Source organism: Cobetia sp. MMG027 (genome assembly GCF_027947415.1).
Classification (GTDB): Bacteria; Pseudomonadota; Gammaproteobacteria; order Pseudomonadales; family Halomonadaceae; genus Cobetia; species Cobetia marina.
Genome location: NZ_JAQJIO010000016.1, coordinates 1 through 52,486, shown reverse-complemented (window position 1 = coordinate 52,486; position 52,486 = coordinate 1). Strand labels below are relative to the sequence as shown.

The following is a 52,486-nucleotide window of genomic DNA, read 5'->3' as shown; positions in this document are numbered from 1 at the left end:
GCCCCCGCCCGCCCCCCCCCCCGCCCCCCCCGCCCCCCCCCCGCCCCCCCGCGCCCCCCCCCCCCCCCCCCCCCCCCCGCCCCCCCGGGGGGGGGGCCGGTTCTCTTTGTGCGCGGAAAAAGTGGCACGAAAGAGAAGAGAGACAAAGGAAGGACTGCGTCGTGCTTGCCAGGGGAAGCCGTAGACGGGGAGCAGAGTTCCAGGGAGTCGCAGGGGGCAAGAGAGCAAGAGGGTGTGGAAACCTCGCTGTACGATTCCTCAGGGTATTCACATCGTGTCGACTGTCGGGGTGATGCACGTGAGCGCCGTGAGGCTCGCATGAGTCCGTTGTTTCCGAGAGCGGAGGAAGTGCTATGGCGGCTTCTCTTTATCGAGCGTCAAGCGTCGCGGGTTGCGCACCTCGGAGTTGCTCGACTTTTTCTTCATCAGGGTGAACTAAAGCGTCATGCCAGACTCTGAGTAGGTGAGTTTCGACGTTCCCTTGCTTAGAAACTTGTCTGTGCTATCCCATCAGCAGACTTTTTGAGATATGGCACTCCTGCCTTGCAGTCGAGCAGCCAGTCCGCCGGCCACTTCCCCAGTGGCCGGTTTTTTTATGTCTGCCGTCTGGCTCCTTGCCTTGCAGGCATGAAAAAGCGGCCGGATGAGTGATCATCCGGCCGCTCTGGTATCTGATGGAGTCCTCAGTGTGAAGACCGCATCAGGGAGGGAGGAGCTGTTTAGCTGTTCTGCTCGATACCCTGAATGTACCAGTCTGCACCATCGCGCAGCTCACGGACCAGGTGCCAGGTCTCGTTGAACTCGTTCTGCTCGCCATTCTCGTCGAGCACGCCGTGGAACAGCACTGTCGCTTCCGCCTGCTTGCCGATTTCCTGCACGCTGCCCAGTTCAGCGAACAGACGCACGACTTCGGTACGGTTGTTGGCTGGCTGCTGAGCGCGTTCTTCGCGCAGCATGTTGTAGAGCTCCGGCGTCACGTATTCCTGGATGCGCGGCAGGTCATTGTTGTCCCAGGCGCGTTGCAGGGTCATGAAGTGCTCCTTGGCACCACCGAGGAATTGTTCCTTGTCGAACCAGGCAGGCTCACTGACGGGAGCTCCGCCGCCCAGCCCTGCACCGATACCGCCAGCAGGCGCCAGCGACTCGCCCTGCTCCTGGTGCGCTTCACGTGCCTGCACGTTACGTGGCTGATCATCGTGACGGGGGGAGGCGCTACCGCTGCCTGCCGGCCCGCCGCTCGCCATGGCGGCCTTCTTGCGCGCGCTCAGGAACTTGAAGGCGATGAAGGCGATCACCGCGATGATCAGGAAGTCTGTCATGCGCAGACCATCGAAGGCGCCGCCGAAGAACAGCGATGCCAGCAGACCACCTGCCAGCAGACCTGCCAGCGGGCCGGCAAACTTGGACAGACCGCTGGAGGGCTTGGACTTCGCTGCAGTGCTGCTGTTGGTGGCCTTGTTGCTGCCAAACAGTGAGCTGGAGGATTTTCCGCTGTCAGCGGATCGTGAGTAGCTACCGAAACTCTTGCCGCCGCCGAGGCGCTTGGCCTCCGCGTGTTCGACGCTCAGACCGAAGCCGAGCAAGCCGACCATCAGCATGATGAACAGATGGCGCATGTGGGATCTCCTTGGATGCGCTAGCGTGTAAGTGGAAGCCCCATTCTAGCCCCAGAATCGACGTGGGAGGACCAATGGACGACGAAAAGTCTCAACACCTGATGGCGAGGCGGTCATTATTGTTGCTGATCGACTTTCAGGCCCGCCTGATGCCGGTACTGAGTGGCGGAACCGAAGCCATCAACAGTGCCATCTGGCTGGGCGGTATCGCCCAGGCGCTGGAAATTCCCGTGTGGCTGACGGAGCACTGTCCGGACAAGCTGGGCGAAAGTGCTCCCATGACACACTTGCTAAGCGAGCGAACCCGCTGCTTCACCAAGCGCAGCTTCAGCGCGCTGGAGGCGCAGGATTTTCGAAAGGCGCTGGAGCAGAGCGGATGTGATCAGCTGGTGGTATGTGGTGCCGAGGCGCATGTCTGCGTGATGCAGACCGTGCTGTCACTATGCGGTGCGGGGTATCGAGTGGCGCTGGTAGCTGATGGTGTCGCCAGTCGCCGCCCGCGTGAGGCAGCATTGGGAGTGACCCGCTGCGAGGCGGCGGGGGCCAGTGTCGTCAGCGCCGAGATGGTGGCTTACGAATGGCTTGGAAGCGCGGATCACGTCCTTTTCGGCGATATTCATCGCCGTTATCTCAAACCCCGGGCAGGAGAGCACCTGGCTTTCCCCGGGCTGGGTGGGTGAGTCGCAGGGCGACCTGCAAGGGCGACCTGCAAGGCGCGCGTCAGGCGCGTGCCGCGTCGGCTTCACTGCGCGTGAAGACCAGCGTATCGCCCTCTGAGGCGGCATTGGAGAAGCGGTAGCCGGCCACATCGAAGTCCTTGAGGTCCTCGGCCGTCTCGATATCGTGCTTGAGCATCCAGGCGCTCATCAGGCCGCGTGCACGCTTGGCGTAGAAGCTGATGATCTTGGACTGACCGTTCTTCTCGTCCTTGAAGACCGGCGTCACGATACGGTGGCGGAATGCCTTGGCGTCGATGGCCTTGAAGTACTCGTTGGAGGCCAGATTGACCAGTATCGGCGTGCCACTGTCTTCGACGGCCTGCTCCAGTGCCGGCGTCAGCGTCTTGCGCCAGTAGGCGTAGAGGTCCTTGCCGGCCGGGTTGCTAAGGCGGGTGCCCATCTCCAGGCGATACGGCTGGATGAGATCCAGCGGGCGCAGTAGCCCGTAGAGGCCGGAGAGAATACGCAGCCTGTGTTGCGCGCGCTCGAATTCTTCCTCGCTGAACGTTTCTGCCGCCATGCCCTGATAGACATCTCCCTGAAAGGCCAGTACCGCCTGCTTGGCGTTGTCTGGCGTGAAGGGGGGCTGCCATTCCTGAAAGCGAGCGGCATTGAGGCCGGCCAGCTTGTCGGAAAGCTTCATGAGGCTTGCGATGTCCTGCGGTGATTGCTCGCGCAGGATATCGATCAGTGGTTGAGCCTGATCAAGAAAGTCGGGTTGGGTATGACGGGAGGTCACGGGGGCGTTGTCGAAATCCAGCGACTTGGCGGGCGAAATCACACTCAGCATGAAGACCTCCTGACAGGGGAAAGGTCTCAGTATATCAGGCAGACAAGATGGCCCCGAGTCCGTCGGGACTATCGGGGCCATAGATTGCGATGCGTGACGCCAAAGGCATCAATAGCGTCGGATCAGGAAGACGCCAGCGAACAGCAACAGCACGCCCGCCACGCGCCCCAGCGAGAGATCATGCTGCGGGAAGGTTGCCCAACCGAAGTGATCCAGAACGACCGAAGCCGTCAGCTGGCCCGCCAGGAAGGTGGCCATCATGGTGGCCGCGCCCAGCTTGGGTACCAGGATCACGCTGGCTGCCACGAAGAAGGCCCCCAGCAGACCACCGGTCCAGCTCCACCAGGGAGCCGCTTTCAGGGCACCAATACCCGGCATGGGCAATCGCATGGCCAGCACGATACCGATCAGGGCGATCGAGCCGATCACGAAGCTGACCATGGCGGCCATGAGCGAACTGTGGGTCTGCAGGGCCAGCGTGGAATTGACGCCGGCCTGGATCGGCATCATGGCACCGGCGGCCACGGCCATGAGAATCATGCTCAGTTCAGCGGGATTCATGGGGTTTCCTTGGAGACGAACAGGCCGGTCATCACGACCGGCCTGTCGGGTTGCGCGTCAGGGACAGATCAGGGGCAGGGGTTCGGCGCGGTGTTGTGGATCATCTCGATCTCGGCCAGCACCTCGTCGCTCAGTTCCACCTCGAGGCTTTTGATGTTGCTCTCCAGCTGCAGCATGGTGGTGGCACCGATGATGTTGCTGGTCAGGAACGGACGCGTGTTGACGAAGGCGAGTGCCATCTGCGCCGGGTTCAGGCCATGACGGCGTGCGATATCCACGTAGCAGGCGATGACGTGCTGGGCCGGCTCCGCGTTGTAGCGCTGGAAGCGCTCGAACAGGGTCAGACGCGCACCTTCCGGACGGGCGCCATCCAGGTACTTGCCGGACAGGGTGCCGAAGGCCAGCGGCGAATAGGCGAGCAGGCCCACATCTTCGCGGTGCGCGAACTCGGCCAGCCCGACCTCAAAGCTGCGGTTGACCAGGTTGTAGGGATTCTGGACGCTGGCGACGCGCGGCAGATTCAGGCGCTCGGCCAGATTCAGGCACTGCATCACGCCCCAGGGCGTCTCGTTGGACAGGCCCACGGCGCGAATCTTGCCCGCGGTGACCAGTTCGCCAAGCGCGGAGAGGCTTTCTTCCAGCGGCGTCATGTCCTCGTCTTCCACCGGCTGGTAACCCAGCTTGCCGAAGAAGTTGGTCTTGCGATCCGGCCAATGCAGCTGATAGAGGTCGATGTAATCGGTGCCCAGACGGCGCAGGTTGTCGTCACAGGCGGCGATGATCTGCTCGCGGGTCAGGCGTGAACCACCGCGGAGGTAGTCCATGCCCGGGCCGGTGACCTTGGTGGCGATCTTGACCTGATCACGGTTGCCGCGTGCGGCCAGCCAGCTGCCGATGTACTGCTCGGTGCGGCCCTGGGTCTCGCCATTGGGCGGGACAGGGTACATCTCGGCGGTATCGATGAAGTCGATGCCGGCATCGAGCGCACGATCCAGCTGCTGGTGGGCATCGGCTTCGCTGTTCTGCTCACCAAAGGTCATGGTGCCAAGGCACAGCAGACTCACGTCAATGCCGGTGCGGCCTAGAGCTCTACGTTGCATGCAGGATTCCCCTGTCGGGTGGTTGGCAAAAGCGGGTAAGGCGAGCGTGCGTCGCCTGCGTGTGTCAGGGCAGGTACGGCGGCGGTTTCACTCGCGGGACGGCGCACATATTAGCAGCGTAACAAAAACCCACAAGGCGGGCTTGAGTCCCCCTGATTGCGCGAGTATGCTTGGCGCCCCGTTGTCAGGGGAGCAGCCTCGCGAGGCCGCCCGCATGGGCAAACTGACAGCGTTGGCAAGGAGAACAGCGTCGCAGGCTCAGGAAAGGGCCAGATACGGCGTCATCCCTCTTATCTGTTTCAAGGTTACTCGTCATGCCGCAGGCCTCAACCCTGATGACCGGACTGAAATACCGCCTGGCGGAGCGTCTGTTCCACGCCTCCTGGCTTTCCGGCTCTCAGCAGAAGCATCGTCTGACCATGCGTCTGTTCAATCACTGCGCCAAGGCCGGTCATACCGGTGCGCTGTCATTGTACGGCCACATGCTGTTCCAGCGCGGCAGTTCGGCGCAGGAAAAGGCCAAGGGTGCCCGTTTCGTCGTCAAGGCGGCACAGGCGGGTGACATCCATGCCCAGTACCAGGCAGGGTGCATCTACGAGCATGGCTGCGCGCAATACCAGAGTGACCCGGCCAAGGCCGTGACCTGGTATGCACGTGCGGCAGAGCGTCATCATGCGCTTGCCGCGCAGCGCCTGGCACGTGCCTATCGTGAAGGCTCGCTGGGACTGGCGGTCTGCCCGCACAAGGCGGAGCACTGGGAAGCGCATGCACGCAGCGGTGACGAAGCCGCCCTCCACTGAGCCAATCCGACGGCTGCTGCCGTCGTCGATCGCCTCCTCTGACAGCGCCCTCCTCGTGAGGGCGCTGTCGTCTCCGTCTCTTCTGATGCCAACCGGATGAGCAGGACTCGCCAAACGGGGGGCAATTCCCGTAACCTGAAGACATTCAACCCCTTCTTGCCTGGTCCTTGGCTGCCTGAGATACCGTGGGAGATGCGTGTGACGCTGCCTATTCTGCTCGATATTGAAGCCTCCGGCTTTGGCCGCGGCAGCTACCCGATCGAGATCGGTCTGGCGCGTACCGATGGCAGCAGCTGTGCCTTCCTCATCCAGCCGCTGGAAGAGTGGGTGCACTGGGACCCCAAGGCTGAGCTGTTGCATGGCATTTCACGCGCCCGATTGGCACGTGAAGGCCGCCCGGTGCGGGAAGTGGCGCAGTGGATCAATGATGAGCTGAGCGAGACACGCATCGCGTACAGCGACAGCTGGGGCTACGACAATACCTGGTTGTCGTTGCTGTTCCATCATGCCGGCATGCTGCCGCACTTCCGGCTGGAAGCGCTGCGCCGGCTGCTGGATGAGGAGCAGCTGAATCGCTGGGCCGAGCTCAAGGAAGCCGTGATCGCCGAAGGCGGCATCCAGCGCCATCGCGCTGGAGATGATGCCCGTCTGCTGCAACTGACCTGGCAGAAGGCCCAGGCCATCGAGCGCAACGACTGAGCGTTCAGTCCGGCGAAAGATGACCGGCATGAAAGCCCCTGCAGAAGGCAGCCCATCGGGCTGCCTTCTTGCGTTCTGCCAGTCGACGACGGACTCAGGCCCCGCTTACCGCCAGCAGCACCTTGCCGGTGCTGGCGTTGTCCTGCACATAGGCATGTGCAGCCTCGGCGTCCTGGATCGGCCAGCTCTTGTCGATATGCGGACGTATCTCGCCTCGCGCCAGGCGTGGCCAGACGTGGACATAGAGTGCATCCAGCACCATGCCCTTGCCCTTGGGCGAGCGGGAACGCAGGGTCGAGCCGATCAACCGCTGGCGCTTCATCAGCATGCGCCCCAGATCCAGCTCGTCCATGCGTCCGCCCATCAGGCCGATCAATACCATGCGGCCATCCTGGTTCAGGACCTGCTGATTGCCTGACAGGTAGCCGCCGCCGACCGGGTCGAGAATCATGTCGGCGCCGCCCCATTCGTTCACGGCATCGACGAAACTGCCATCGTGGCGATTCCAGCCGGCATCGGCCCCCAGCCGCAGGCAGGTGTCCAGCTTCTCCTGACTGCCGACGGTCACGAAGCAGGGATGGCCGAACAGGCCGCACAGCTGGATGGCAGTGGTGCCGATACCGCTGGCCCCGGCGTGCAGCAGGACGCGTTCCTTGTGCTTGAGGTTGCCCTCGATGAACAGGTTCAGCCAAGCGGTGGCGAACATCTCCGGCAGGGCGGCCGCCTCACGCAGGCCGTAGCCCTCCGGCACCGGCAGTACCTGCAGGGCATTGACCACCACCTCTTCGGCATAGCCTCCGCCTGCCAGCAGGGCACAGACCGGGTCCCCCACCTGGAAGCGTTCCACGTGTCTGCCCACCTCGAGGATGGTGCCGCTGACCTCGAGACCGAGAATCTCGCTTTCCCCGGCCGGGGGCGGATACTGCCCGGCGCGCTGCATCAGATCCGCGCGGTTGACGCCGGCCCAGGCCACCTGGATACGCACCTCGTCCGAGGCGATACCTGAAGGGGCCTCGGTTTCCTGCCAGACCAGCGCCTCGTTCTCGACGGCTATCGCATACATTCGCTATCTCCTTGGCTTGGCAATCGTGGCTGCCTTGCTGTGATCGCTCCGTCCTCAGACGGATGTCTGTCATCTCACTGTACGGGGACTGTGACGCACCTGTCATGAAGTGGCGCGATTCTGACGTGATATCAAGCCTCTGTTTCAGACTGCGAGTGACGCACCGCGTTGCGCAAAGGAGTGAGCATGATCGATACCGCCCGTGTCATCGCCGCCAAGTATCCCGCCTTTGCCAGGCGCCACCCTCTGATTCGTCGCCCGGCGCTGGCGCTGCTGCGGCGTCTGGTTCACGAGAGCGAGATCAATGCCTTCCTCGCCGAGCATGCCGGTCTGCGCGGTTTCGACTTCATCGACCGTGTGCTCGATCACTTCTCCTTCGCCTACTCCGTCTCCTCGCGGGAGCGCGAGAACATCCCTGCCTACGGGCGAGTGGTGATCGTCGCCAACCACCCGCTGGGCTCGCTGGACGGCCTCGCGCTGCTCAAGCTGGTCGGCGAAGTGCGCCGTGACGTGAAGATCGTCGCCAACGACATCCTGATGAAGGTCGAGCCGCTGGCGCCCTTGCTGCTGCCGCTGGACAACCTCAGTCGCCGTGGGTATCGCAGAAGCAGCACCCAGATCTGCGAGGCACTGATGAATGAAGAGGCCGTCATCATCTTCCCGGCCGGAGAGGTCTCGCGCGCAGGGCCGACCGGGCCGCGTGACGGCAAGTGGCTGTCGGGCTTCCTGCATTTCGCGCGCAAGACCAACGCGCCGGTACTGCCGATTCACGTCAGTGGTCGCAACTCGACGCTCTTCTACACCCTGTCATCGATCAACCGTGGCCTCGGCACGCCGCTGCTGGCCCACGAGATGTTTCGCCAGCGCGAACGTCAGCTCAAGCTGCGCATCGGGGAACTGATTCCGCTGGCGCGTCTCGACAGTGATGCCCTGAGCACCAATGCCAAGACACGCCTGCTGCGCAAGCATCTCTATCGCATCGGACGCGGCAAGCGCGGGCTGTTCGTGACCGAGAAGGCCATCGGTCATCCGGAGGAGCGCCAGGCGCTGCGTGAGGAACTGACGCCGTGTGAGCTGCTGGGTGAGACCCGCGACGGCAAGAAGATCTACCTGTTCGATGCCTTTCCCGGTTCCAGCGTGATGCGCGAGATCGGTCGGCTGCGCGAGTTGAGCTTCCGCCGCGTCGGCGAAGGGACGGGAGAGCGTCGTGACATCGACCGTTACGACGCGCATTACCGTCATCTGGTGCTGTGGGATGACGCCGATCTCGAGATCGCCGGGGCCTATCGCATCGGTGAGGTGGGCAAGATCATGGCGGCACATGGCGAGAAGGGGCTCTACAGCCCGACGCTGTTCCGCTTCACGCCGGAGATGTTCAAGCATATGCAGGACGGCCTTGAGCTGGGGCGCAGCTTCGTGCAGCCACGCTATTGGGGGCGCCGCAGTCTCGATTACCTGTGGCAGGGGCTGGGTGCCTATCTGCGCCGTCACCCCGAGATTCGCTGGCTGTTCGGCCCGGTTACGCTTTCCAACAGCTACCCGGAGGCTGCTCGGGCGTTGATCGTCAGCTATTACCGCCACTACTACGGGGATGAGGAGGGACTGGCCCGTGCACGGGCACCGGTCGCGCAGAGTGCACCGGGCAGTGCCGCCCATGAGGCGGAGCGTCTGTTCGATGGTCAGGATGCCGAGGGTGATTTCCGTCGCCTGCGCGCCCAGCTGGACGCGATGGGCGTGACGGTGCCGACCCTCTACAAGCAGTACGCCGAGGTCACCGAGCCCGGCGGCACTCGCTTCCTCGACTTCAGTGTCGATGCCGATTTCGGCTACTGCATCGATGGGCTGGTGATGGTCGATATCCGACGCATCACCGCCAGCAAGCGCAGCCGCTATCTCGGGGAGCCGGCCTGTCGCGATCAGGCCGGTGCACGACACCCCGTCACGGAGGCTTGACCCATGCTGCTTGCCGTCAGGCCTGCTCGCCTGACGAGGGGGCCAGGCGGTCCAGCAGGGGAGTGATCTCGCGTTCGCTGATCAGGCGGGCGCGGGTATCCGCGTCGAGGAAGCCCGCCTCGACGGTGCGATCCAGAAATTCCAGCAGCGGCGCGTAGAAGCCGTCACTGTCGAGGACGGCGATCGGCTTGGCGTGAAAGCGCAGGTATTGCCAGGTCCAGGTCTCGAACAGCTCCTCCAGCGTGCCGATCCCGCCCGGCAGGGTCACGAAACCATCCGCCAGCGCGGCCATCTGGGCCTTGCGCTCATGCATGTCCGCCACTTCGATCAGCCGAGTCAGCCCGGTGTGTGCCTTCTCGTTGCGCACCAGCACCTGCGGGATCACGCCGACCACCTCACCGCCTGCGGCCAGCGCGGCATCTGCCAAAGCGCCCATCAGTCCTGCACGTGCTCCTCCATAGACCAGTCCCCAGCCACGTTCGGCGATCGCGGTCCCCAGTGCCTCGGCCTGCTGGCGGTGTTGCGGGGAGGCCCCCTCGCGGGAACCCAGATAGACACAGATGCGATGCATGTTGCTCTCCTGAAGGTGTGTTGTGGCACGCAAGGTCGAGTGCCACGCCAGAATGTCGTGGTCTCCATCCTACCCGAGTTGTGCGGCGGGGCCATGACGCCTTGGCGCAACCTTGCCTTGCAGAGTGAGAGAGCATGCTCGGCGTGGTACCTGCATTCACGGGCCTGCTCTGCTACCCTTGCCGCCCCCGCAGGCGACGGCTGGCGGGCGCTGACGCCCATGAGCCTTTTCATCGGGGTGCACTCCAACATGACGCGACGTCCTGACGGCGGGCGCGGGACAACAAGGCAGGAGAGACAGATGGCGCAGGTGCGCGGACGCTTCGCCAGTCGGCTGGGCTTCTTGATGGCCGCCGCTGGTTCGGCAGTAGGGCTTGGCAACGTCTGGGGCTTCCCGTCCCAGACCGCCAACAACGGAGGCGGGGCCTTCGTGGTGATGTATCTGGTGCTGGCCTTCCTGCTGGCGTGGCCGGCCTTGATGGCCGAGCTGGTCATCGGGCGGCATGGTCAGGCCAATATCGTCACCAGCATGAGTCTGGGGCGCGGCATCACCAAGCGCTTCGGCGCGCTGGCGGGCTGGGCGGGCATGCTGACCGCCAGCCTGATCCTGGCCTTCTACGCCATCGTCGCGGGCTGGTTGCTGGGGTATACCGCCGCGCCGGTCAGCGCGGCGCTGGGCATGTCGTCCGCCGCCAGCTGGCTGACCACCTTCGACTTCACGCGCAATGTCTCGCTGACGGCGGTCTTCCTCGCCCTGACCATGGCGATCGTGGTCGGTGGCGTGCGCGGCGGGATCGAGAAGTGGTCCACACGTCTGATGCCGCTGCTGCTGGCCCTGCTGGTGGGGTTGATCGGCTACGTGCTGACCCTGCCGGGCGCCGATGAAGGCCTGAGTGTCTATCTCACCCCGCAGTGGGATCGCATCTTCGATGCTGACCTGATGCTGAGCGCGATGGGCCAGGCATTCTTCTCGCTGTCGCTCGGCGTGGGGGCAATGCTGATCTATGGCTCCTATCTGGGGCCGGAGCAGAACCTGCCGCGTCTCGGCGTGCTGGTGATGCTGATCGACGTCGGCATCGCCTTCCTGGCCGGCCTGCTGGTGATTCCGGCCATGTATGCCGCGCGTCATCTGGGCGTCGAGATCTTCGATGCCGACGGCCTGCTCAAGAGCTCCGACACCCTGCTGTTCGATACGTTGCCGGCGCTGTTCGGTCAGATGGGTGGCGCTGGAGACGTCTTGATGGTGGCGTTCTTCGCGCTGATGAGCGTGGCGGGCATCACCTCCTCCATCTCGATGCTGGAAGTGCCGGTATCCTTCGTGGTCGAGCGTGGCTGGCTGGGACGGCGTGCCGCCACCCTGGCCGTCGGGGCCGCCATCATGGCCATCAGTCTGACCATCGCCGCCAACTTCGGGGCGCTGTTCGGTCTGGTGATCATGTTGACCACCCAGTACAGCCAGCCACTGGTCGCGCTGGTGATGTGTCTGCTGGTCGGCTGGGCAATGTCGCGCCATGCGCTGCTCAAGGAGATTCAGAGCGGGGCGCCGGACATCGAGTCCAGCCTGTTCTGGAAGATCTGGCCGTGGTACGTGCGCCTGATCTGCCCGCTGTGCATCGCGTTGGTGTTCGCGCACTCGCTGTAAGCCGAAACGCCCCCTGCACGACGCAAGAAGCCCGCCAATTGGCGGGCTTCTTCGTCTTGTGCCTCCTGGCCGACGGCCTCTGCTCGAGGGACTGAGTGTCGGCTCGATCGCAGGCAGGGCTCAGGGCAGCTCGGACAGCACGTCGTAGTGGGCATCGACCCAGTGCCCGATGGCATTGCCCTCGGCATAGGCGAGGTGCTGGGCGTACTGGGTGTGCAGGCAGCGCACCTGATTCCAGTCGCGGATGCCGCCGACGCCACGCTCGCGCATCAGCTCAGCGAAGCCCTGGGACTCGATGGCGCTGCGCTCGGCCTCGCTCATGAAGCTCCAGCGCTCGGCGACATAGGCTTCATGACTGGCACGATAGCGCGCCAGCAGTTCCTCGTCGGTCTTGAGGCTCTCTTCCAGCTCCTTGATCACGCCTTCGGCCTCGATGCGTGACAGCGAGATCTTGAGGCGCTCGTCGCTCAGCCAGTAGAGGGTCGGGAAGGGTTTGCCATCCACCAGCGAATGCATGCGCAGCACCAGCGGGGTGCCCTCGCCATCGGTGGCGGCCACGGCCTGGATGCCGCGCGGCTTGCGCCCGAGCTGGCGCTCGATGATCTCGAGCTCACGCGCGTCGGGACTATGATTGGTCAGGATCACCATGCTTGCAGTCAGGCTCCAGCACACACTTGTTGGACCGGGAGACGGCCCGGAAGAACGCCTGGTTGAGCTGCTGGGGGCTCGGCACATAGCCATGCCACTCGCGCTCGCAGTAGTCACTGCCGCGCGCCATCAGCTCCGGGGCCAGACGATTGAACCAGCCATCATAATCGTAGGGGTCAAGGCCCGGCAAGCTGATGTGCGGGTAGTCGGCGAAGCGCTCGCCGAACCACTGCTCCAGCGAGGCCTCGACCTGCGCATGCAGCTCGGTCATGTCCGGATAGATCCACTTGCTGTAGCGAATGCCCATCGGGCCTCCTCGCTGGCGTGGCGGCAGGGAGCGTCAGGGTGACAGGTGGCGAGAGCCTCAGTCCTCACGCGCCAGCGGCGCGAACTGCCCATTGCCCAGTTCACACAGTAGCGCGGGAGCGAGACCGATCTCCAGTCCTCGGCGTCCACCGCTGATGAACATCTCCTCCACCCCCTCGGCGCTGTCATCCACCCACAGCGACAGCCGCTTCTTCTGGCCCAGTGGACTGATGCCGCCGACCACATAGCCGGTGGCGCGCTCGGCGGCCTCGTGGGGGGCCAGGGCTGCCTTGCGGGCATGGCAGGCACGCGCCAGTGCCTTGAGGTTCAGCGTGCCGGTGACGGGCACCACGGCGACCACCAGCGGCTGGCGGGCACTGCTGCCTTCCAGCTGACAGACGAGTGTCTTGAAGACCCGTGCCGGCTCAAGCCCCAGCGCCTGGGCAGCCTCTTCGCCATACGCAGGCGCCCGAGGGTCATGGGCATATTCCAGGGTACGGTGAGGCTTGCCCTTGAGCAGCTTGAGCGCGGGTGTCATGCCGGTACGCTCCCGGCGGGCGCCGTGCTGTGCGTGCCGAGCGCGCGGGCTTTCTCGCGCAGGGCAGGGAGATCCAGCTCGGCGCTGTCAGTGTGTTCGTGCAGGTGGGAGAGCAGGGTCGTGCGCAGCTCGCCTTCGATGCGCTGCGATTGCTTGGCGTGATGATCGAACTGCACCAGCACGCAGTGGCCACGCGCCCCGCAGACACCGCGCTGCCAGGCTTCCTGGGTCACGGTGAAGGAGCTGCCGCCAAGCCGCGACAGCCAGGTGCGAATCTCGACATCCTGGCCGTATTGCAGCTCGGCGAGAAAGTCGACCTCGATGCGCGCCATGATCAGCGGCCATTTGCGCGGGTCGAGATCCGGCACGAAGACGCGGAACAGGTCATTGCGCGCCCACTCGAACCAGGCCGGCAGGCGCGTGTTGTTGATATGTCCGAGGGCATCGGTATCGAAGAAGGCCGGCTCCAGCGTCTTGAAGTACATGTCATCGCTCCTGTGCGTCCTTGCGGGCTTTTCAGCCTATCAGGAAGCTCAGACGCTGGCTGTACGCCGTGCGGCTAGTCGTCGTTGCAGCGGCGTGAACACGCCCAGCCATGCCGTCGCGATCACGAACCCCAGCAGGGTGCCCGCCGCGACCCCCATGCTCGGGTAGCTGAGCGAGACCACCAGTGAATAGCACAGCAGCGAACCAAGGCCCGCCGGGTAGTGCTTGATCACGGTGGCGACAGCGGCCGGCCCCTGAGTCAGATGCAGAATGATCAACAGCGGATACATGGTGACAGGGAAGGCCGCCACCAGCCCGGCCCAGGACGGTGGCAACAGATGGGCCAGCGCGGTGATGCCGAACACGATGCCGGCCGCGAGGCCCGCACGCGCCAGCAGCGAAGGCCACGAGAACGGGGCCTTGCGACTGCGGGTTTCCGGTACGTCGCGGTACAGGCGCATGCACAGCATGATGGCTATCAGCGTCACGATCACGCCGCTGACACGGGTGAACTCGAACTGCGCCAGGATCACGCTGGCCGCCAGCCAGCCCAGCAGGCCACCCAGAGTACCGTTGATGACGCCGCGCAGCCCCTCTGCACGCCCGCATAGCCAGTAGCCGACCCCCAGGGCGAGGGTCGAGGAGAATCCGGCCAGCGTGTAGATGGCACTCTCACCGGCGAATTCGGGGGAAATCTCGACCCCGATGAAGCCCAGCGTGATGGCCGTGCCGAGCGGATAGCCGGACAGCAGCCCGGCCATGCGCGTCGAGAGACGCTCCGCGATCAACGACAGGCCGATCACCACCGCGACCGAAATCAGCAGCTTGAGCAGCTGCAGGCCAAGCTCGCCATGCAGTACCGCTGTCATCAAGTGGCGTCCCAGAACTGGCGGCGCAGCAGGGAGATCTTGCCCAGTGCCTTGCCGGAGGCCTGATGTCGGTGTGCCTCGGCGACTTCACGGAAGTCGAACTGGCGCTCGTCCAGGCGCACCTTGAACTCGCCTTCCTCGACCAGTTCCACCAGCTTGCCCAGTGCCTGACGCTGCTGCTCGTGACCGATGCCGGCGCTGAGCGGCAGCAGGATCGACAGCACTTCCAGGCTGCGACTACCGGCATGCAGCGGCGAGAGATCTGCCGTGGTGCGCGCATTGATGGTCACGATGCGCCCGCCCAGCCTGCTGGCGGCGAAGCTGGCGGCCAGGTTGTCACCCCCGACGCAATCGAAGACCAGATCAAAGCCCTGGCCAGCCGTCAGGCGCTCCACGTAGTCGGCCACCGCTTCCTCGCGGTAGCGAATGACGTGGTCCGCGCCACAGGCACGTGCCAGCTGCGCCTTGTCATCCGTGGAGACGGTCGTGGCGACTTCCGCACCGATGCAACGGGCGATCTGCAGTGCGACATGACCGACACCGCCGGCGCCGCCGTGAATCAGTACGCGTTGCCCCGCCTCCAGCTGGCCACGTTCCACCAGCGCCTGCCAGGCGGTGATGAACACTGCAGGCAATGCCGCGGCTTCCATGAAGCTCAGGCGGCGCGGCTTGCGGGTGATCAGACGCTCATCGGCGATCATGTAATCCGCCAGCGCCCCGGGGTGAGACGCGACACCCCCGGCAAATCCGAGCACTTCATCGCCCGGTGAGAAGGTCAGCACATCGTCTCCGACGGCATCGACGATGCCGGCGACATCACCATGCAGGATGCAGGGTTCGGGGGGGAGAAGGGCGACCTGCCCGCTGGCCAGCTTGAGATCGAGCGGGTTGACGCTGGAAGCGGCGACGCGAATGCGCACCTGTCCGGGGCCGGGTTCCGGCAGTGGGCATTGCGTGCATTCGAAGTCGGCATCCGGGCCGGGGTTGCGCAGCACCATGGCGTGCATGGAAGCGAGCATGAGACGTCCTCGTTGAAACGAATTCCGGCCAGTTCGGCCAGTGAGCGCCACACCCTACCCATTGCGCTGCGCCGCGGCAATGCGACTTGGGTGGTTTCCGCCGTCCTGGTGACGGAATTGCATGATCGACAACGAAAAAGCCCCTGCCGTAGGGCAGAGGCTTTGGGTCATGCGGCGGGTGACGACTGAGTCAGACCCGCCTGAGAGGGAGAGGTGTCACGCGTTCTGGCGCTTGGTCTCCTTGTCGATCGGGGCGATCTCGCCGGACTTCAGCTTGGCGAGGTACTGGCTCAGCTCGCGCTTCACGACCGGCATCAGGTAGTAGAGACCGATGATGTTGGCGATGGACATGGCGAAGATCATGGCGTCGGAGAAGTCGATGACCGGACCGAGGCTCATGGAGGAGCCGATGACCACGAAGGCGAGGAAGATCAGCTTGTAGACGATCTCGGCACCCTTGCTCTCACCGAACAGGTAGGTCCAGGCTTTCAGGCCGTAGTAGGACCAGGACAGCATGGTGGAGAAGGCGAACATCAGCACCGCCAGCGCCAGCACATACGGGAACCACGGGAAGGCGGTCTCGAAGGCGTAGGACGTCAGCTGGACGCCGCCGAGGCCTTCGACCTGATAGGCGCCGGTGATGACGATGACCAGTGCGGTCATGGTGCAGATGACGACGGTATCGATGAACGGTTCGAGCAGCGCGACGATGCCTTCGGTGGCCGGCTGGGAAGTCTTCACGGCAGAGTGGGCGATGGCGGCGGAGCCGATACCGGCTTCATTGGAGAAGGCGGCGCGCTTGAAGCCCTGGATCAGTACGCCGACGATACCGCCGCCGACCGCGACCGGTGCGAAGGCACCTTCGATGATGGCGCCGAAGGCCGCCGGAATCGCGCTGAAGTTGAAGCCCAGGATGATGAGAGCCGCGATCACGTAGATGACCGCCATCATCGGCACCAGCTTCTCGGTGACGCGAGCGATGGACTTGATGCCGCCGATGATGACCATGCCGACGATGGCGGCCATCACGAGACCGAACAGCCAGCCGTAGCCGATCAGGAAGCTGGCATCACCGCCGGTGACGTTGACGGCCTGCTGATAGGACTGGTTGGCCTGGAACATGTTGCCGCCGCCGATGGAGCCGCCGATGGCGCAGATGGCGAAGAAGATCGCCAGGATCTTGCCAAGCCCGGCCTTGCCATTCTCCGCGAAGCCCTTGGACAGGTAGTACATCGGGCCGCCGGAGATGGAGCCATCGGCATTGACGTTGCGGTACTTCACGCCAAGGGTACATTCGCAGAACTTGGAGGCCATGCCGAGCAGACCGGCCAGAATCATCCAGAAGGTCGCGCCCGGCCCCCCCAGCGAGACGGCGACCGCGACACCGGCGATGTTGCCCAGCCCGACCGTGCCGGAAAGCGCGGTGGCCAGTGCCTGGAAGTGGGACACCTCGCCTTCATCCTTCGGGTCGGTGTAGTCGCCCTTGACCAGACGCACGGCATGCCCGAACAGACGGAACTGCACGAAGCCGAAATAGAGCGTGAAGACGACGGCAGCGATGATCAGCCAGCCGACGATCAGCGGGAACTGGGTGCCTGCCACCGGCACGGAATAGAAGATGGTGGAGACGATCGGATTGACGATCGGCCCGACGATGTCACTGATGGCCTGATCCATGCCTTCGGCACGGGCAGAGCCTGCGGCCATGAGCGCTGCCATGGCAGCAGCCCAGGGGGCAAGGGAGCGGAATCGACTCATGAGAAGGGACCTCGGGAGCATGTTGTCATTGTTGTGGGATCAGTCTGCGGACGCCTGGCGTCATCCATCAGGGCACGACGGTGACGGGGACCGAGGCTTCCTGGATCAGATGCGCGGTCACGCTGCCGAAGATACGAGAGCGCATGCTCTCCCCCTTGCGACCGACGATGATCTGCTCGGCATTCACTTCCCGCGCCAGCAGGCTCAGGATCTCGGCGGCGTCACCGTGACGAACGCGGCCTTCCACCTGATACCCCTCCTTCTCGAGCTCCGTGATGGCAGGCGCGAGAACGCGCTCGCGTGCCAGCTTGATCTCGCTTTCACGGCGACTCGCACGCTGGGCGTTCTCTTCCGGCGTGTTGAAGCTGTAGGGCGACCATTCGACGACATAGCAGAGAATGATGCGGGTTTCGGGGCCGACCAGCGTCGCGACGCGCTTGGCGTGTGCGATGGCACTGTCGCCGCCCGGCGTTCCATCCAGTCCGACAATCAGGGAGGTGGTCATTGAGAGCTCTCCAGAAGCTTGCCGGTCACTGTGTCTCGGCGACTCGGCCAGCGGATTCTTGTTGAATTACCGTTCTTGGACGGTTGAAAGCACTTTACTCCTCGGCAGGTGCAGAAATCCCTGCGTTTATCATGCTTCATGAAACGGTGATTAAACGTAAAAGGGCGGCAGGAGGCGCCTGGGAAGGAGTCAGGCAGACACGCAGGAGGAGGCATGTGGAGGAGAGTCGTGCCCGCAGAGACGAGCCGTACCAGTCAGGCTGGCATCGAGGTTCGCCTGGAGTGCCCCACCACGCTTGTGAACGGGTGGTGGGCGCCAGAGGTGGGGCAGGGGAAGGTGTCGTTGTCGTAGCGGGGAAGGGCATGCGCCCATGTGTCAAGGGACGACCGGGACAAGCGCTAGATCAGGCGCTGGTGGGTCAGATCCTTCCAGGCGCTTTCCATGGGCCAGGCCAGCGGCTTTCTGAGGTGGTCGGGCAGTGCCATGAGTGCGGCATCCGGACTTTCGTGCTCGCGCATGCGTATCCAGCAGTACGCCCAGGCGCAGGCCTCGTCCTCATCCTGCGGCAGCGGGCGCGCCGGCATCTGCATCAGCAGGAACAGGGCGGCCTTGGGAGCCCACAGTGGGGCGCCGCCGTCATGGGCCCAGCGTTCCAGCTGCTCGCCTTCCGGATTGCTCTCAGGTTGCCCCAGCTTCGCCACGCGGGCCGTATCGGCCAGCAATACCGCCAGGCGCTGGCTGTCGCCTCTTCCATGGGTCAGCCAGGCACGCAACAGGCCGGGGAGACCGCGTTGTGCTTGCGGGTAAAAGGTGTCTTCGGACATGCACAAAGCCTTATGCTGTAGTCATTCCACGGGGTTGTCCGCCTGTTGCCGGCGGTTCGAGCGGCAGGTGGTGCCTCATGTCTTCATGGCTCGCATGGGCCAGCACCGGGAGAGATTCTACATGGAGCACGATTTCATCACCCCCATTGACCGCAGTCAGTATCCCTCCCAGAAGTGGGAGCGCTACGGCGCGGATGTCCTGCCGCTGTGGATCGCCGACATGGACTTCAGCGCGCCGCCGGCCGTGACGCGCGCACTGGCGGAACGGGTTGCTCACCCGATCTACGGCTATGCCAAGCCCTCTCAGGGGCTCGACGACAGTCTGCGCGACTGGAGCCGTGAGCACTATGGCTGGGAGATACCGCGTGAGGCCATCGTCTGGCTGCCCGGCGTGGTGCCGGCACTGCATCTCGCCAGCCTGGCATTGACGTCAGAAGGGGCGGGGGTCGTGACGACCACGCCGATCTACCCGCCCTTCCTGCAGGTTGCGCAGAAGACGGGGCGTATCGCGCAGATGGCGCCATTGGCGGAGCCTGCCGAGCCAGGTGGCCTGTGGCAGCTGGACCTCGAGGCACTGGAAGCCGCGATCACTCCCGAGACGGAACTGCTGCTGTGGTGCCATCCACACAATCCTACCGGCCGTGTCTGGCGCGAGGAAGAGCTCGAGGCGCTGGCAGCACTGGTGGAGCGTCATGATCTGCTGGTGGTGTCCGACGAGCTGCATGCCGACCTGGTGGTGGACCCCGCATCGCGGCATATCCCGCTGGCCAGCCTCAATCCGCGCCTGGCGGCGCGCTGCGTGACACTGTGGGCGCCTTCCAAGACCTTCAACACGGCGGGGCTGACCTTTGCCTGTGCGGTGATCACCGATCCGGACCTGCGTCAGCGCTTCGTCGCCGCGACCCGTGGCCTGATGCCGGATACCAATGTATTGGGCATGGTGGCGACGGAAGCGGCGTGGCGTGAGGGAGAGCCGTGGCGTCAGGAGCTGCTGGAGGTGCTGCGCGGCAATCTTGATCTGCTCGAAGCGCATGTGGCCGGCTGGGAGCGCGTTCGCATGACGCGCCCCCAGGCGACCTATCTGGCCTGGCTGGACATGCGTGAGGCCGGCCTGGGCGATTCGCCTCAGCAGACATTGCTGGAGGAGTGCGGTGTCGCGCTTTCCGATGGGGCCGACTTCGGCTGGCCGGGGTTCGTGCGCCTGAACTACGCCACTACACGTCAGCAGCTTGAGCAGGCATTGCAGCGTCTCGATGAACGCCTGAAAGGTGCGCTGCAGGGGTAGTCAGATGTCTGATCTGGATCAAGCGCCGATGAGATGCTGGCAGGAAGTGGCGAGCGAAACCTTGAATTGAGAATCATTATCGATAACTCTGAGGGCAGGCCGTTCATCGTGAGCGGGCATCCTCAGGAGGGATGATGATGAGACATGAGCTGGCAGAGACATCTCGTTGGGCGCGAGCCGATGTTGAGTCGTCCGGCGTGATGGCATGTCGAGAATGGTGTTGCAGGGGCGGGAGTCTCCGGTTGGCCAGGGCGAAGGAGGCGGGGGCCATCACGCCCGCGCTGGAAGAGCTCCCGCCTGGCTGTCCGCTCAGCGCCCGCGAAGCGCGTGCGAGGCCATCACTGCTGAAAGGGTGGACGCGTCGGGGCGGCTGAATCCAAGGCTCATCCGCATCCTTTCCCACCCTGCTGCACGCACACGCTTCACGACATTCATCCGCTATCTGCGACAAGGGGCCCCGAGGACAGCTCACGTCCTCGGGGCCCCTTGTCGTGGGAAGGTGGTTGCCGTCTGCGACTCAGTACATTAGGGCGAACAGCTGGCGGCGGAAGCGCACGGTCAGCTCATGGGTCGCGCCGAGGGCATCGAACACGCGCAGCAGCGTCTTGCGGGCCAGATCATCCCCGTATTGGCGGTCGGTCTTCATCAGGCCGATCAGGGCATCGAGCGCCAGCTCGTAGTGGCCATCGGCAAGATCACGCATGGCGCGCTGGTAGCGGGCCTCGCTGTCATCCCGCTCGATCATGGCCTGGACCTCTTCCGGGCTCGGCGCCTCGGCGATGAAATCGATGCGTGCACGCACACCACGCGCCTTCGGGCCATCACGGTCTTCCGGCTTGAGAGAGTCCAGCAGCTGGCGGGCCTCTTCGCCGTTGCCTTCGGCGACCAGGACCGAGGCGAGCTGGATGCGGTAGTCCGGTGTCTCGGGGGATTCCTGTGCCAGCTGCTGGTACATCGCCTTGGCGGTCGCCAGATCGCCGGTTTCCAGTGCGCTGGCGGCCTGCTCGACGAGGCTGGGGCCGGCACCGGCAGCAGGCATCACCTTGTGCTGCTCGAGGAACTGGCGAATCTCGGCTTCCGGACGGGCGCCGGTGAAGTTGCCTGCCAGACCGCCCTGGATGACCAGCTTGACGTCGGGTACCGAGCGCACTCCTAGCTGGGCAGCGATGTCCTGCTGTTCCTCGGCGTTCAGCTTGGCGAGGATGAAGCCACCGGCATATTCACGAGCCAGCATCTCGAGAATCGGCGTCAGGACGCGACAATGCTCGCTCTGGGGAGACCAGCAGTCCAACAGCACCGGTACCTGCTGCGAGGCCTCGAGGACCTGCTGCAGATTGCTCATGTCGACATCGATGATGTAGGTGTTGGCGTCTTCTGCCTGGCGGGGGGCGCTGGCAGCAGCTCCGCCTACCACGCCTTGTGGTTGGGCGGCGGTGGTGTCATTGCCGGTCAGTGGCTGGCCGGTATTGGGATCGATGATCATGATGCATGCCCCGGAAGTGTCTGCGATTCAAGGCTCGCACGCGAGCCGGCTGGCCTGATGATGCGGGCCGCGGCGGGCGAGTTCAAGATGTGCAGGGTTCATCTGGCGCGGGCGGGGGGCTCAAGGCTTGAGGTCGTCCCCGGCCAGGCGGGCGATGCACTGGATCTCGTCCTCACTCAATGGCATGACGGAAAGGCGGGCACGGCGGACCAGGTGACTGTCGGCCAGCTCGGGCTTCGCCTTCAGGCGCGCGATGGGAAGTGCACTGCGCAGCGAACGCAGATAGCGCAGGCGCGGAGCGACCCAGCGCGGCGTCTTGCCGGCCTCGAGGTCCGCCATCTGGCGAGGGTCGAAGCCCTTGTGCTCGGGGTCGCTGGCTGTCGGGTCCGGCAGGGCGAGCTCGCTGACCACGGCCAGCCCGACCACTGCAGGTACCTTGCAGCTGGAGTGCTGGATGAGCACGACATCCCCGAGCTGCATCTCGCGCAGGAAGTTGCGCGCCTGATAGTTGCGCACGCCATCCCAGAGTGCCGGCGACTCGCGGCGCAGGTCTTCCAGCGAGAAGGCGTCGGGTTCGGTCTTGACCAGCCAGTGGCGCATGCAGGCACTCCTTCGAGACTGACGTGATGAGTGTGAAGGTGATGGGCGTGGAGAATGGGAGGAATGAGGTCCGGGCGCTGGCCTCGTCGATATCCTCGCACAGGAATGTCACGCATACGAAAAAGGCCTGATGCAGGGCATCAGGCCTTTCGAATTCTTGGTAGCGGGGACCGGATTTGAACCGATGACCTTCGGGTTATGAGCCCGACGAGCTACCAGACTGCTCCACCCCGCAACACTGGGTACTGCCTTTGCTCCAACTCCGACGCATCAGAGGTTGGTAGCGGGAACCGGATTTGAACCGATGACCTTCGGGTTATGAGCCCGACGAGCTACCAGACTGCTCCATCCCGCAACATCACGTTGTTTCCCAAGTGCCGAAACTGCTGGCGCTTGCTGGTAGCGGGGACCGGATTTGAACCGATGACCTTCGGGTTATGAGCCCGACGAGCTACCAGACTGCTCCACCCCGCATCAACGTGGGGCGTAGTATAAGGATATACAGTGCTGAGTCAACCGTTATCCCGTAATCAGCCGGAAGACTTTCCTGAGGCGGCCAGGCGATGGGGGGGAGCGAGAGTGATGGAATTGACCTCAATCAATGTGAGAGATCTGCTACATACTTTCCGTGGGAATCCTGTCCATACTGAGAGTGACACGCCTCGCGCAGGGCGGTGACAGTCTTCACCGAGCGCACGGTTGTCGCCATGCTGTCAGAGACGCCTGTCAGTGTTTGTCGTTACCGGAAGATCGCCAGCCAGTCGATGAGCGATCAACGGCGAAATGCCATGCTGTGCTCCCTTGCGGGCACAGGACGTTCCAGGAACAGGGAGAGACAATAACATGACGCAAACAGCACCCGTTGCATGGGTCACCGGTGGCACCGGTGGCATCGGTTCCGCCATCTGTCGTGAGCTGGCGAGCCAGGGGTACCAGGTGATTGCCGGTTACAGGAACAAGGAAAAGGCAGAAGGCTGGTTGCAGGAACAGCGTGCTGCCGGGTTCGAGAACATCGCGCTTTCCGGTATCGAGCTGGACAACTTCGAAGCCTGTCAGGCAGGCGTCAATGAAATTCGCGAGCGCTTCGGGCCGGTGGCCGTGCTCGTCAACTGCGCAGGGATCACGCGTGATACCTCCATGCGCAAGATGAGCTACGAGCAGTGGCGCGAAGTCATCAACTGCAACCTCGATAGCGTCTTCAATACCTGCCGTGCCGTCATCAATGACATGCTGGAGCACAAGTACGGCCGCATCGTGAACATTTCCTCCATCAACGGCCGCAAGGGCCAGTTCGGTCAGGTGAACTACTCGGCCGCCAAGGCGGGCATGCATGGTCTGACCATGGCGCTGGCACAGGAAACCGCGACCAAGGGCATCACCGTCAATACATTGTCGCCGGGCTATATCGCCACCGACATGATCATGAAGATTCCGGAAGAGATTCGTGAATCCATCCGCGAGACGATTCCGGTCAAGCGTTATGGTCAGCCGGACGAGATCGCTCGCGCGGTGGCATTCCTCGCGGACGAGAAATCCGGTTTCATCACCGGTGCCAATCTGGACATCAATGGTGGCCAGTTCATGGGCTGATGTCCGTTCGTGCTCATGCGCCCCGGCGTCTCGCGACGTACCCGCAGGGTGGCAGAACCCGGCAGGGCGGAAGAGGCCATCAAGCGTACAAGAGGCCGCAGAGCGCACTCACAGGAACCAGGATCTGACAGGAGAGGGGCAAGCGCACTTTTCCTGTCGTGAACACGACGAAGCCCCCGTCTCTCTCGAGACGGGGGCTTCGTCGTCGTAGGGTGCCGGTCAGCTGACTGTCTATGCCGACCCGACGCCGTCAGTGGTTGAACAGGGCATCGAAGCGCGGCAACTCGGCCTGCCAGGCTTCCCAGTCCAGCGGACCATTGGCCAGCAGCGCATCCAGCACCTCGTCGAGTTCCTCATCACGCTCAAGGCGCTCGCCCAGTTGCTGATTGATGCGGGCCACCTGAACGGTCAGGCGCCGCGATTCGTCTTCCGCACCCAGCGGCGCCTCGAACAGGATCGCCAGATGGACACGCAGCTCCGCGAGGCGCTCATTGGCGGCGTTGGCGCTGACCGGCTCGGCACGGCGCATCTGGTTGCGCGCGGCATTGGCCTGGCGGCTGGCATCGTCGAACGCCGATGACTCGGGGAGTTCGACATCCTCGATATTGCCCTGGCGTGCACTGGCATCGGCGACGGCATGTTGCTCCAGCAGGTCGCGCCACTGCTGCCATTCCTGGCGCAGCTGCTGGGCATGGAGTTCATCCAGGCGCTGTTCGCGACGCTTGAGAATGCCATTCCAGCGCCGACGCATGCCGTCACCGCGCTTGCCACGCGGCAGGGCACCCAGCGCGTCGGCTTCCTTGAGGGCGTCGTCCAGCTGGGCGGCGTCTTCCAGGGTCGTCGGTTCCCAGCTATCGAGGCGCTCGATCAGAGCCTGCCATTGTTCGAGGCGGACCTGCTCGCGCGTGTCACGCGCTTCACGGTCCTGATCACGTGCGGCGAAGATGCGGTCGCAGGCGGCGCGGAAGGCAGACCACAGGCGTTGCTCCTCGCCCTTGGGGGCACGGCCCAGTTCCCGCCAGCGAGTCTGCAGTGCCTTGGCCTGCTCGGCGCGCGCACGTGCCGGAGCGTCTTCATCGGCCAGCGCTTCGGCGGCGTCCACCAATGCCTGCTTGGCCGCGGCGATCTCGCCGGCGCGCTGGTCGATCAAGCCTTGCAGCGCGGTCAGCGCTTCACCGAAGCGATGCGACAGCTGGCGGCCCGGGCCTGCCGGTACCGGAGTGTGACGGCGCCACTCTTCGCGTGCGCGGTCGCGGATCTGGCGCAGGGCGTCCGGGTCCGCATCGCCCATGGCGTGTCCATTGAGCGATTCCAGCTGCTCACAGAGCGCCTCACGCATGGCAAGGTTGTGCTCGCGCGCCTGCTTGCGCGCTTCGCGGTAATCCTGCAGCTGTTGCTTGATGCTGTCCGAGGCGCTGCGGAAGGACTGGCTGGACTCACGGCTGGCAGCGGCATCGCCCAGGCTGCGCCACTGCTGAATCAGTTGCTGATGCTGGCGGTCGCGCTGCTCATCACTGAGGTCCTCGCGCTCGGCCAATGTGGTGATGGCTTCCAGCAGCTGTTCACGCTTGGGAGCGGCGACGAAGTTCTGCCAGTCACGCAGCTCCGCGACGCGAGCGCCCAATTGACGAAGGCGCGTCTGACGCTCGCTGTCGAGCTGGCCTTCGGTGCGGTCGCGCAGTGAACGATGCAGGCGACTGGCGGGCTTGAGCTTGCCGGCTTCCAGGTAGGTGTCCAGCTGATCCAGTTCGGCGCTGATGGCTTCCAGATCAAGCGTTCGGGGCTTGTCGCTGCTGTCCGTGGCAGGCTCATCGGTCGCGGCGGCCTCGTCGGCACTCTCCTCACCGGTCGTCGCCTGCGGTGCAGCTGCCTCCAGCGCTTGGCGCACGGCATGCAGCGTTCTGGTGAGCGGCAGCTCTGCCGGCCAGGCGATCTCGCGCTCGAGACGTGCCATCTGCTCCAGGTCATTGTCGACCAGCGCCGCGTCCATCTCGCCCTGACACAGCTGATGGCGGTACCAGGCATCGAGCGGGTCCTGCAGCTGTTGCTGCAGGCACTGATGACGTTCGAGCAGTTCGGCCGGGGCCGAGAACTGGTCGGTCAGCTCGCGCCAGCGTTCGCCTTGCAGACGACGCTGAGCCTGAAGGCTGGCGAAGTCGTGATCATTGACGCACTCGCGACTGAGGAGGTCCGCGCGCGCCTGGTGCAGGGCCGTGAGGATCTCTTCCAGGTGGGTGCTCAGGTTGGCGCTCAGGCGTTCATGCTCACGGATGGCCTGTTCACGGGCTTCATGATCGCTGATGACCTTGTACGCCTGCAGACGCGCTTCCTCGAAACGCTGCTGAACGTCGTGGTCGGCGGCCGGCAGTCGCTCCCACTCGCGCAGCAGTGAGCGATAGCGTGATGGCACGCTGTCTTCCCAGGCCTGACGCGGCAGCTTCTCCATCTGACCCAGCAGGTTGTCACGGCTGGCATTGAGAGCGTCTGCCTGCTGGGCATCCGCGCGGCGTTGGGCGAGCGTGTCGCGGGCCTGACGCTGGACGTGACGATCGCGTCTGGCGCCGCGCACCAGCTGCTCCAGCCCGTCCTGACTGGTGATGCGAGCGGCGGCGGCATGGCGCACCGCCGCGATGCTGTTGTGGCAGGCCTGATGGATCAGGGCGGCTTCATCGGTGAGACGTTCCAGCGCGACCAGACGCAACTGTTGATTGTCCCCGCGCGCCGCGATGGCGGCCAGCAGCTCATTGTCATCGAGGCGTGCGACCAGCTGTTCGCGATCCAGCAGGGAGGGGGCATCCTGACCACCGCTCAGCAGCTCGACGAGTCGCTCGCGTACCAGCCCGTCGGCCCGGTCCAGCAGCGGCAGCAGTCGCTCCGGTGTCGCCATGCGTGCCAGAGCGGCATGACGCACCTCAAGCGCAGGGTCCTCGAGAATCAGAGACTCGAGTATCTGGCGCTGATCCGGCGTTTCAGGGTCCAGCTGGGCCGCGGCAGCGGAGCGAATGGTCGGGTTGGCATGCTGCCAGCGAGGGGCGAACAGGCGGCCAGTGAGGCGGGAAAGCAGTCCGGTCATGAGAGAGCGGTTATCCAGGCAAAAAAATAGAGGGGCGCAACAGCGGCCAGTCACTCGGACAGGACCAGGACACTCGGGTCTGTCGGTGAACCGGGGTGACGGCGCATGAATTTCGTCACCCCGCTATCTTATCAGTCACGGGGGCATGTTGTGTGGTCTCACGCGCCCATCGGTGCAGCGAAACCGGGGGAGAGTGTCTGCCGAGCGCCTTCGCGCGGGATGAGTCAGGTCATCACGAGATGACTCTTTCGTGCGTCGTGGCCTCGCGACACCTGACAGTGTGGACTGCTGGCCGTATCATCAGTTGCAGCGCCGTGTCAGCTCACATAGCTTTGTTCAGCAGAGCGATGGTTCATGAAAGGCCATTCCTCGCTCGGGTGATACGTCATCACGAAGCTCGCTTCCTGCAGAAGTCGCACTGCGTCGCGGGGAGATGGGGCGTCGGGCCTCGGCGTTTCACCGCATGAGTCGTCGGGCAGGTATCTGCCTGCCGGGCAGATGGCCTTCTGCTTCGGGATGCCATCCCAGGGATGTCTCGAGCGTCACGAGCTTCTTTCACGAGTGTCGGAGGGTGTCACTTCCCTCACGCAACCCGGAGTCAGGTCATGAGTCTCAGTACGGACAGGGCCTCCCAGGCCTTCACCTTCAAAGGCGGCATGCTGCCGATGACGGTCATGGAACTGGTCAGTGGAGACCCGGAGCAGATCCGTGCCCAACTGGTCAGCAAACTCAGCCAGTCCCCCGCCTTCTTTCAGCACACGCCGGTGGTGTTGAGCGTCGAGAAGCTCGACGAGCCGCACCTGGCGCTGGAGCGTATCTGCGCCGTGTGTCGCGGCCACAAGCTGTTGCCGGTGGCGGTGCGCGGTGGTGGCGACCCGGTGCGCCAGTCTGCCTGGGCATTGGGTCTCGGGTGGTTCCCGCCCCAGGAAAATCGCGGCCGGACGCTGGAGTCCGTGCCGCCGGTCACGACTGTCGAGCCTGAGGCGAAAGCGACTCCCGCCGACGAGCCAGAGGCGACTGTCGCGGACGAAAAAGCCGCGGTCGTTGAGGTGCCGGCCCATGCCAGCAAGGTTTACCGTGGTACCGTGCGCTCAGGGCAGCAGGTCAGCGCGCCAGAGGGTGATCTGGTGATCATCGGTGCCGTGAATGCCGGTGCCGAGATTCTGGCCGCCGGCAGCGTGCACATCTATGGCGCCCTGCGCGGCCGGGCGCTGGCCGGCATCCATGGCGATCGCAATGCCAGCATCTACTGCAAGGAACTGCATGCCGAGCTGCTTTCGGTAGCGGGAACCTACAAGCGCCTGGACGACATCGACAATCGTCTGCTGGGTGCCAGTGTCGAAGTCGTGCTCGAACACGACCAGCTTTGTATCGCACGCCTCGGTTGAGTGATGCCGGCGTGCCTCGAACGATATCCAATATTTACCGGTGATCCCCGTTTCACGGGGGACTCTCAGCAAGGAAGATACCTTTGGCCAAGATTATCGTAGTGACGTCAGGCAAGGGCGGAGTCGGCAAGACGACCAGCGCCGCCGCCATTGCCACCGGACTGGCTCTGCGCGGCAACAAGACCGTCGTGATCGATTTCGATGTGGGTCTGCGCAACCTGGATCTGATCATGGGTTGCGAGCGGCGCGTGGTCTACGACCTCGTCAACGTCATCCAGGGCGAGGCCAATCTCAAGCAGGCGCTGATCCGCGACAAGCGCATCGACAACCTGCATATCCTTCCGGCCTCCCAGACCCGTGACAAGGATGCGCTGACGCTGGAAGGCGTCGAGAAGGTGCTCGAAAGCCTGCGGGAAGAATTCGACTACGTCATCTGTGACTCCCCGGCCGGTATCGAGCGCGGTGCCCAGCTGGCGATGTACTTCGCGGATGAAGCGGTGGTGGTCACCAACCCGGAAGTCAGCTCGGTGCGCGATTCCGATCGCATCATCGGTCTGCTGTCTTCCAAGACACGCCGTGCCGAGAACGGCGATTCTCCGGTGCGCGAACACCTGCTGATCACCCGCTACCATCCGGCGCGCGTGACCGGGGGGGACATGCTGAATCTGACGGACATCCAGGAAATCCTGTCGATCCCGCTGATCGGCCTGATTCCCGAGTCGGAGGCCGTGCTGCGCGCCTCCAACCAGGGGGTGCCGGTGACCCACGACCAGAAGAGCGATGCTGGTCAGGCCTATGTGGACTGCGTTTCCCGCCTGTTGGGCGAGGAAGTCCAGCTGCGCTTTCATGAAGTCGAGAAGCGCGGTCTGCTGGCCAGAATGTTTGGAGGGGGGCGCAAGTGAAATTACTGGATTTTCTGAAGCGAGAGCGCAAGAAGACGGCCAATGTCGCCAAGGAGCGGCTGCAGATCATCGTGGCTCACCAGCGCAGTCAGCGTGATCAGCCGGATTACATGCCGATGCTGGAGCGTGAGCTGCTGGAGGTGATTCGCAAGTACGTTCAGGTCGATCAGGATGCCATCAACATCTCGCTGGACCGCGAGGATGATTGTTCGGTGCTCGAGCTGAACGTCACTCTGCCGCGCCCCGGCGAGGCATGAGCAGACTCGACAACCGCTGATTCGTACGACTTTCCTGCCAGAACATCGCCCCCCTCGGGCGCGGTGTTCTGGCATGTGCATTTTCTGACCGTCCGCGTGGAGATTTCCTGTGGCAGAGCCCACCTTCCTGTGGCACGACTACGAGACCTTCGGCGCCGACCCGCGCCGCGACCGTCCATCGCAGTTTGCCGCCATTCGTACTGATGCGGAGCTCAACGAGATCGGTGAGCCGCTGACGCTCTTCTGCAAGCCCGCTGACGACTTCCTGCCTCATCCGATGGCGTGCCTGATCACGGGGATCACGCCTCAGCAGGCCGAGCGTCGCGGCCTGCCGGAGGCCGAGTTCGCCGGGCGCATCAACGACGAGATGAGCGTGCCGGGCACCTGCTCGGTGGGCTACAACAGCCTGCGTTTCGATGATGAAGTCAGCCGTCACCTGTTCTATCGCAACTTCCTCGACCCCTACGGGCGTGAGTGGCAGAACGGCAATTCGCGCTGGGACCTGATCGATGTGGTGCGCGCCTTCCATGCGCTGCGCCCCGAGGGGATCGAGTGGCCGCGGCGCGAGGACGGAGCCCCCAGCTTCCGTCTGGAAGATTTGACGGCCGCCAATGGCATCGAGCATGCCGGCGCGCACGATGCCCTGGTCGATGTGCGGGCCACCATCGCCCTGGCGCGTCTGCTCAAGTCACGCAATGCCCGGCTGTTCGAGTATCTGCTCAAGCTGCGCAACAAGCGTCATGTCGCCAGCCTGCTGGACATCGGTGCGCGCAAGCCGATGCTGCACATCTCACGTCGCTATCCGGCCTCGCGAGCATGCGGTGCGCTGGTGGTGCCGCTGGCGGAGCACCCCTCCAATGCCAATGGCGTCATCGTCTATGACCTGTCGGTGGACCCGGCACCGCTGATGGATCTCACTCCCGAGGAGATTCGGGCGCGGGTGTTCGCCAGTGCGGATGACCTGGCGGAAGGTGAGGAGCGCATCCCCCTCAAGGTCATTCATCTCAACAAGAGCCCGGTGCTGATGCCGGCGACGGCGCTCAAGGATGTCTCCGGCCCTCACCAGGGGGAATACGGCGAGATCGTCGCGCGCCTCAAGCTCGACCCTGCACGATGTCGTGAGCACTGGAAGTGGCTCAAGGACAATGCGGGGGTCGGCGTGAAGGTCGCCCAGGTGTTTGCCGAGACGCCGCCGGCCGGCCCGGCTGACCCGGACCTGATGCTCTATTCGGGAGGCTTCTTCTCGCCCGCGGACCGCAAGGAGATGGAGCGCGTGCGTGCCTCTCACCCCGAGGCACTGGATGACACGCCCTTCGCCTTCCAGGATGGGCGGCTCGAGGAGATGCTGTTCCGCTACCGCGCACGCAGCTACGGCTACACGCTTGATTCAGCCGAGCGGGAGCGCTGGGAGCAGTGGCGCTGGGAGCGCATGAATGACGAGCAGGTCGCCAGCCTGACCGTGAAGGGCTTCGTCAGCGAGATCCAGCGTCTGGCCCAGAACGAGCAGGATCCGGCGCGCGTGCAGATTCTGGAAGAACTGGCGATGTATGTGGAAGGCATCATGCCGCCACAGGCCTTTGGCTGATTCTCGAAATTCTCGCAGCCACAACGACACGACCCCGGCGAATTCGCCGGGGTCGTGTCGTTCATCTCTCAGAAAAATCTGACGCTCCACTCGGCTCTGATCTGCCCTTCACTCCACGGCTCCGTCCTTCACGGAAGCGTTCTGACTGACCCGCCTGGCCGTCGGGCATGCACGCGTGGCGCGATCAATGCTGGGCATTGCCCGCAGGTTGCGCCGAGGGAGCGGCGTTGGTGGCACCGTGCTCGGCACGTGGCGCCTCCGGCAGCAGGGGGAGCGCGAGCGTCGGCAGGCGCTGATCGAAGTCGCTGGGGATCTCGGGATCAAAGGCCAGTTCCAGCGGCGCCGCCTGAGTCACCTGCTGCCAGGCGTCACGGATATCCTGGACGCTGACCTGCTCCACGGCGTGGATCAGTTGCTGGCGGCGATCAAAGTCGGTCCAGCCGAAGCTCAGTTCGCTCCAGTTGCGTGATGCAAGCTCGGAGAGGCGGCGCGGCTTCTGCTCGAGACCATCGATCACTGCGCTGCGATAGCTGGCGAGCGTGGCCTCATCCAGCGCCGTGATGCGCTCATCGAAGGTCGTGAAGAAGGCATCCATGCGCGAGAACAGGGTCTTGCTGTCCTTGGAAGGCGACTGGACCAGCAGGCTCAGGCCCGGGGCATCCAGCATGGGGGAGTAGCTGGCCGAGACGATGTAGCCCAGTTGCTCATCGGTGCGCAGCCGGCTGTAGAACGGGGCTTCGATCAGCTGGCCCAGCACGGCCAGACTGGCCTGACTCTCGAGCGTGCGATCCTTGCCCTGCAGGTAGCGCAGTGCGCCGGCATCACCGCGTGAGCTCTCCGGTCGCAACGCGAGGGGCTGGTCCACCCGGTGGATGGCAAGCTCCGGGATGCCGTCGCGCGTGACGCGGGGGGCCAGGCCATTGATCACCAGCTGACCGGTCTCGCGTGCCTGAGTGTCGCTCAGGTTGCCTGTCACCATGGCCTGGACATGCAGGCGTGCCAGGAAGCGCTTGCGGAAGGCGTCCAGACGTTCGCTGGTGATCTGCTCCAGCACGTCCTGCTGCTGCGAGACGGTGGTGGGCTGGCCGACCAGCGCTTCACTGAGACTGCGGCCCAGCTGCGTATACAGGGGCGCCTGGGCGCGATTGCTCAGGCTGCGTGTCATGCGCTGCGTGATGCGTGCCAGTCGTTGAGAGTCGATGTCACCATTGACCAGTTGATCCAGCACCTCGCGCATTTCCGGCTGCTGGCCGTCGCGCCAGCCACTGAACTGCAGCGTGATGCCGCGGCCATGGGCATAGGCCAGAGCATCCTGTCCGGCCAGACGTGCCGGGTACAGGCGGGCATTCAGGCTGTCGTTCAGCCACGCCGCCAATACGCGACTCATGACTTCATCCTCGACCGAGGCACTCACGGCGGGGTTGAGCAGCCCGAAGCGCCACTCGGCCTTCGGGACCCCGAAACTGTCATCACCCTGATACCAGAGTTCGGCACCGGGCTCGTCGATCAGCTGACGTGGCGGCGCATCGGGCAGATTCAGGACCTGAAAGTCGCTGGCCAGATAAGGGTTGGGAGCCGGAAGGGCAAGCCGGGCGGCTAGCGAGGGATCGTCTCCGGCACGGGCGACGGCATCGTCCGTGAGGCGCGTCAGGGTATAGGGCGCCTTGAACCATTTGCCCTGTTGCTCTCCCGTGACATCAGGGCCGGAGTAGACCTCCAGCAGATTCTCTGGCGTCAGGCGATCAAGGGTCGACTCGATCAGCTCGGCGTCATAGTCCTGCATCAGGTAGGGCGCGGCCAGCACATCCTTGACCGGATAGCGCGTCATCATCATGGCCAGGCTGCTGGCCAGGTCCACGGGAGAGCTGCGCTGCTGGAAGCGGAATTCCTGCTCGCCCAGCGCCGCCTGCTCCTTGTAGCGCCACTCCTCCAGGCCCTGCTGGCGAATCAATGCCAGATAGTCGAACAGCGCGGCGCGGATTGCCGGCTGATGCCGGGCGCCCTCGGGCGTCAGGGTGACACTGATGCTGAGCAGGGCATTCTCGCCATCGCTGGGGCCGCCGCCGGCCGAGAGCCCATCCGCCCAGCCCTTGTCCTTGAGTACCGCCAGCAGGCTGCCTTCCCCTTCATGTCCAATGAGGTTGGCAAGATAGCTGACCGGTTTGACGCGATACTGCGCGACGGGGTCCTCGATGGGGAACATGAAGTCGAGCTCGCGCTCCTGCTTGAGTGCCTTGACCTCCACGCGTGCGGGCAGCTCATCGGCAGTGACCAGCGGCGCGTCGATCTGTGGCCGTGAGAGCTCGCGATTCGGGACATCGGAGAAATTGTGGCGCGTCAGTGACTCCAGCGTGTCCAGCGATTGGGGGCCGACCAGGGTGAGGCGCATCACGCCGGCGCCGTAATGCGCCTGATAGAAGTCCACCAGGCGTTGGCGCAGGCTGCCGGCCTCGCTGTCCTTGAGTGTCTCGAGGCTGCCGACGCTGAAGCGGTTGAAGGGGTGCTCTGGATTGAGCGCCTGCTCGACAGCCTCATTCACGCGCCGCCCGTCATCCTGCAGGCGTGCCTGATATTCGGAATGTACGGCATGACGCTCGCGGTCGACGTAGTCGGCATTGAACTGTGGTGCGACGAAGAAGCGGGCAAAGCGCGGCAGGGCCTCGGCGAAGGCATCCGGTGCGATATCGAAGAAGTAGTTGGTGTCCTGGCTGGCGGTGAAGGCGTTGTGCTGTCCGCCGTGACGGGTGATGAATTCCTGATAGGCATCAGGCTCTGGATAACGATCGGTGCCGAGGAACAGCATATGCTCGAGGAAGTGAGCAAGTCCGGGAACGTCATCGGGGTCCTGGGCGCTGCCCACCTCCACGTCCATGGCAGCGGCAGCCTTGTCAGCCGCCGGGTCGCTCACCAGCAGCACCTTGAGGCCATTGTCGAGCGTCAGGCTGCGATAGTCGCGCTGGTCATTGGCGCTCTTGATCACCGGGCCTGCCTGGGTGATGGCAGAGGCCGCGGTGGCTGTCGTCATGGAGGACGGTGCGGGGGGCGTGGAGGAATCGGCCAGGCTGACGCCGGGCGACAGGCCGGTGATGACGATGGCGGCAATGGCAGCGCTCAATGCGAGCGGACGGAATCCTGATGGCAAGGACATCTTCTCTCCTGGTTCACGGCACCGATGACACTGGCATGGTGGTTCGATAAGGGCGATTCATGCGTCGCAAGCGCGCAGGTAGATCAGCAACGCCTCACGAGCAGCGCAGGTCCGAGGATGTGCTCCCCTCCTGGCGATACGCGTGTCTGACCGGCCTGGATTCAGCGTTCCCGATCTGAGCATGCTGTCCGGGCGCCGAGTGGCGTCTCTCAGCTCAGCATCGGGCCAGTGGGGTGCGCGACGCTCCATTCCTGGTGCGCGGGATCATTGACCCGGCGAGCGACGGGGAAGGCTGCGAGGCTGGCGTCCGGTGTCAGCATGGCACGTACCCTGTCCAGCGGGGTATCGGCGCTCAGCCATTCCCGCACCTGATGCGGGGCGATCACCGCCGGCATGCGGTCGGTCAGACGTGCGGTGACACCCGCGCACGCCACGCTGATCAAGGCGAAGCTGTCGCGCCCCTCGGGGGGCAGTCCTTCCATCAGCGGGGGGCTGAAGTGGCGGGTCCACAGCGCGGCGAGCAACAGCGGAGCGCGGGTGGCGTGCGTGACCAGAAATGGCTGCTTCATGCGCGGCTGTTCCTTCCAGACATAGACCCCACCGACGGGAATCAGTGCCCGTTGACTGGTAAAGGATTCGCGGAACATGCGTCGCGTTTCCAGCGACTCGGCGCGCGCCACGTGGGGCGCGTGGTCCATGACCTCCAGCCAGCTGGGCGTCAGCCCCCAGAGCGCTGGCACCTGGCGAAGCCTCGGGCCTTCCAGGCGCAGCATCGAAACCGGCAGGCGCGGAGCGCGATTGGCGCTCACCAGACGCTCCTCCCGCAGCTGACGCGTGAGGGCAGGCGTCGCGAGTGATCCGAACAGTTCACTGGGCGGCAGGTCTTCGGGAAACGGGGGAAGGTACAGGCGTCCGGCCACGGAAATCCTTTGAGATGAAGGGCAGGGGGGGAACATGCAGGGCGACGCATTGCCCAATCATGAGCGCGAGAGCCCCGCTGCACGCGGCAGTCGCCAGCATGCCACACCTTGGTGGCGCTTGCGTTTGTGCTCAGTCTCGATATGCTGGACGGAAACACTGTTCGATTCAATGGCTGACACGGGGCGCTTCAAGAGCAGGATGCTCAGGTATCGTGACTCTCTCTGCCAACCCGCGCAGTCCGGACACACACCGCGCCAGATTCGCTGCGCGGTAACGCATCTCAGCACCAGAGGAATTCGATGGCCCGTCCACGTCAGCATGCACCGGAAGCGCTGCATGCGCGGGTAATGGAGACATGCGATGAATGGCTCAAGCAGCAGCCCGTTCACGCCTTGTCCTTGCGCAACCTGGCTCGCGAAGTCGGTTGCGCCCCCAGTACCCTGCTCAAGCTCTACGGCAGTTTTGGCAACCTGCTCCAGCACGTCAATCTGACGACCCTGGACCGTCTGCGCGATGCGATTGCCGGGCAGGAGACCCCGAGCCCCTCCCAGCGTCTCAAGGCATTGGCGCGAGCCTATTGGGGCTTTGCCCAGCGCGACCCCTATCGCTGGCAGCTGCTGTTCGATTTCCCGCTGGCCCAGGAAGGGGAGCTGGATCAGCGTCAGAACGCCATGATCGAAGGCTTGTTCGAGCGAGTGGAGCTGGCTCTGGTCGAGTACGCTCCCAAGGTGGAGTCAGTGGAAGCCAAGCGCATGGCGCGAACCCTGTGGGGCAGCGTGCATGGCCTGGTCCAGCTGGGCATGAATGAACGCCTGGGTCTGTGGCAAGGACAGCCGCTGGAAGTCACGGAACTGCTCGACCAGCTGCTGGATACCATGCTGGCGGGGCTCAAGGTGCGCAGCGAGGCTGCAGGCTCGGGGGATGCCACGGAAGCAGGGCGATGAGTCGAGACCTTCTGCGGCGGCCACGCTTTGCCCCCTTCTTCTGGACCCAGGCCCTCGGGGCCTTCAATGACAATCTCTTCAAGAACGCGCTGCTGCTGCTGCTGACCTTCGTGGTCATCGAGCAGCGCGGTTGGGACACCGGCGTCGTCAACAATCTGGCCGCCGGATTGTTCATCCTGCCTTTTCTGCTGTTTTCCGCCTGGGGCGGCCTGCTGGCGGACCGCCTCGACAAGCAGCGGCTGATCGTCAGGCTCAAGTGGCTGGAGCTTGCCACCATGAGCGTGGCGGCGGGTGCCTTGATCTTCGAGGCCTGGGAGCTCTTGCTGGCGCTGCTGTTCATGATGGGCACCCAGTCCGCGCTGTTCGGCCCGGTCAAGTACGCCATCCTGCCTCAGCATCTCAAGGCCGATGAGCTGGTCAGTGGCAATGCCTGGGTCGAACTGGGCACCTTCCTCGCCATTCTGGTCGGTACCCTGGCGGCCGCGGCCTTGATGGCGCTGGGCGGTGAGCTGGCGCGCTGGGCGCTGTCGGCATCGCTGGTGTCGCTGGCGGTGCTTGGCGTACTGGCTGCCATGCGCATTCCGCCGGCGCCTTCCGCTTCACCGGGGCCGGTGCCCTGGCGGCCGCTGTCCGGCAGCGTGAAGGTGATGCGCGAGGGGCTGAGCAATCGTCGGCTACGCTGGGCGCTGCTCGGCATCAGTGCGTTCTGGTTCCTCGGTGCGAGCTATCTGACGCAATTGCCGGCATATGCGCGGGATATCGTCCATGGGGCCGAAGGGGCGACATCGGCCCTGCTGGCGGCCTTTGCCATCGGCATTGGCCTGGGGTCGCTGGCCTGTGAGCGTGTCTCGCGTGGACGACTCGAGACAGGGCTTGTGCCCTTCGGGGCGCTGATCATCTTTGCCGGCGGGCTGGACCTTGCCTTGCGCCCGGCGCTGGCTGAGGCCCAGATGGCCACGCCGCTGATCGAGCTGCTGGGCATCGCCGGATTCTGGCGCATGTGGCTGGATCTCGGCGTCATCGGCTTCGGCGGCGGCCTGTATATCGTGCCGCTCTACACGCTGTTGCAGCTGCGCAGCCCCGAGGACCATCGCGCGCGCATGATCGCGGCCAACAATGTGCTCAATGCCTTGCTGATGGTGCTCTCGGCCGGTGCCGGCATTCTGGTGCTGGGCGTGATGGGGCGTGATATTCCGGACTTCCTGCTGCTGCTGTCCTTGATCAGTGGATTGATCGCGGTGATCTGCATGCTGCGTGACCCGCGGCCCTTCCTGCGGCTGATCATCTTCATCCTCATTCACCTGATGTATCGGCTGCACCTCAAGGGGCGCTGGCGGATACCGGCGGAAGGCGCGGCACTGGTGGTGTGCAACCACGTCAGCTTCATGGATGCGCTGATACTCGGCGGCGCCAGCCCGCGCCCATTGCGGTTTCTGATGGATGCCGAGATCTATCACTCTCCCTGGCTGAAATGGTTCTTCCGCATTGCGGGGGCCATTCCGGTGGATTCCTCGCGCAAGGACCCCGCCGGTGTGCGTCGTTCACTGGAAGAGGTCGGCAAGGCGCTGCGCGAGGGCGAGGTGGTCATGATCTTCCCGGAAGGCAAGCTGACGCGAGATGGGGAAGTGGGACGCTTCCGGCGCGGGCTGGAGCTGATCCTCGCGCGTGATCCGGCGCCGGTGATCCCGATGGCTCTGGGGGGCCTGTGGGGGTCGTGGTTCTCCCACGGCGGCGGGCCGGCCTTTGCCAAGTGGCCGCGTCGCCTGCGTGGTCGGGTGGAGTTGTGCGTCGGTCGCACCTTCGCGCCGGAGAACGTCAAGGCTGCGGAGCTGGAAGAGGCCGTGCGCGATCTGCATCGCAAGGCGACACGCCTGGCGGACTGCCAATGACGGGGTGAAGCTGCTTTGGTCGAGGGTGGCAGCCCCCTCACGTGGTGAGCGCGAGAGCGTTCCCTGAAAAAAAGACGCCGTCCGTGGCTTCACGGGCGGCGTCTTTGCGTATGCGGTTCACGTTCTGTGAACAGTGATGGCGCTTACGCGGCGGCGCTGGAGCTGCTGCCGTGGACGGCAGGCTGATTGGATGGCGCGGTGTGGCGGGTGACCCAGAAGCCGATGCCGCCCACCAGGCATGCGGCAAGCATGACCAGCGGTACCGGCAGCATGTTGGAGCCGTTCAGCCACAGGCTGGCAATCGCACCGTAGAGTCCGCCGCCCAGGAAGAGCGCGGTGCCCGAGATGGCGTTGGCGACCCCGTGGCCGCGGGTGAACAGCGACTGGTAGTCCGCCATCACGTTGGGGGTGATCATGGCGCCTGCGCCAAGTACCACCAGCATGCCGGGAATCAGGGTGGCGGCGCTGATCGTGCCAGTGAGGCCCAGCCCCAGCAGCCAGGTGATGCCGGTCAGCTGGACGCTCAATGCCAGCTTGACCAGCGTGCGCGTGCGCAGGTGCTTGAGGCCGAGGTGATTGAGACGGTTGCCGACGAACATCGCGACCACATTGGCGCCGAAGGCCAGCGCGAACTGCGGCGGTGTCATCCCGAGTAGCCCTTGATACAGGTAGCTGGCATTGGTGATGAAGGTGAACATGATGCCGGGCCCGCACAGGATCAGCATCAGGTGCCCCGGGACTCCCCGGGTGGTGAGGACGTCGCCATAGCTGCGCAGCACATTGCGTGGTCTGAAGGGCGTGCGCTCGCTGGCGGGGTGGGTCTCCGGCAGCCAGCGATGGATGATAAGACCGACTATCAGCCCGTAGACACCCAGCGCGAAGAAGATCGTCGTCCAGTGGCTCAGTGAGATCACCAGGGCGCCCAGGGACGGCGCTATCAGTGGCGCCGTCATCAGTACCATGGTCACGTTGGTCATCAGGCGCGCGGCGTCCTTGCCGGTCGCGACGTCTCTCACCACGGTGCGCGAGACACCGCCGGTCATGCCGGTGGCGATGCCCTGAAGCACTCGCCAGACCAGCAGCCAGTGGAAGTCTCGTGTCAGTGCGCAACCAAGTCCGGCGACGAGAAACAGCACGAAACCACTCAGGGCGACGGGGCGGCGCCCGAGACTGTCGGATAGCGGGCCACCGCCCAGCTGACCCATCGCGTAGCCGAAGAAGAACATGGTGATGGTCAGGCCGATGCGATGCTCGTCCACACCGAAGTCGCCTGCCATGGAAGGCATGGCGGGCAGGTAGGCGTCGGTCGCCAGAGGCGCGAGCGCCACCATCAGTGCCAGCATCAGCGTGAAGCGTGCGGGGTGGTGGTGCAGGACAGTCGTCGGGGAGGAGGCTTGGGTCATGAGGGCCATTTGCGGGTAGTGGGCAGTGCAGGAAAAGGTGGTCCGGCGATCCGGCGATCCGGCGATCCGGCGGCCCGGCGTTCCGGGCAGGCACAGGATAGCGTGTGTCGCCGGCATTGGCCGCCCCGTGGCATGCAACACCGCATTGCAATGGACGTGAACGCGAAGGGCCCGCCAGATGGCGGGCCCTTCGCGCATGACGCTGCAACGTTACCCTGCAGGCGCTGGATCAGGTGCGCGTGGTGCGCGAGGCCTGCCAGCAGCGTGCCGAGGTGATCTGGTTGTCCTTGACCTGCTGGATCTCGATGCGGGTCGTGCCGATGGCCAGACTGGCTGGCGCATCCGGGAAGGATTCCAGGTGCTCGAGGATCAGGCCATTGAGCGTCTTGGGGCCATCGGTCGGCAGCTGCCAGCCGATGGCCTTGTTGATCTCGCGGATGTTGGCGGTACCCTCGATCACGTAGCTGCCGTTGTCCTGGGGATGGATTTCCTGATGGGTGCCGGCCACGTCGGTGGTGAACTCGCCGACGATCTCCTCGAGGATATCCTCCAGTGTCGCCAGCCCCTGCACATCGCCATACTCGTCGACCACGATGCCGATGCGGCGCTTCTGCTTCTGGAAATTGAGCAGCTGGGTATGCAGCGGGGTGGATTCCGGGATGAAGTAGGGCTCGCGGGCCTCCTGGATGATGGAGGCCTTGGTGACCTCGTCCAGTGACAGGAAACGGGCCGCATTGCGCAGGTGCAGGATGCCGATGATGTTGTTGATGTCACCCTTGTAGATCGGCACTCGTGTGTGCTGACTGGCGCGGATATGACTGAGAATGATGTCGAGATCATCATCGAGGTCGATACCGAAGATTTCCTGACGCGGCACCATGATGTCATCGACGGTGACGTTCTCGAGGTCGAGGATCGACAGCAGCATGCCCTGGTGACGGCGCGGGATCATGCTGCCAGCCTCGTGGACCACGGTGCGCAGCTCGTCACGGGTCAGGCTGTCGGCCCCGCCGCTGACATCGCGAACGCCGAACAGGCGCAGCAGGCCATTGGAAATGCCATTGACCAGCCAGACCAGCGGATAGAGCAGCTTGAGCATGGGTTCGAGAATCACCGACGCCGGGTAGGCGATACGCTCGGGATTCACGGCGGCCATGGTCTTGGGCGTCACTTCGGCGAAGATCAGCACCACGATGGTGAGGACGGCAGTGGAGATGGCAGGGCCGGAGACATCACCGAAGTAATGGATGGCAATGATGGTGGCCAGAGACGCTGCCAGATTGTTGACGAAGTTGTTGCCGATCAGGATGACGCCGATCAGACGGTCCGGGCGAGATAGCAGGCGGGTGACGCGCTTGGCGCCGCGCTCACCGCTCTTCTCGCGGTGGCTCAGGCGATAGCGGTTGATCGACATCATGCCGGTCTCGGAGCTCGAGAAGAAGGCAGACAGGAAGATCAGGATGACCAGCAGGCCGAACAGCAGCCCCAGCGGGGTGTCGTCGCTCAAGAGTGAAGGGTCCTCGGTGGCGGATTTACGCGCATGATACTGCTGCCGTGACGGCAATGCACCAGCTGCTGCGGGTGCTGCCCGTCACGACAGCGACGCTCAGTGGGAAAACACGACCTGCAGGGCGAACTTGGTGCCGAAGAAGGCCAGCGCCAGCACCAGGCAGCCGCCCAGCGTCCAGCGCGCCGCGCGCTGTCCGCGCCAGCCCAGGACATGATGGCCGAACAGCAGCACGGCGAAGATCACCCAGGCGCCGAAGCTCAGGACCGTCTTGTGCGCGAGGTGCTGGGCGAACAGGTTGTCGAGGTAGATCATGCCGCTGAGAATCGACACGCTGAGCAGGATCATTCCGGCCCAGATCAGCTCGAACAGTGCGCGCTCCATGCTGGTCAGCGCGGGCAGTACCTGGACGATGCCGCGGGTGTGACGCTTCTTCAGCGCATGTTGCTGCAATGACAGCAGACCGGCCTGCATGGCCGAGATGCTGAAGAAGGCCAGTGCCGCCACTGAGGTGAGGATGTGGGCGATGAGCCCCGCGGAAAGTGGATTCTCGGTATTGGCGCTGGGAAGATTCATCACGCCAAGGACGCAGATGGCCGCCACGGGGAAGAGGGCGGCACCGCCGGCAATCACCGGCTTGAACATGCTGGCCAGGATCAGCAGCAGGCTGATGGCCCAGCTGACCAGCGAGGCGCTCTCGAACAGTCCGAGGTGCAGCTCGCCGCCATGGCTGATGGTGAGCCAGACGATCACGGCATGGCAGGCGACGGCTACCAGTGCCAGGCCGCGTACCAGACGTGGTCTGGACGGTACCCGGCGGATGAGCGTCAGGCCCTGCCACAGGCCGGCGCCGAGATAGAAGATGATGGCCAGAAAGGCAAAGGGCAGAGCCTGCATGTGCTGTTGTCCAGGTGCCGAGGATGTACGAGGAGGCAGGTCCTGTACGAGACGCTGCCTATATGATGTGACTATACCGAATGCACTCATGTGATTGCATCCACGCCACGCGCTTTGAGGAGGCTGGCGGAGCCGTGTCGGGGAGAGAATTCCCGGCGAGAGAGGATTTGGTCGGCGCTTGAGTGTCCCCATCATGGAGACAGACCCGCCCTGTGCGTATAATGCGCCACAGGATGAACCATTCACGCGCTGGGGCGTCATGCCGTGACCCCCGGAATCGAGGACAGCACTGTCCTCGAGCCGCTGCGAGCGGCCCCCAGACGTCCCTAGCCGGAGAGGCCCATGTTTCAAAGTTTGAGTGATCGCCTGTCGCAGACGCTGAAGTCGATTACCGGCCAGGCCAAGCTGACGGAAGACAACATCAAGGACACGCTGCGTGAAGTGCGCCGTGCGTTGCTTGAGGCGGATGTCGCACTGCCGGTGGTCAAGGCCTTCATCGACCGCGTGCGCGAGCGTGCCGTCGGTCAGGAAGTGTCCAAGAGCCTGTCGCCGGGTCAGCAGTTCGTCAAGATCGTCCAGCAGGAGCTGGAAGCGATCATGGGCGAAGCCAATGAAGGTCTGGTGCTCAAGGGCAGCCCGGCCGTCATTCTGATGGCGGGCCTGCAGGGTGCGGGCAAGACGACCACCGTCGCCAAGCTGGCGCGTTATCTGCGTGAGCGCGAGAAGAAAAAGGTGTTGGTGGTCTCGGCGGACGTCTATCGTCCGGCCGCCATCGACCAGCTGGAAACGCTGGCCAGGGAAGTCGAGGTGGATTTCTTCCCCTCCGACTCCTCTCAGCAGCCTGTCGCCATCGCTGAAGCGGCGATGAAGCACGCGCGTATCCAGTTCCACGACGTGGTGCTGGTGGATACCGCCGGCCGTCTGCATGTCGATGCCGACATGATGGACGAGATCGCGGCGCTGCATCGCAGCGTCAATCCTGATGAGACGCTGTTCGTCGTCGATGCGATGACCGGTCAGGATGCCGCCAATACCGCCAAGGCCTTCCATGAAGCCCTGCCGCTGACCGGTGTCGTGCTGACCAAGGCCGATGGTGATGCGCGTGGTGGTGCGGCGCTGTCCGTTCGCCACATCACCGGCAAGCCGATCAAGTTCATGGGGATGGGGGAGAAGGTCGATGCCCTCGAGCCCTTCCACCCGGACCGCATCGCCTCGCGCATCCTCGGCATGGGCGACATGCTGTCGCTGATCGAGGAAGCCGAGCGCAGCGTCGACAAGACCAAGGCCGAGCAGCTGGCCAAGAAGGTCCAGAAAGGCTCGGGCTTCGATCTCGAGGACTTCCGCGACCAGCTTCAGCAGCTCAAGAACATGGGTGGCATGGGCAGCCTGATGTCCAAGCTGCCGGGCATGGGGCAGCTGGCGGAAGTCGCCCAGAGCCAGGCCAGCGAGAAGGAGCTGGGCAAGCTCGAGGCGATGATCAACTCCATGACACCCAAGGAGCGTCGCAACCCGGATCTCATCAATGGCTCGCGCAAGCGTCGCATCTGCATGGGCTCCGGTACCCAGGTGCCGGACCTCAATCGTCTGCTCAAGCAGCACAAGCAGATGGCCAAGATGATGAAGAAGGCCGGCAAGAAAGGTGGCATGCAGAAGATGATGCGTGGCATGTCCGGCATGATGGGCGGCGGCGGTCCCGGTGGCATGGGTGGCCCCGGCGGCATGGGCGGTCCCGGCGGGATGGGAGGCATGGGTGGCCCGGGCGGCGGACGCTTCCCGCGTCGCTGAGTCTCCGGCAAGGCACTGAGGTTCTCGCCGACAGGATTTCGTGGCGTCAGAGTCACGAATCGCGCCCCGTGACACGGCTCGTGTCGCGGGGCGCGCGTATGGTCATGGAAAAAGGTTTCCAAGGCTTGGCATTTTCCGTAGAATGTCGCCTCTTCGTGTGGACCCTCCATGCGAAGCCGAGTTCTGTGGCACGATTTTCACTTCAACACGAAGGACAGATTACGCAATGGTTACCATTCGTCTGGCACGTGGTGGCGCCAAGAAGCGTCCCTTCTACCACCTGGCTGTAGCTGATTCCCGCACAGCCCGTGATGGCCGCTTCATCGAGCGCGTCGGCTTCTTCAACCCGGTCGCTCGCGGCCAGGAAGAGCGTCTGCGCATCGATCTCGAGCGCATCGCTCACTGGCAGCAGCAGGGCGCACAGGTCTCTGACCGTGTCGCTCAGCTGATCAAGGAAGCTGGCAAGCAGCAGGCTTGATTTCCAGGATGCCTACTCACTCGAACAACCCGCAGCCGACCGCACACACCTCGCATGGCGATGATGTGGTGGTCATGGGGAAGCTTACCAGCCCCTATGGCGTGAAAGGCTGGCTCAAGGTGTACTCCTACACCAGCCCGATCGATGGCATCTTCGACTATGCCGGCTGGATCCTGAAGCTTGACGGGAAGCAGATTCCCGCGCGACTTGCCCAGGCACGTCGTCATGGCAAGGGTCTGGTGGCGCAGCTGGAAGGTGTCGACGATCGCGAAGCGGCGCAGGCGCTGGCCGGGGCGGAGATTCTCCTGCCCAAGCAGCAACTGCCGCAGCTCGAGGTGGGTGAGTACTACTGGCATCAACTGGAAGGTCTCGAGGTGGTGACGCTGGATGGCCAGCGCCTCGGACAAGTGAACACCCTGATGGAAACCGGTGCCAACGACGTTCTGGTGATCAAGCCGAACGACGACAGCATCGATGAGAAGGAACGGCTCGTGCCGTACCTGCCCGATCAGGTGGTTCGCGATGTGGATCTCGTCAATGGACGCATGAGCGTCGATTGGGATCCCGAATTCTGATGAAAAGCACAGAGAGCTGACGCCTGTGTGGATTGGTGTAGTAAGTCTGTTTCCGGAAATGTTCACGGCGATCACCGCCAGTGGCGTGACCGGCCGAGCGGTCGACAAGGGCCTGCTCGAGGTCGATTTCTGGAACCCGCGTGACTACGCCACCGACAGGCACCGTACGGTCGATGATCGTCCCTACGGCGGTGGTCCCGGCATGTTGATGAAGGTCGAGACCCTGCGAGGCGCCATTCGTGACGCCCGTGCCGCTGGCGGTGACGACGCCCGCGTGATCTATCTCTCCCCGCAAGGCCGCAAGCTGGATCAGGCCGGTGCCCGCGAACTGGCGACGAATGAGCGCCTGATCGTGGTGGCCGGACGCTATGAAGGCATTGACGAACGCGTGGTGGAAGAGGAGATCGACGAGGAATGGTCGATCGGCGATTACGTCCTGTCTGGCGGTGAGCTGCCAGCCATGGTCCTGATCGATACGGTAGCGCGCCTGGTGCCGGGCGTACTCGGGCATGAAGCCAGTGCGGAGGAGGATTCCTTCACCGACGGCCTGCTCGATTGTCCGCACTACACTCGCCCCGAAGTCATCGACGGCAAGCGAGTGCCGGAAGTGCTGCTCAGTGGCAATCATGCCCTGATCAAGCGCTGGCGGTTGCAACAGTCTCTGGGACGTACCTGGCTCAGGCGTCCGGATCTGCTGGAGAGCCGCACGTTGACTCGTGAGGAGCGCAAGCTGCTCGACGAGTTCATCGCGCAGCACGCCCGGAAAGGCAAGGCCTGACCTTCGCGGACCTCGCGTTCGCTGTCAGGAGAAGGCCGCCACCGTGGCGGAGGTGCGGCACGGCCCGGAGTCATCTTGCGGGAGCCCCGTGGCGCGTCACACACAAGGTCGATCCCCGTGTTCAAGGCCGTTTGCGGTGCCGGGGTCATGACGAACATCAGCCTCAGGGTTGATGCTAACGAATTTGGAGCTAGCGATGAGCAGCAAGAACAAACTGATCCAGGCGATCGAAAACGAGCAGATGGCCAAGGAAATCCCGGCCTTTGCACCGGGCGACACCATCGTCGTCCAGGTCAAGGTCGTCGAAGGTACCCGCGAGCGTCTGCAGGCCTTCGAAGGCGTGGTGATCGGCAAGCGTAACCGCGGTCTGAACTCCGCCTTCACCGTCCGCAAGATCTCCCACGGTGTGGGCGTCGAGCGTACTTTCCAGACTTACAGCCCGCAGGTTGCTGCCATCGACGTCAAGCGTCGTGGTGACGTCCGTCAGGCCAAGCTGTACTACCTCCGTGAGCGTAGCGGCAAGTCTGCACGCATCAAGGAAAAGCTGGGCTAAGCGCTCCGCATTCCCTGACTGCAGAACTCGGCAGTACGGCGGAGGAGCGAATTGCCACTTGCTCCTCCGCCACACAAAGACCCCGCCATGCCTCGCATGGCGGGGTCTTTGTGTCTGTGGATGAGGGAAAGTTGCCGCAGTGACCGTCGGATTCATTTCAACGTCAGGGCGTCACGGTAGAATTCGGCAGTCGTCGCGCCGGAAGGTGTCGGTTGCGCGCATCGGGAAGGAGGAAGCAGGCATGAAGGATGACGAGACGCTGGTCGCGGCATTTCTCGATACGTTGTGGCTGGAGCGCGGTGTCAGTGACAACACGCTTGGTGCCTATCGAAGTGACCTCGAGAGCTGGCAGCGGTGGTTGCTGGAGCAGCAGGAGTCCGGAGGCGAAGCCACGCCATTGCTGGAGGCTACCCCTGTGCAGGTGCAGGCATTCTGTGACTCACGACGTGAATCGCATGCGCTGCGCTCCACCGCGCGACTGTTGTCTGCGTTGCGGCGGTTCTATCGCTGGGCACTGGCCGAGGGCATGATCGAGGCGGATCCCGTGCATGAGGTGCGCCTTCCCCGCGTGATCCCCAGCCTGCCTGGCACGCTCGACGAGGAGGAAGTCGAGCGCCTGCTGGAGGCGCCGGATCTCGAGACGGCCATCGGCCTGCGCGACCGGACCATGCTGGAGGTGCTCTATGGCGCGGGATTGCGCATCAGTGAACTGGTCGGTCTGCGGGTCGATGCGCTCAATCTGCGCCAGGGTGTGGTCAGAGTGATCGGCAAGGGCGATCGCGAGCGGCTGGTGCCGTTGGGCGAGGAGGCCTGTGACTGGCTGTCACGCTGGCTGTCGGCTGGCCGACCTGCGATGATGGCCGACCAGACGCGCCCGGCGCTGTTTCCCGGTCGGCATGACAAGGCCATGACGCGGCAGACCTTCTGGCACCGCATCCGGCGCCACGCCGTCACGGCCGGTATCGACAAGCCCCTGTCACCGCATACCCTGCGCCACGCCTTTGCGACGCACCTGCTCAATCATGGTGCCAACCTGCGTGTCGTGCAGCTGTTGCTGGGTCATCGTGATCTATCCACGACCCAGATCTATACCCATGTGGCTCAGGCGCGTCTGGAACGCCTGCACGCCGAACATCATCCGCGTGGTTGATACCAGGCACTTCGCCCCGCGGACGCCAAGGAGAGTCTGATGAGCAAGTTCACCCGCCGCCCGCAGCGCCTGCCACAGGCGTTGCGTCTGTTGAGCGCTGCTACCCTGCTGAGCGTGATGGCACCGCTCGCCCAGGCTGACGCGCTGGATGACCTGCGTGACAAGCTGGTGGTCAATGGCCAGCCGTTGCCGGTGGAGTCGCTGGCTTCCAGTCCGATCGAGGGTCTCTTCGAGGTGAAGCTCACCAGCGGCGAGACCTTCTTCACCGATGCGACGGGCAAGCACCTGATCGTCGGGGAAATGTACCGCAACGACGGTGACAAGGGGCTGGTGAATCTCAGCGAGCAGAAGGCCAATGGCGAGCGCCAGAAGCTGCTGGCCGAGGTCAGTGAGGACGACATGGTCATCTTCCGTCCGGCGGGTGAGGTCAAGGCGGTGATCAGCGTCTTCACTGACACCACCTGCCCCTATTGCCGCAAGCTGCATGAGGAAGTCCCGGAGCTCAATGCGCGTGGTGTCGAAGTGCGTTATCTGGCCTTCCCGCGTGGCGGTCTGCGCTCGCAGGGCGCACGCGAGCTGGCTCAGGTATGGTGTGCCGAGAATCGCACCGAGGCGATGAACCAGATCAAGAATCAGAGGCAGGCGCCCAAGCAGGAAGCCAGCTGTGATGCCCCGGTGGAAAGCCAGTATCAGCTCGGTACGCGCATGGGCGTGCAGGGCACACCGGCCATCGTGATGCCGGATGGCAAGATGGTGCCGGGCTATCTGCCGGTGGATCGCCTGACCACCATGTTGGGACTGGATGGCTGATGGTGTGACGCCTCAGAGTGGCTGCGCGTTGACAGGGCGTCCTGCCTTGCTACCGTGGTCACGAAAGACACAGACGCGAGCCGTCTGGATAATAGACCGACGACAGGTCGGCAAGGCCATGGCGCTCCGGCGCGGCCTCCAAGGCTGGATACCGTAACAAGAGAGGAAAGCGACGTTGAAACCGGTGAAAGTAGGAATCTGTGGTCTGGGTACCGTAGGCGGCGGCACGTTCAACGTGCTGGTACGCAATGCCGATGAGATTGCGCGTCGTGCTGGACGCCCGATTATCGTCGAACAGGTTGGCGCTCGTCGTGACAACCCTGACTGCGATATCACCGGCGTCAGCCGCACGCATGACATCTTCGAGGTCGCGCGCAACCCCGAGATCGATGTGCTGGTCGAACTGATCGGTGGCTATGACGTGGCCTATGAGTTGGTGATGGAAGCGATCGCCAACGGCAAGCATGTCGTGACCGCCAACAAGGCGCTGATCGCCGTGCACGGCAACGAGATCTTCCGCGCCGCGGCCGAGAAAGGGGTGATGGTGGCCTTCGAGGCAGCGGTCGCCGGTGGCATCCCGGTCATCAAGTCCCTGCGGGAAGGCCTGGGCGCCAACCGTATCCAGTGGCTGGCCGGCATCATCAACGGCACCGGCAACTTCATTCTCAGCGCGATGCGCGATGAAGGCCGCAGTTTCGATGACGTGCTGGCCGAGGCGCAGGCGCTGGGCTATGCCGAAGCGGACCCGACCTTCGACGTTGAAGGCATCGATGCCGCCCACAAGCTGACCATCCTGGCCTCCATCGCCTTCGGCGTGCCGCTGCAGTTCGACAAGGCCTACACCGAAGGCATCTCGCGCATCACGGCCGATGACATCGAGCAGGCCGACAACCTGGGCTATATCATCAAGCACCTGGGGATCACCCGCGCCACGGCCAAGGGTCTTGAGCTGCGTGTGCATCCGACGCTGATTCCCAAGGAGCGCCTGCTGGCCAATGTGCATGGGGTCAAGAATGCCATCGAGGTGATGGGCGATGCAGTCGGTCCCACCCTCTACTATGGTGCCGGCGCCGGTGCCGAGCCGACGGCCTCTGCCGTCGTGGCGGATCTGCTCGACGTGGCGCGCGATATCGCCACCGACCACCGCTACCGCGTGCCGTATCTGGCCTTCGCCGAAATCAATCAGCACGGTGACACCCTGCCGATCCTGCCGATGGAAGAGATCGAGACGGCCTGCTACCTGCGTCTGCATGCGGTGGATCGTCCGGGGGTCCTGGCGCGTGTCGCGTCGATTCTCTCCGAACAGGGCATCTCCATCGAGGCGATCATCCAGAAGGAGGCCACCGAAGGCGAGCTGGTGCCGATCATTCTGCTCACGCACCGCGCGCGCGAACTGCACATGAACGAAGCGATTCGCCAGCTGGAAGCGCTGGTGGATGTCGCCGGTTCCGTGGTGCGCATTCGCGTCGAGGATCTCGACGACAACGCCTGATCGCGGGCAAACGGTACCGGGTCATCGAGGTTGATGGCTCGGTACTGCTGGGCAGCCGGCGCAGGCCGGAAGAGCAAGAATCATAACGGTGGCGAACGCCACGGGAAGACACGACATGCGTTATATCTCCACGCGCGGCCAGGCGCCGGCGCTCGGTTTTGAAGATGTGGTCCTCACGGGGCTTGCCAGCGATGGTGGCCTGTATGTGCCGGAAACCCTGCCGCAGTTCAGTGCCGAGGAACTGACGGCGATGGCCGGTGAGTCCTACGCGGAAATCGCCTTCCGTGTCATGAAGCCCTTCGTCGATGGTGCCATCGATGACGAGACCTTCCGTGAACTCGTGCGCGAGACCTACGCGACCTTCAGTCACGATGCGGTCGTGCCGCTCAATCAGCTCGACAGCAACCATTACCTGCTGGAGCTGTTCCACGGCCCGACGCTGGCCTTCAAGGATGTCGCGCTGCAGCTGCTGGGTCGCCTGCTTGATCACTTCCTTGCCAAGCGCGGCGAGCGTGCGGTGATCATGGGCGCGACCTCCGGTGATACCGGTTCTGCCGCCATCGAGGGCTGCCGTGCCTGCGATCACGTGGATATCTTCATCCTGCATCCGCACAACCGCGTCTCCGAAGTACAGCGCCGCCAGATGACCTCCGTGCTGGCGCCCAACGTCTTCAACGTCGCCATCGAAGGCAACTTCGACGATGCCCAGGCGATGGTGAAGGCCAGCTTCGCCGATCAGGATTTCCTGGATGGCACGCGTCTGGTCGCGGTCAACTCGATCAACTGGGCGCGCATCATGGCCCAGACCGTCTACTACGTGGCCGCCGGTGTGGCGCTGGGCGCTCCGGCGCGTCAGGTCAGCTTCACGGTGCCGTCGGCCAACTTCGGCAACATCTTTGCCGGCTATCTGGCCTCGCGTATGGGGCTGCCGGTACGTCAGCTGGTGATCGCCACCAACGCCAACGACATCCTGCATCGCACCATCTCTTCCAACGACTTCTCGCGTCAGGAGCTGAAGGCGACGCTGGCACCGTCAATGGATATCGTGGTGTCCTCCAACTTCGAGCGTCTGCTGTTCGAAGCCTATGGCCGTGATGGTCAGGCGATCCGTGAACTGCTCGAGCACTTCTCGCGCGAACCGGCGGCGCTGGCAGATGCCCCGCTGGCCAGGCTGCGTGAGCTGTTCTCCAGCCACAGTGTCGACGACGAGACGATTCTCGAGGTCATCCGTGAAGCGCATCAGCGCACCGGCGAGATCCTCGATCCGCATACGGCGACAGGCTATCGCGCGGCAGAAGTCTGCCGGACGGATACCGCGACGCCGATGATCACGCTGGCGACGGCGCATCCGGCCAAGTTCGCCGAAGCGGTGGCGCGTGCTGGTTTCGCGGGTGTCGATCTGCCGCCACATCTGCATGACCTGCTGGAGCGCGAAGAGCGCTACAGCGTGCTGCCGGCCGAGCTGGCTGCCGTGCAGGACTTCGTGCGCGAGAATCGCCGCGGGTGATCGCATCAACGACGGCTCAGGCCTCCGGGGCTGAGCCGTCGTCCTTCTTTCATGGCCGTCATTTTCGCAGTCCGCTGTCGAAATGACGGCCATGTCGTTTGTCAGGAGTTCTTCATGTCTGTCACTCCCTCCTTGTCACCCTCCTTGGCACAAGGCACCGCATCGCGCCCTGATGAGCGTACGCTGGCGGCCAGCATCGCGCGGGTCATCCAGCCTCGCGTCAGAGATGAGCGCCTCTACCAGCAGGGGATCGCGACGGGGCTCAGCGAACTGCAGGCACGAGTACTGGCAGGGCGGTTGACGCTGGAGAGCTGCAAGGCGCCGCTGGAGGCGCTGGTCACGCCGGCGCTCCGGCACATCGAGCATCCCGAGCGGCTGGCGGATGGCCGGCGGGCGGCAGAGCGCATCGCGCGTGCTGTCGCCGAGGGTGAGCACATCGGCATCCTCACGGACTATGACGTGGACGGCATCACCTCGCATGTGGTGATGCTGCGCACGCTGACGGAGCTGTTCGATGTGCCCTACGACCGGGTGCACAGTCTGATCGGTCATCGCATCCACGATGGTTACGGCATCAGTCTGCCGCTGGTCGAGCGCATCATGACACTGTCGCCGCGCCCGAGCCTGATCGTCACCGCGGATTGTGGTTCCAGTGATGAGGCGCGCCTGGCGCTGCTCAAGGAAGCGGGGATAGAGGTCGTGGTGACGGATCACCATGCGTTGCCTCAGGAAGGGCCGCCGGCTTCCGCCTACGCGACCGTCAATCCGACACGTGACGATTGTGCCTATCCGGATGCGACCATCGCCGGTTGCATGGTGGCCTGGTTGACCATGTCATTGACGCGCAATGTGCTGATCGAGCAAGGCAGATTGCCGGGGGATGCGCCCAAGTTGTCGCCATGGCTGTCGTATGTGGCGCTGGGGACGGTGGCGGACTGTGTGTCACTGGGGGGCAGTGCGATCAATCGTGCGGTGGTCAATCTGGGCCTGACGTTGATCAATCGCATGCAGGAGCCCTGCTGGCGAGCCATGGCAGAGCGGCTCGGGGCCGATAGCGTGCCCTTCGATGCCGAGACGCTGGCCTTCCAGATGGGGCCGCGCATCAATGCCCGCTCACGACTGGATGATCCTTACGCCGCGCTGCATTTCATGCTGGCGCGTGGAGATGAGGCTGCTCAGCGCGCGCTGGAGGTGCTCGATCAGGACAATCAGTCGCGCAAGGCGATCGAGGCCGAGATGGTGGAGTCGGCGCGCGCCTTGGCGCTCGCCTCGTTGCGGGAAGGGCATCAGGTGATCGTGGTGCATCTGGAAGATGGTCACCCGGGAGTGCAGGGCATTGTCGCTTCACGTCTCGTGCAGCAGTTCGGGCGTCCGACCGTCGTGCTGACGCCAGCCGCGGTGCCCGGCATGTTGACCGGGTCCGGGCGCTCCATCGAAGGATTGCATCTGCGGGATGCGTTGCAGCGAGCGCATGACCTGGCACCGCAGTGTCTGCCGCGTTTCGGTGGGCACAGAGGTGCGGCAGGGGTGGGCTTGCCCCTGACGGAGAAGGATACCTTCACTCGTGCTCTACAACAGGCGGCCGCGGAGCAATTGGGTGAAAGGGCGCTCAACCCCTTGATTCTCAGTGATGGTGAACTGGCAGAAGGGCAGTTGAGCCTGGAGACCCTGGATGAACTCGAGCGTCTGGCGCCCTTCGGGCGTGAGTTCGAGGCGCCTCTCTTCGAGGGCAGTTTCCTGGTCGAGAGTCTGCGACCAGTAGGTGCCGATGGCACACATCTGTCGCTTGAGCTCTCGCTCGGGCGTACACGCCTCAAGGCGATCTGGTTCCGGGCGCTGTCGCCGGGGGAATCGCCGGCATTCGGCGTGGGGGCCGCTCTGAAGTGTGCTTACAAGCTGTCGCGCAATCGCTGGCGGGGGAGAGAGTCGCTGCAGCTGATGCTGGAGCATGCCGTACCAGCATGAGCGTGCTTGAATGAATTGCGGTATCTGGCCAGAAAGCCCTTGTGCTCAGCCCGGA

At 64.0% G+C, this 52,486-nt stretch carries 45 protein-coding genes, 3 tRNA genes and 1 pseudogene; 23 read left to right on the top strand and 26 right to left on the bottom strand.

The features are described 5' to 3' along the window. Positions 1 to 719 precede the first annotated feature (719 nt). Entirely contained in the window at positions 720 to 1,616 is an 897-nt protein-coding gene (locus PJK54_RS17405) for a Tim44 domain-containing protein (protein ID WP_077373522.1), read from the bottom strand. A gap of 74 nt (positions 1,617 to 1,690) precedes the next feature. Between PJK54_RS17405 and PJK54_RS17400 the strand changes: the two genes are divergently transcribed. Continuing rightward, positions 1,691 to 2,296 carry an isochorismatase family protein gene (locus PJK54_RS17400; RefSeq protein ID WP_240499636.1) on the top strand — a complete coding sequence of 202 codons (606 nt, stop codon included), beginning with the start codon at positions 1,691 to 1,693 and terminating at the stop codon, positions 2,294 to 2,296. A 40-nt stretch (positions 2,297 to 2,336) separates the two neighbouring features. Here the strand turns inward: PJK54_RS17400 and yaaA are convergent, their stop codons facing one another. From yaaA to PJK54_RS17385, 3 genes are all read right to left on the bottom strand, one after another. Then, entirely contained in the window at positions 2,337 to 3,125 is a 789-nt protein-coding gene (yaaA, locus tag PJK54_RS17395) for a peroxide stress protein YaaA (RefSeq protein WP_271303474.1), read from the bottom strand. A gap of 108 nt (positions 3,126 to 3,233) precedes the next feature. Beyond that, positions 3,234 to 3,686 carry a DMT family transporter gene (locus PJK54_RS17390; protein ID WP_077373528.1) on the bottom strand — a complete coding sequence of 151 codons (453 nt, stop codon included), beginning with the start codon at positions 3,684 to 3,686 and terminating at the stop codon, positions 3,234 to 3,236. 68 nt (positions 3,687 to 3,754) lie between these two features. Beyond that, positions 3,755 to 4,786: an NADP(H)-dependent aldo-keto reductase gene (locus tag PJK54_RS17385; protein WP_077373531.1), complete on the bottom strand. Its 1,032-nt coding sequence runs from the start codon at positions 4,784 to 4,786 to the stop codon at positions 3,755 to 3,757. Between the two features lie 314 nt (positions 4,787 to 5,100). On the opposite strand from PJK54_RS17385, the gene PJK54_RS17380 reads away from it, so the two are divergent. Beyond that, the gene (locus tag PJK54_RS17380) at positions 5,101 to 5,586 is read left to right on the top strand and encodes a tetratricopeptide repeat protein (RefSeq protein WP_077373534.1); all 486 of its coding nucleotides are present in this window, start codon (positions 5,101 to 5,103) and stop codon (positions 5,584 to 5,586) included. Positions 5,587 to 5,778: 192 nt separating this feature from the next. Continuing rightward, on the top strand, positions 5,779 to 6,285 hold the full coding sequence (locus PJK54_RS17375) for a 3'-5' exonuclease (protein ID WP_271303473.1): 507 nt from the start codon (positions 5,779 to 5,781) through the stop codon (positions 6,283 to 6,285). Between the two features lie 94 nt (positions 6,286 to 6,379). On the opposite strand, the gene PJK54_RS17370 is transcribed toward PJK54_RS17375, so the two are convergent. Then, positions 6,380 to 7,348, bottom strand: coding sequence for an NAD(P)H-quinone oxidoreductase (locus PJK54_RS17370; protein ID WP_077373540.1), 969 nt, complete (start codon positions 7,346 to 7,348; stop codon positions 6,380 to 6,382). Positions 7,349 to 7,534: 186 nt separating this feature from the next. Here PJK54_RS17370 and PJK54_RS17365 point away from each other — a divergent pair, with 186 nt between their 5' ends. Further along, positions 7,535 to 9,301, top strand: coding sequence for a lysophospholipid acyltransferase family protein (locus tag PJK54_RS17365; RefSeq protein ID WP_271303472.1), 1,767 nt, complete (start codon positions 7,535 to 7,537; stop codon positions 9,299 to 9,301). A 16-nt stretch (positions 9,302 to 9,317) separates the two neighbouring features. Here the strand turns inward: PJK54_RS17365 and PJK54_RS17360 are convergent, their stop codons facing one another. Further along, positions 9,318 to 9,872: a TIGR00730 family Rossman fold protein gene (locus tag PJK54_RS17360; RefSeq protein WP_271303471.1), complete on the bottom strand. Its 555-nt coding sequence runs from the start codon at positions 9,870 to 9,872 to the stop codon at positions 9,318 to 9,320. Positions 9,873 to 10,172: 300 nt separating this feature from the next. Here PJK54_RS17360 and PJK54_RS17355 point away from each other — a divergent pair, with 300 nt between their 5' ends. Further along, positions 10,173 to 11,513 carry a sodium-dependent transporter gene (locus PJK54_RS17355; protein ID WP_271303470.1) on the top strand — a complete coding sequence of 447 codons (1,341 nt, stop codon included), beginning with the start codon at positions 10,173 to 10,175 and terminating at the stop codon, positions 11,511 to 11,513. A 120-nt stretch (positions 11,514 to 11,633) separates the two neighbouring features. Here PJK54_RS17355 and PJK54_RS17350 read toward each other — a convergent pair whose 3' ends face one another. The 9 genes and pseudogenes from PJK54_RS17350 to PJK54_RS17310 form a co-directional block, all read right to left on the bottom strand. After that, positions 11,634 to 12,161, bottom strand: coding sequence for a DUF501 domain-containing protein (locus PJK54_RS17350; protein ID WP_084207776.1), 528 nt, complete (start codon positions 12,159 to 12,161; stop codon positions 11,634 to 11,636). Next, positions 12,139 to 12,468: a hypothetical protein gene (locus PJK54_RS17345; protein WP_077373554.1), complete on the bottom strand. Its 330-nt coding sequence runs from the start codon at positions 12,466 to 12,468 to the stop codon at positions 12,139 to 12,141. The genes PJK54_RS17350 and PJK54_RS17345 overlap by 23 nt, the downstream gene beginning before the upstream one ends. A 57-nt stretch (positions 12,469 to 12,525) precedes the next feature. Then, on the bottom strand, positions 12,526 to 13,005 hold the full coding sequence (locus PJK54_RS17340; protein ID WP_271303469.1) for an aminoacyl-tRNA deacylase: 480 nt from the start codon (positions 13,003 to 13,005) through the stop codon (positions 12,526 to 12,528). A 95-nt stretch (positions 13,006 to 13,100) separates the two neighbouring features. Further along, positions 13,101 to 13,490 (bottom strand): annotated as a pseudogene (locus PJK54_RS17335) (acyl-CoA thioesterase); the annotation flags it as partial. A 48-nt stretch (positions 13,491 to 13,538) separates the two neighbouring features. Beyond that, complete coding sequence (locus tag PJK54_RS17330) at positions 13,539 to 14,360, bottom strand: hypothetical protein (RefSeq protein ID WP_084207779.1); 822 nt, start codon at positions 14,358 to 14,360, stop codon at positions 13,539 to 13,541. Continuing rightward, positions 14,360 to 15,379: a zinc-binding dehydrogenase gene (locus PJK54_RS17325; protein WP_205694052.1), complete on the bottom strand. Its 1,020-nt coding sequence runs from the start codon at positions 15,377 to 15,379 to the stop codon at positions 14,360 to 14,362. Before PJK54_RS17325 ends, PJK54_RS17330 begins: the two co-directional genes overlap by 1 nt. Positions 15,380 to 15,595: 216 nt before the next feature. Further along, entirely contained in the window at positions 15,596 to 17,137 is a 1,542-nt protein-coding gene (locus tag PJK54_RS17320) for an alanine/glycine:cation symporter family protein (RefSeq protein ID WP_077373566.1), read from the bottom strand. 67 nt (positions 17,138 to 17,204) lie between these two features. Then, entirely contained in the window at positions 17,205 to 17,642 is a 438-nt protein-coding gene (locus tag PJK54_RS17315) for a universal stress protein (protein WP_077373569.1), read from the bottom strand. Positions 17,643 to 18,040: 398 nt separating this feature from the next. Then, positions 18,041 to 18,466 (bottom strand): hypothetical protein, encoded by a 426-nt coding sequence (locus tag PJK54_RS17310; protein ID WP_136939740.1) that lies wholly within the window; start codon positions 18,464 to 18,466, stop codon positions 18,041 to 18,043. A 121-nt stretch (positions 18,467 to 18,587) separates the two neighbouring features. On the opposite strand from PJK54_RS17310, the gene PJK54_RS17305 reads away from it, so the two are divergent. Further along, positions 18,588 to 19,751 carry a MalY/PatB family protein gene (locus tag PJK54_RS17305; RefSeq protein WP_176494517.1) on the top strand — a complete coding sequence of 388 codons (1,164 nt, stop codon included), beginning with the start codon at positions 18,588 to 18,590 and terminating at the stop codon, positions 19,749 to 19,751. Positions 19,752 to 20,268: 517 nt separating this feature from the next. Here PJK54_RS17305 and PJK54_RS17300 read toward each other — a convergent pair. The 5 genes from PJK54_RS17300 to PJK54_RS17280 all read right to left on the bottom strand — a co-directional run bounded on the left by PJK54_RS17300 (position 20,269) and on the right by PJK54_RS17280 (position 22,308). Further along, positions 20,269 to 21,234 carry a tetratricopeptide repeat protein gene (locus PJK54_RS17300; protein WP_308483190.1) on the bottom strand — a complete coding sequence of 322 codons (966 nt, stop codon included), beginning with the start codon at positions 21,232 to 21,234 and terminating at the stop codon, positions 20,269 to 20,271. A gap of 120 nt (positions 21,235 to 21,354) precedes the next feature. Further along, a complete protein-coding gene (locus PJK54_RS17295; protein ID WP_084207783.1) occupies positions 21,355 to 21,834 on the bottom strand; it encodes an EVE domain-containing protein in 480 nt (159 codons plus the stop codon). 158 nt (positions 21,835 to 21,992) lie between these two features. Further along, positions 21,993 to 22,069 (bottom strand) — tRNA-Met (locus PJK54_RS17290). A gap of 43 nt (positions 22,070 to 22,112) precedes the next feature. Beyond that, positions 22,113 to 22,189, bottom strand: a tRNA-Met gene (locus tag PJK54_RS17285). Positions 22,190 to 22,231: 42 nt separating this feature from the next. Further along, positions 22,232 to 22,308 (bottom strand) — tRNA-Met (locus tag PJK54_RS17280). Positions 22,309 to 22,677: 369 nt separating this feature from the next. On the opposite strand from PJK54_RS17280, the gene phbB reads away from it, so the two are divergent. Next, on the top strand, positions 22,678 to 23,424 hold the full coding sequence (gene phbB / locus PJK54_RS17275; RefSeq protein ID WP_077373584.1) for an acetoacetyl-CoA reductase: 747 nt from the start codon (positions 22,678 to 22,680) through the stop codon (positions 23,422 to 23,424). Between the two features lie 250 nt (positions 23,425 to 23,674). Here the strand turns inward: phbB and PJK54_RS17270 are convergent, their stop codons facing one another. Then, a complete protein-coding gene (locus PJK54_RS17270; RefSeq protein ID WP_271303468.1) occupies positions 23,675 to 26,497 on the bottom strand; it encodes a DUF349 domain-containing protein in 2,823 nt (940 codons plus the stop codon). 605 nt (positions 26,498 to 27,102) lie between these two features. Between PJK54_RS17270 and minC the strand changes: the two genes are divergently transcribed. The 4 genes from minC (at position 27,103) to sbcB (ending at position 30,629) form a co-directional block, all read left to right on the top strand. Beyond that, the gene (gene minC / locus PJK54_RS17265; RefSeq protein ID WP_077373590.1) at positions 27,103 to 27,885 is read left to right on the top strand and encodes a septum site-determining protein MinC; all 783 of its coding nucleotides are present in this window, start codon (positions 27,103 to 27,105) and stop codon (positions 27,883 to 27,885) included. A gap of 83 nt (positions 27,886 to 27,968) precedes the next feature. Further along, a complete protein-coding gene (minD, locus tag PJK54_RS17260) occupies positions 27,969 to 28,787 on the top strand; it encodes a septum site-determining protein MinD (RefSeq protein WP_077373593.1) in 819 nt (272 codons plus the stop codon). Beyond that, the gene (gene minE / locus PJK54_RS17255; RefSeq protein WP_043336475.1) at positions 28,784 to 29,044 is read left to right on the top strand and encodes a cell division topological specificity factor MinE; all 261 of its coding nucleotides are present in this window, start codon (positions 28,784 to 28,786) and stop codon (positions 29,042 to 29,044) included. The genes minD and minE overlap by 4 nt, the downstream gene beginning before the upstream one ends. Positions 29,045 to 29,153: 109 nt before the next feature. Beyond that, positions 29,154 to 30,629 carry an exodeoxyribonuclease I gene (sbcB, locus tag PJK54_RS17250; protein WP_077373596.1) on the top strand — a complete coding sequence of 492 codons (1,476 nt, stop codon included), beginning with the start codon at positions 29,154 to 29,156 and terminating at the stop codon, positions 30,627 to 30,629. A 184-nt stretch (positions 30,630 to 30,813) separates the two neighbouring features. Here the strand turns inward: sbcB and PJK54_RS17245 are convergent, their stop codons facing one another. Together PJK54_RS17245 and PJK54_RS17240 are read right to left on the bottom strand one after the other, a co-directional pair. After that, positions 30,814 to 33,777: an insulinase family protein gene (locus PJK54_RS17245; RefSeq protein ID WP_271303467.1), complete on the bottom strand. Its 2,964-nt coding sequence runs from the start codon at positions 33,775 to 33,777 to the stop codon at positions 30,814 to 30,816. A 209-nt stretch (positions 33,778 to 33,986) separates the two neighbouring features. Next, the gene (locus PJK54_RS17240) at positions 33,987 to 34,697 is read right to left on the bottom strand and encodes an SOS response-associated peptidase (protein ID WP_077373602.1); all 711 of its coding nucleotides are present in this window, start codon (positions 34,695 to 34,697) and stop codon (positions 33,987 to 33,989) included. Between the two features lie 300 nt (positions 34,698 to 34,997). Here PJK54_RS17240 and PJK54_RS17235 point away from each other — a divergent pair, with 300 nt between their 5' ends. Together PJK54_RS17235 and PJK54_RS17230 are read left to right on the top strand one after the other, a co-directional pair. Further along, positions 34,998 to 35,642 (top strand): TetR/AcrR family transcriptional regulator, encoded by a 645-nt coding sequence (locus tag PJK54_RS17235; protein ID WP_077373605.1) that lies wholly within the window; start codon positions 34,998 to 35,000, stop codon positions 35,640 to 35,642. Next, the gene (locus PJK54_RS17230) at positions 35,639 to 37,531 is read left to right on the top strand and encodes an MFS transporter (protein ID WP_271303466.1); all 1,893 of its coding nucleotides are present in this window, start codon (positions 35,639 to 35,641) and stop codon (positions 37,529 to 37,531) included. Before PJK54_RS17235 ends, PJK54_RS17230 begins: the two co-directional genes overlap by 4 nt. 143 nt (positions 37,532 to 37,674) lie before the next feature. Here the strand turns inward: PJK54_RS17230 and PJK54_RS17225 are convergent, their stop codons facing one another. The 3 genes from PJK54_RS17225 to PJK54_RS17215 form a co-directional block, all read right to left on the bottom strand. Then, positions 37,675 to 38,934, bottom strand: a complete 1,260-nt coding sequence (locus PJK54_RS17225) for a multidrug effflux MFS transporter (protein WP_271303465.1) — start codon at positions 38,932 to 38,934, stop codon at positions 37,675 to 37,677. A gap of 229 nt (positions 38,935 to 39,163) precedes the next feature. Continuing rightward, on the bottom strand, positions 39,164 to 40,441 hold the full coding sequence (locus tag PJK54_RS17220; RefSeq protein WP_077373614.1) for an HlyC/CorC family transporter: 1,278 nt from the start codon (positions 40,439 to 40,441) through the stop codon (positions 39,164 to 39,166). Between the two features lie 99 nt (positions 40,442 to 40,540). Continuing rightward, on the bottom strand, positions 40,541 to 41,338 hold the full coding sequence (locus tag PJK54_RS17215; RefSeq protein WP_077373617.1) for a cytochrome C assembly family protein: 798 nt from the start codon (positions 41,336 to 41,338) through the stop codon (positions 40,541 to 40,543). 342 nt (positions 41,339 to 41,680) lie between these two features. Between PJK54_RS17215 and ffh the strand changes: the two genes are divergently transcribed. From ffh to PJK54_RS17165, 10 genes are all read left to right on the top strand, one after another. Continuing rightward, a complete protein-coding gene (ffh, locus tag PJK54_RS17210; RefSeq protein WP_077373620.1) occupies positions 41,681 to 43,123 on the top strand; it encodes a signal recognition particle protein in 1,443 nt (480 codons plus the stop codon). A 226-nt stretch (positions 43,124 to 43,349) separates the two neighbouring features. Beyond that, positions 43,350 to 43,601, top strand: a complete 252-nt coding sequence (rpsP, locus tag PJK54_RS17205) for a 30S ribosomal protein S16 (RefSeq protein WP_065392604.1) — start codon at positions 43,350 to 43,352, stop codon at positions 43,599 to 43,601. An 8-nt stretch (positions 43,602 to 43,609) separates the two neighbouring features. Continuing rightward, entirely contained in the window at positions 43,610 to 44,176 is a 567-nt protein-coding gene (rimM, locus tag PJK54_RS17200) for a ribosome maturation factor RimM (protein ID WP_065392605.1), read from the top strand. 25 nt (positions 44,177 to 44,201) lie between these two features. Continuing rightward, complete coding sequence (trmD, locus tag PJK54_RS17195) at positions 44,202 to 44,954, top strand: tRNA (guanosine(37)-N1)-methyltransferase TrmD (protein WP_065392606.1); 753 nt, start codon at positions 44,202 to 44,204, stop codon at positions 44,952 to 44,954. A gap of 196 nt (positions 44,955 to 45,150) precedes the next feature. Next, positions 45,151 to 45,507 (top strand): 50S ribosomal protein L19, encoded by a 357-nt coding sequence (rplS, locus tag PJK54_RS17190; RefSeq protein WP_043336437.1) that lies wholly within the window; start codon positions 45,151 to 45,153, stop codon positions 45,505 to 45,507. Between the two features lie 241 nt (positions 45,508 to 45,748). Then, entirely contained in the window at positions 45,749 to 46,657 is a 909-nt protein-coding gene (gene xerD / locus PJK54_RS17185) for a site-specific tyrosine recombinase XerD (RefSeq protein WP_271303464.1), read from the top strand. Between the two features lie 39 nt (positions 46,658 to 46,696). Next, positions 46,697 to 47,467: a DsbC family protein gene (locus PJK54_RS17180; protein ID WP_077373626.1), complete on the top strand. Its 771-nt coding sequence runs from the start codon at positions 46,697 to 46,699 to the stop codon at positions 47,465 to 47,467. A 175-nt stretch (positions 47,468 to 47,642) separates the two neighbouring features. After that, positions 47,643 to 48,959 carry a homoserine dehydrogenase gene (locus PJK54_RS17175; protein WP_077373629.1) on the top strand — a complete coding sequence of 439 codons (1,317 nt, stop codon included), beginning with the start codon at positions 47,643 to 47,645 and terminating at the stop codon, positions 48,957 to 48,959. Positions 48,960 to 49,074: 115 nt separating this feature from the next. Beyond that, positions 49,075 to 50,466, top strand: a complete 1,392-nt coding sequence (thrC, locus tag PJK54_RS17170) for a threonine synthase (RefSeq protein ID WP_084207791.1) — start codon at positions 49,075 to 49,077, stop codon at positions 50,464 to 50,466. Between the two features lie 114 nt (positions 50,467 to 50,580). Beyond that, on the top strand, positions 50,581 to 52,431 hold the full coding sequence (locus PJK54_RS17165) for a single-stranded-DNA-specific exonuclease RecJ (RefSeq protein WP_271303463.1): 1,851 nt from the start codon (positions 50,581 to 50,583) through the stop codon (positions 52,429 to 52,431). The last annotated feature ends 55 nt before the right edge of the window (positions 52,432 to 52,486 follow it).

Excerpts from the sequence above, each read along its gene's own strand:
- PJK54_RS17405 (WP_077373522.1), bottom strand. The coding sequence starts at position 1,616 with ATGCGCCATCTGTTCATCATGCTGATGGTCGGCTTGCTCGGCTTCGGT.
- PJK54_RS17400 (WP_240499636.1), top strand. The coding sequence starts at position 1,691 with ATGGACGACGAAAAGTCTCAACACCTGATGGCGAGGCGGTCATTATTG.
- yaaA (WP_271303474.1), bottom strand. The coding sequence starts at position 3,125 with ATGCTGAGTGTGATTTCGCCCGCCAAGTCGCTGGATTTCGACAACGCC.
- PJK54_RS17390 (WP_077373528.1), bottom strand. The coding sequence starts at position 3,686 with ATGAATCCCGCTGAACTGAGCATGATTCTCATGGCCGTGGCCGCCGGT.
- PJK54_RS17385 (WP_077373531.1), bottom strand. The coding sequence starts at position 4,786 with ATGCAACGTAGAGCTCTAGGCCGCACCGGCATTGACGTGAGTCTGCTG.
- PJK54_RS17380 (WP_077373534.1), top strand. The coding sequence starts at position 5,101 with ATGCCGCAGGCCTCAACCCTGATGACCGGACTGAAATACCGCCTGGCG.
- PJK54_RS17375 (WP_271303473.1), top strand. The coding sequence starts at position 5,779 with ATGCGTGTGACGCTGCCTATTCTGCTCGATATTGAAGCCTCCGGCTTT.
- PJK54_RS17370 (WP_077373540.1), bottom strand. The coding sequence starts at position 7,348 with ATGTATGCGATAGCCGTCGAGAACGAGGCGCTGGTCTGGCAGGAAACC.
- PJK54_RS17365 (WP_271303472.1), top strand. The coding sequence starts at position 7,535 with ATGATCGATACCGCCCGTGTCATCGCCGCCAAGTATCCCGCCTTTGCC.
- PJK54_RS17360 (WP_271303471.1), bottom strand. The coding sequence starts at position 9,872 with ATGCATCGCATCTGTGTCTATCTGGGTTCCCGCGAGGGGGCCTCCCCG.
- PJK54_RS17355 (WP_271303470.1), top strand. The coding sequence starts at position 10,173 with ATGGCGCAGGTGCGCGGACGCTTCGCCAGTCGGCTGGGCTTCTTGATG.
- PJK54_RS17350 (WP_084207776.1), bottom strand. The coding sequence starts at position 12,161 with ATGGTGATCCTGACCAATCATAGTCCCGACGCGCGTGAGCTCGAGATC.
- PJK54_RS17345 (WP_077373554.1), bottom strand. The coding sequence starts at position 12,468 with ATGGGCATTCGCTACAGCAAGTGGATCTATCCGGACATGACCGAGCTG.
- PJK54_RS17340 (WP_271303469.1), bottom strand. The coding sequence starts at position 13,005 with ATGACACCCGCGCTCAAGCTGCTCAAGGGCAAGCCTCACCGTACCCTG.
- PJK54_RS17330 (WP_084207779.1), bottom strand. The coding sequence starts at position 14,360 with ATGACAGCGGTACTGCATGGCGAGCTTGGCCTGCAGCTGCTCAAGCTG.
- PJK54_RS17325 (WP_205694052.1), bottom strand. The coding sequence starts at position 15,379 with ATGCTCGCTTCCATGCACGCCATGGTGCTGCGCAACCCCGGCCCGGAT.
- PJK54_RS17320 (WP_077373566.1), bottom strand. The coding sequence starts at position 17,137 with ATGAGTCGATTCCGCTCCCTTGCCCCCTGGGCTGCTGCCATGGCAGCG.
- PJK54_RS17315 (WP_077373569.1), bottom strand. The coding sequence starts at position 17,642 with ATGACCACCTCCCTGATTGTCGGACTGGATGGAACGCCGGGCGGCGAC.
- PJK54_RS17310 (WP_136939740.1), bottom strand. The coding sequence starts at position 18,466 with ATGTCCGAAGACACCTTTTACCCGCAAGCACAACGCGGTCTCCCCGGC.
- PJK54_RS17305 (WP_176494517.1), top strand. The coding sequence starts at position 18,588 with ATGGAGCACGATTTCATCACCCCCATTGACCGCAGTCAGTATCCCTCC.
- PJK54_RS17300 (WP_308483190.1), bottom strand. The coding sequence starts at position 21,234 with ATGATCATCGATCCCAATACCGGCCAGCCACTGACCGGCAATGACACC.
- PJK54_RS17295 (WP_084207783.1), bottom strand. The coding sequence starts at position 21,834 with ATGCGCCACTGGCTGGTCAAGACCGAACCCGACGCCTTCTCGCTGGAA.
- phbB (WP_077373584.1), top strand. The coding sequence starts at position 22,678 with ATGACGCAAACAGCACCCGTTGCATGGGTCACCGGTGGCACCGGTGGC.
- PJK54_RS17270 (WP_271303468.1), bottom strand. The coding sequence starts at position 26,497 with ATGACCGGACTGCTTTCCCGCCTCACTGGCCGCCTGTTCGCCCCTCGC.
- minC (WP_077373590.1), top strand. The coding sequence starts at position 27,103 with ATGAGTCTCAGTACGGACAGGGCCTCCCAGGCCTTCACCTTCAAAGGC.
- PJK54_RS17245 (WP_271303467.1), bottom strand. The coding sequence starts at position 33,777 with ATGTCCTTGCCATCAGGATTCCGTCCGCTCGCATTGAGCGCTGCCATT.
- PJK54_RS17235 (WP_077373605.1), top strand. The coding sequence starts at position 34,998 with ATGGCCCGTCCACGTCAGCATGCACCGGAAGCGCTGCATGCGCGGGTA.
- PJK54_RS17230 (WP_271303466.1), top strand. The coding sequence starts at position 35,639 with ATGAGTCGAGACCTTCTGCGGCGGCCACGCTTTGCCCCCTTCTTCTGG.
- PJK54_RS17225 (WP_271303465.1), bottom strand. The coding sequence starts at position 38,934 with ATGACCCAAGCCTCCTCCCCGACGACTGTCCTGCACCACCACCCCGCA.
- PJK54_RS17215 (WP_077373617.1), bottom strand. The coding sequence starts at position 41,338 with ATGCAGGCTCTGCCCTTTGCCTTTCTGGCCATCATCTTCTATCTCGGC.
- ffh (WP_077373620.1), top strand. The coding sequence starts at position 41,681 with ATGTTTCAAAGTTTGAGTGATCGCCTGTCGCAGACGCTGAAGTCGATT.
- rpsP (WP_065392604.1), top strand. The coding sequence starts at position 43,350 with ATGGTTACCATTCGTCTGGCACGTGGTGGCGCCAAGAAGCGTCCCTTC.
- rimM (WP_065392605.1), top strand. The coding sequence starts at position 43,610 with ATGCCTACTCACTCGAACAACCCGCAGCCGACCGCACACACCTCGCAT.
- rplS (WP_043336437.1), top strand. The coding sequence starts at position 45,151 with ATGAGCAGCAAGAACAAACTGATCCAGGCGATCGAAAACGAGCAGATG.
- xerD (WP_271303464.1), top strand. The coding sequence starts at position 45,749 with ATGAAGGATGACGAGACGCTGGTCGCGGCATTTCTCGATACGTTGTGG.
- PJK54_RS17180 (WP_077373626.1), top strand. The coding sequence starts at position 46,697 with ATGAGCAAGTTCACCCGCCGCCCGCAGCGCCTGCCACAGGCGTTGCGT.
- thrC (WP_084207791.1), top strand. The coding sequence starts at position 49,075 with ATGCGTTATATCTCCACGCGCGGCCAGGCGCCGGCGCTCGGTTTTGAA.
- PJK54_RS17165 (WP_271303463.1), top strand. The coding sequence starts at position 50,581 with ATGTCTGTCACTCCCTCCTTGTCACCCTCCTTGGCACAAGGCACCGCA.